Origin of the sequence: uncultured Dubosiella sp., from assembly GCF_964018005.1 — a bacterium.
In the GTDB taxonomy this organism is placed as follows: domain Bacteria; phylum Bacillota_I; class Bacilli_A; order Erysipelotrichales; family Erysipelotrichaceae; genus Dubosiella; species Dubosiella muris.
Genome location: NZ_CAXHOA010000005.1, coordinates 69,108 through 112,077 on the forward strand (window position 1 = coordinate 69,108; position 42,970 = coordinate 112,077).

Sequence of the window (42,970 nt, forward strand, 5' to 3'; positions counted from 1 at the left end):
CCTTCATTTCGTCCTTCCTCTCTTCCTTTTTCAATCAATCCCTGGCTCAAGTTGCACATTTTCCTCACCCTCCTTTGGTCTTCTTCCATTGTGAATCCATACGCTCTCAATTTCTCGTTGGCTTTCTTTTCCTCTTCGCACTTAAACAAATAATGCAGCACTTTCAGTGAATCCTTGTCGTCTTCCCGGATCTCGTTTCCGATTTTGAATGTCGCCAGGTTCATCATGCCCTCCTTTGGCTCGTTTCTTGTCACCTGGCTACCTTCTGTTTTCTCGATCCATTCCTTTTTGATTTCCAGCTCGCTTTTTTTGATCCGGAAATCGTTGACGACCCACATCGAATACACCGGCCGCAACGCGTTGTAGTCCACTTTCTTTCCCACCTGGTTACATACCATCGCGGCCACATACAAATTCTTTCGTGATTCCAAATCGTACGCTTTGGGCATGTCCTTTTGGAAATCCGCGTTGCCGTACGCCTGCCATGATTTCTTTTTCATGCCAAACAACAGGTCGGGCTCGACGTAGGCGCCCGAGCTAAACGCGATCTCGCCCGACGCGTACGGGATTTGATCGGTGTCGGTTTCGATATAGCCGCGAATGGCTTCGATGGGGTCCGAAGCCAGAGGCGGCACGCCGTCTTTGATCAAATACGACAAAAGCCGGGTGTCCCGAAGCCATTGTTTCGCCATACGGTCGTACGCCCGTTGCTGCCGGCGCAGGCTTTTCCGTTCTTTTTTATTTTTCTCTTTCATATATATTATATACGACAAAGAGAGGACAAAAGGGACATTTTTTCTCAAAAAAAGTTTATTTTCAAAAAAAGAGTCCACTTGGACTCTTTTGTCTACTCCTGCGCGAATTGCGCGTTGTACAGCTTCGCGTATTCGCCGCCTTTTTCCAGCAGCGCCTCGTGCGTGCCGCTTTCCACGATATCGCCATGCTGCATAACTAAAATCAAATCAGCGTTGACGATCGTGGACAGCCGGTGCGCGATCACGAAGCTCGTCCGGTTTCGCATCACGACATCCATCGCGCTCTGAAGCCTTTTTTCCAGCCGGGTATCTACCGAGCTTGTCGCCTCGTCCAAAATGAGGATCTTCGGATCCTTGATAAGCGCGCGGGCGATTGTCAGAAGCTGTTTTTCCCCTTGGGAAATGTTGGAACCCGATTCGTTGATTAGCGAATCGTATCCATTGGACAATGTGCGGATGTAATGATGGACATTCGCCTGCTTGGCTCCCTCCACCACTTCGCAGCGCAGCGCTTCGTGCCGGCCGTATTTCAGATTTTGCTCAATCGTGTCCTCAAACAGCCACGCGTCTTGAAGGACGAGCCCAAACAAGTCGCGCAAATCGTGATAAGACATCGTTCGAATGTCGCGCCCGTTGATTTTGATCGCGCCGCCGCCGATCTCGTAAAAGCGCAGCAGCAAGTTCGTCAGCGTCGTCTTTCCCGCGCCTGTCGGTCCGACAATCGCGATCGTCTGCCCCGCCTCGACATGGATGTTGACATCGCGCATCAACGGCTCCTGACCATATCCAAACCGCACCCGCTCAAAGTCGATTGTCCGAATCGGTTCGTGAAACGGCTCGCCTTGCGTGTCCATGACTTCGTCCATATCCAAAAACGTGAACAACCGGTTCATTGCCGAAAACGCCGACTGCACCTGGTTGGACAGCTGCGAAAGCTGGGCGATCGGATCGTTGATGTTCCAAATATAGCGAATAAACGCCTGAAGCTGCCCTAACGTGATGACGCCCGCCAGCACTTGCAAACAACCATACAGCGCCACGCACCCGATGGTCACATACGTCACCAACGAAGTCGTCGGCCCGATCAGGCCGGACAAAAACAACGCCTTAAAGCCCGATTCCCGCATCGCCTCGTTCGCTTTTTGAAACCGGTCTTTCGCTTTTTCCTGCTGATCGTAAATGACGATCTCGTTGAAACCCGAATACAATTCGTTGATCGTCGCGTTCAAATCCGCCAGCGACTGCTGCTGGGTGTCGAAAAGCGGCTGGCTTTTTTTCACGAAGCCAAACGAAATCATTGCGATGACCGGCAGCGCCACGTACACCATCAGCGTCATCACCAAATTGATCGTGCACATCATGATCGAAACGAACACAAACGTGCACACCGCGCCAATGACGCGCGACAACGTCTGCTGCAAAGCGTTCGACACCGTTTCCACGTCGTTGGTGATGCGCGAGAGCAAGTCGCCGGTTTCCTGCGCGTCGAAATAGGAAACCGGCAGCCGGTTGATTTTTTTCTCGATGGCATTGCGAATGTCCTCCATCGTTTTTTGAATGGAGTCCGTCAGCAAAAACGCGCTCACCAGCTGGCTGGTGATTTTAATCAAATACACGCCAAGCAACATCAAAAGAATGCGGACGATCACGTTCATCTGAATATGCGCCCCCGGCACGCCTTTGGCCATTTGCGTCACATCCAGCTGAAGCTGAGTCGTGATCATCCCTTCGATACTTGGCATGACGGCGTAAATCACCTGCATGACCAAAACGAGAAACAACCCCGTCAGCAGCTTGACGCGGTGGTCTTTTAAAAAGCCCCACAAGTGAACAAGGCATTGTTTAAAGGTCAGTTTTTTCGGCATACGCGCGCACCTCCTTCTCGCTTAGCTGCGACAACACGATTTCGCGATACACCGCGCACGAATCGTACAAGTCCGGATGCGATCCATACCCCACGATCCGCCCCTCGTCCAAAACGAGAATCTTGTCCGCGTCCAAAATCGTGGAAACCCGCTGCGCCACCACGATAAAAATCGAATCCGGCCGCATCGGCTCCAGCGCCGCCCGCAGTTTGGCGTCGGTCTTAAAATCAAGCGCGCTAAACGAATCGTCGTAAATGTACAATCCGCTCTTCTTTAACAACGCCCGCGCGATCGAGATCCGCTGCTTCTGGCCGCCAGACAAGTTCGTTCCTTCCTCCGCGATTTCCTCCTCGTATTGCTCGTCGCGTTCCAAAATGAAATCCGCCGCCTGCGCGATTGTCGCCGCCTCGTGGACGGATTCAAACGACGCCTGCTCCAAGCCAAACGCGATGTTGTCGTGAATCGAGCCCTTAAACATATGCGGCTTTTGGGAAACGAAGCCCATCTCGCTGCGCAACGAGGACAAGTCCAAATCGCGAATGTTTTTTCCATTCACCAAAATCCGGCCTTTGGTCGGATCGTAGAAACGGGCCAGCAGCTTCACCAGCGTGCTTTTTCCAGACCCCGTGCTGCCAATGACCGCCAGCTTTTCGCCTTTCTTCACTTCAAATGAAATGTCCGTCAGCACGTTTTCCTCGCCATTGGGATAGGAAAACGAAACATGCTCGAGTCGGATATCCTCGATGCGTCCGATGCGTTGCGCCCCGGAAACGATCGTGCTTTTCGTTTCCAGCACGGCCTCGATCCGCTTAGCCGAAACATTGGCGCGCGGATACATCATAAACACCATACAAAAAACAAGAACCGACATCATCGCGTGGAACAAGTATTCAATAAACGCCACGACTTGTCCGATTTCAATCGCTCCTCTTCCAAGCATCAAAGACGAAAGGTAGTAGATCGCGATCGTCGCCAAATTCATCATAAAGAAAAACAAAGGATCGGTGCACGACATCATCTTAAACAGCCGCGTCGTCTGCGAAGTGTACCACTCGTTTTCCTTGGCAAACCGCTTTTGTTCGAACGGCTCGTTGTTGAACGAGCGAATGACCCGGATACCCGACAGGTTTTCCCGCAAGATCCGGTTCATCGCGTCCAGCGATTTTTGCTGGTTTTCCGACAGCGGGGCCGAAAACTTCGCGAACAGCACGACCCCAACCACAATGACGGGAATCGTCGCGAACACGATAGTCGCCAGCGGCAAAGACGTCATCGTCACCAGAAGCAAACTGACGACGATCATGACGGGCGCCAGCATCGCGCTGCGCAAAATCGTCTGCAAAAACACCATGATTTGATACGCGTCGTTGTTCGTTCGCGTAATCATGCTCGCCACGCCGAATTTCTCCATCTCGGCGTGGGAAAACCGCATCGTATGGTTGAACACCGCCTCGCGAATGTCGTACGTCACGTTCGTGCTAATGCGCGTCGAGCAATACGCCAGCAAGCTCGTTCCGCAAACCCCCAACACCGAGATCAACACCACGATCCCAAAAAAGCGGTACAAAACCGAAGGATCGTCCCGGTTGATTCCCTGGTCGATCATCTGCGCGATCAAAGTCGGGATGCCAAGCTCCGCCAACGCGAAGCCAAACACCGACACAAAATCAAGGAGCAGCAGCTTCTTGTACTTTCTTGTAAATTGCCAAATTAATTTCATCGCTCTCTCCTAAAAAAAGAGGGACGGCTCGTCCCTCTAAAATCCAAAGTCAAATTCTTAGTCTACAACGCTTTTCACGTAATCCAGCACTTCTTCCGCCGAATCCAGATTCAGGCAATGATCCGCGAGCTTCTGCATTTCCGCGTAGCTGAGCGAAGTCACGACTTTGCGCGCCTTCAAAATTTGCGTCGCCGACATCGAGAACTCATCCAGTCCAAGACCGAGCAAAATCGGTACCGCGTATGGCTCGCCCGCCATCGCGCCGCACATGCCGACCCAGCGGCCGTTTTTGTGCGCGCCTTTGATCGTCATGTTGATCAAGCGCAAAATCGAAGGGTTGTACGGCTGATACAAGTACGATACGTTTTCCGACATCCGGTCGGCCGCCATCGAGTACTGGATCAAGTCGTTCGTTCCGATCGAGAAGAAATCCGCGTATTTCGAGAATTCGTCCGCCAAAACCGCCGCGGCCGGAATTTCAACCATCATACCAACCTGAATATCGTCCGCCACTTGCACGCCTTCCGCGATCAGTTCCGCCTTGACATCCTCGTAAATGGCCTTGGCCTGTCTGAACTCGTTGATCGTCGCGATCATCGGGAACATGATACACAATTTGCCATACACCGACGCCCGGCAAAGCGCGCGCAGCTGGGTACGGAAAATATCCTGCTCCTTCAGGCACAGACGAATGGCCCGGTATCCAAGGAACGGGTTCATTTCCTCAGGGAACGTGTAGTACGAAAGCTTCTTGTCGCCGCCGATATCCAGCGTGCGGACAACGACTTTTTTGCCTTCCATGCCTTCGAGCACTTGCTTGTACGCTTCAAACTGCTCTTCTTCTGTCGGGAAGTGGTCGTTGTCCATGTACAGGAATTCCGTACGGAACAAGCCGACGCCTTCGCCGCCGTTTTTCAAAACGCCTTCCACGTCTTTGAAACCACCGATGTTTCCGGCCAGTTCCACTTCGTGGTCGTCCGTCGTGATGGACTTCGCGTTGACTAATACTTTGAGGGCTTCTTTTTCCTCTGCATAACGAGCCGCTTTTTCCTCCAGCTCTTTCACTTTTTCCTCATCCGGGTTCACATACACAAAACCATCCAGCGCGTCCAGACCGATCACGTCGCCGGTTTGAACCGCCTCGAGAACGCCCGAGCATCCAACCACGGCCGGAATCTCCAGCGAGTTGGCCATGATCGCCGAGTGGGATGTTTTTCCGCCAATCGCCGTCGCGAACCCTTTGACCCATTCGTTGAGCTGCGCCGTGTCGCTTGGCGTCAAATCGTGCGCCACGATGATCGTCGGCTCGTCGATCGCCGTCAAATCCGGGATCTGCAAACCGAGCAGGTTGCATTTCAAACGGAACGTCACGTCTTTGATGTCCGCCGCTCTTTCCCGGAAATAATCATTATCCATCGCTTCGAACATCGCGACCATCTGGTTTGCCACCGTGTCCGCCGCGTATTCCGCGTTCACTTTCTCGTTTTCGATCATCGACTTGATCTGTCCGGCGAATTCCGGATCGTTTGCCATCATCAAATGCGCATCGAATACCGCGAGTTCCTCTTCGCTCAGCCGCTTCGCCGCGCGCTCCTTGACGCCTTCAATATCTTTTACTGTTTTCGCCAAGGCATCGTCGAATTTTTTAATTTCCTCTACAGGCTCTCCCGCCTTTTTTTCAATGACAACTACCGGTGCTTCCAGCTTGTACGCTTTCGCGACATTCACACCAGCACTTGCCGCAATCCCTTTTAGCATGCTTTATTTCCTCCTATAATCAAGCGCTTTCAAACGCTATCATTTAGCCTAATTTTAACACTTTTTACGAACCCACACAATTCTTAAATCGAAGAATTGGCGCAAACGAAGCCGCAAAAAAAAGAACGACTTCGCATTCTTTACGCGCCCTCAACGAGCTGGCGCCGGCAAATATCGACCGCGTGATCCGAGATGCGCTCCAGATATTTGGCAATCAGCACGCCGTTGGCGACCCGATCCGGCGCCAGTTGTCCCGTACGCGTCAACGCCTGTTTCACCGACTCGAATCGCGCGTCCACCTCGGCGTCCAAAGCGATGATCCGCCGCGCCAGCTGCACGTCCCTGTTTTTGAACGCCACCATCGCCTCCAGCACCATTTTGGCGCTATGGTGCGCCATCCAGTGCAAGCCGGTTTGCCAATACAAAACCGGATCCTCGTTTTGCGCCAAAATCTGGCCGACATGTAGCGACTGGTGCCCGATCCGCTCCAAATCGTGAATGACTTTCAAGGCGCCCGCCACCTGGCGAAAATCGCTACCAAACAAGTTTTCCTTCAATAAAAGCTGCACGCACCGGTTTTCAATACCCTGCTCCAAGTCGTGCAGCCGGATATCCCGCCGCCGCAATGCCGGCAAGTCGAGCGTGGCGCTGCCATTCATCGTCCGAAACACGTCCATCATCATCGTTCCTGCTTCGATTCCCATTCCCACCACACGCTCATCCAGTCCATCCAGACGATCCTTCCCCATCACCATCAACCAAACCGTCCCCGAATGTAGTCTTCGGTCCGCGCGTCGCTTGGCGAATTGAAAATGACGTCCGTTTGGTCGCATTCCACCAGCTCGCCTTGCAAGAAAAACGCCGTCCGGTCCGCGATCCGCAGCGCCTGCTGCATATTGTGCGTCACGATGACGATCGTGTACTCTTTTTTTAGCGTCTGCACCAGCTGCTCGACTTTGGCCGTCGAGATTGGATCCAGCGCGCTTGTCGGCTCGTCCATCAAAAGCACATCCGGCTCGATCGCCAGCGCTCTGGCAATGCAAAGGCGCTGCTGCTGTCCGCCCGAAAGCGCCAAAGCCGACTTTTTCAAATTGTCTTTGACTTCGTCCCAAATCGCCGCCTGGCGCAGCGAGCGCTCCACGATACGATCCAGCTCTTTTTTGTTTTTGACGCCATGCGTACGCGGTCCGTACGCGATGTTGTCATAAATGCTCATCGGAAACAAATTGGGTTTTTGAAACACCATTCCCACTTGCTTGCGCAGTCCATTGACATCCAAATCGGCGATGTTGCGCCCGTCGACCTCGATCGTGCCCTCCAGCCGGCAGCCTTCCACCAAGTCGTTCATCCGGTTGATGCTTTTGAGAAGCGTCGATTTGCCGCACCCGGAAGGCCCGATGAGCGCCGTGATTTCCCTGGCGCGAATCGTCAAGTCGATCGACTTGAGCGCCTGGTAGCTTCCATAAAACAAATTCAGCCCTTCCACTTTGATTTTATCCATGCTCTCTTCTCCGTTCCGCTTTTTTCGCCAGCCACGACGCCAAGCCATTCATAAGCAGCACCACGACGATCAAAACCGCCGCGCTGGCGTATGTTTCATTCAAAAAAAGACCTTCCTGCGACAACGCGTACAAATGAACCGCCATCGTCCGCGCCGAATCCGTGACGCTTCCCGCCACCTGGGCCAGCGTTCCCGCCGTAAAAATCAACGCCGCCGACTCGCCGAACACCCGGCCGGCCGCCAAAATCGCGCCCGACAAAATACCGGGCAGCGCGGCGGGCAGCACGATTTTCGTAATCGTCCGCAGCTTGCCGGCCCCCAGGCCATAGCTTCCCTCGCGATACAACGCCGGGACTTCGCGAAGCGCCTCCTGCGTCGTTTTCATGATCGTGGGCAGCACCATGATCGACAAAGTGAGAGCGCCTGCCAGCAACGACAAACCCATGCCAAAAAACTGGACAAAGAACAGCGCGCCAAACAAGCCATAGACGATCGAGGGAATGCCCGCCAGCGTGTCCACCATCAAGTTGACAAGGTGGACGAACCGGTTTCCCGGCGCGGCGTACTCCACCAAATATACCGAGCCCGCCACCCCAACCGGCAAGGCGATCGACAGCGAAACCACGAGCATGAGCAATGTGTTGACAAGCGCGGGCATCAGCGAGACGTTGTCGCTGGTATACGTCCAGGCAAACAGCGAAGGCGTCAAATAAGGAATCCCCTTCCAGAAGATGATTCCTACAATCGCCAGGGCGATCCCTACCGTCAGCAGCGCGCTGGTCCAAACGACGATTTGACCAAACGAGATCCTTTTTCTTTTTTTTGATTGAATTTTCTTTACCATCCTATGGTCCTCGGTCAACGATTTCACGACGCGATCCTCCTTTTTACCCACGCCATCAACGCGTTCATCGCCAAAATCATGCCAAACAACACGACCGCCGTGCCAATGAGCGCCTGCCGATGCAAATCCGCGGCGTATCCCATCTCCATCGCGATGTTGCTCGTAAGCGTCCGGACCCCGCCCAGCAATCCATTCGGAAGCACGGCCTGGTTTCCGGCAACCATCATGACCGCCATCGTTTCGCCAACAGCCCGACCCAAGCCAAGCACAATGGCGCAAAAGATCCCGCTGCCCGCCGCGGGCAGCACGGTGAAAAACACCGCGCGATCTTTCGTCGCGCCCAGCGCCAGCGCGCCCTCGTACACGGTTTGCGGCACCGCGTGCAACGCGGTTTCCGACACGGAAATGATCGTGGGAACAATCATGATTCCAAGCAGGATGGCGGCCGCCAGCACGCTCATCCCGCTCGTTTGCGTCCAATGACGCAACAGCGGAATCAAAACAACGAGGCCGAAAAAGCCATACACGACCGAAGGAATGCCCGCCATTAAATTGACGATCGCCTTCATCGGGGCTTGCAGCTGTTTTGGACAATAGTACACAAGAAACACGGCACACAACACCCCGACTGGCGCGCCGACGACTAGCGCACCCAGCGTCACCACGCCCGTTCCGACAATCATCGGAAAGATTCCAAACTGTTCCGCGCCTGGCCTCCACACCTGGCCGAACAAAAAGTTCAGCCAGCCGATTTCGTGAATGGCCGGCAAACCATTGGCGAAAAGAAAGCCGCAAATCATAAAGACGGCGACAACCGCCATCCCCGCCGCCATTTGAAATATCCTCTTCGCGCCGTTTTCCTTCCAGGCGCTCATCTGTGGTTCTCCAGCGCCCGCCACGTTTGTTGCGGATCGCGATACACCGAGCGGACTTGTTCCATCGTCAGCGATTCAACCGGATTGGCCGGGTTGACGATGACGACAATGCCGTCTTTCGCGAACGCGATTGGCGTGAGGCCGCGTTTTAATTCCGAAGGCTTCAGCGCTCTGGACGACATGCCAATGGCGGCGGTTCCGTTGGCGACATCGCTCAATCCACTTGAGGAATCCGACTGCTGGACGACGATTTCCGCCTTCGGGTTGATTTGCGCGTAGCGCTCCTTCAGCTTTTCCATGACGGGCGCGATCGAGCTGGAGCCCGTCACCATGATCGAGCCTTGGGGATGGCTCGTTTGAAACGGCAAATCCGTTCCCGTCGCGACATAGCCTTGCTTGGCGATGATGTTTTCGCCTTCCCGGCTTAACACGAATTCGACGAATTCCTCGCCGGCGGGCGGCAAATCGTCTTTGATGGCCAAATAAAACGGCCGGGCGATCGGATACGTTCCGTCTTCAACCGTCTGCACGCTCGCGCGCACCCCGTCGATAGCGACAGGCTTGACCATGTCGTTCATGGCGCCAAGCGACGTATAGCCGATCGCGTACGGATCGCCCGCTGTCGACATCATCATGACCGAGGTCGCGTTCGTGACCGCGATGCCTGGATGGATGGCGTCCACTCCCTTTTCATCACGCAATGCAAACAAATCGGCAAACGCCTGCCGGGTTCCCGAGCCATCCTCTCGCGTCAGCGCGTGCATCGTGGCGTCCGGATCGAACGCGCGCTTTTCCTGCGCCTGCACGCCGCATCCGGTGCAAATTCCCAGTCCTAAAACGAAGATTGTGAAAATCCTTTTTTTCAGACTTTGATTCATAAGGTTCCTTTCCAATGTTTCTATCCACTTTCACGCATTCATTGTATCAGCAACCACGTTAAGCCCTTTCCTGCGTTGTGTTAAACGTGCGTTAAATCCGGACACAAAAAAAAGCCGTGAAAATTCACGACTTACGCTTTGACAGGATGAATCGAGTACACCGGAATGGCCTTGGTGAGCGCCAGGGCGACCAGCGAAGCGAGCACAAGCTCGAACAAGCCGTTCGTGGCGACGGTGTAGGCCATGACGCCAATCAGGGCGTTTTGGGCGATGCCAACCGCGCTCGAATAGTCGGCGCCAAAGAAAAGCACGATCATGCCAAGCACCAAAACCGTATGGCACGCCGTCGCGATGCCGGCCGCCAGCGCGGCGCTTGTGGAGCATTTGAGCTTTTTTGAAAAGAGCTGGAACGTGAGGCCGGCAATGACGCCAAGCAGCACGCGGGGAACGATCGCGATCACCAGGGACAGGAAGTTGCCGCTCATGCCGCCAATCGTGACAAATGGCGAGAATACGAAACTCGTAATCCCCGGCTGCATCGTCGCGTTGATGACCGACGTGATTCCAAAAATCAAGCCCAGCGCCGCACCATAGCCGGTGCCCAGAAACACGGCCGCCAAAATCACAGGAATGTGCATGAGCGTGGCGCTGATCGGCCCGATGCGCAAGTACCCGAACGGGGTCATCAAAAGCATCATCTCGATGGCGATGAACATGGCGAACAACGTCATCTTTTTCAAATTTTTCGATTTTTTCATGTTTACCTCCTACTCTCGCTCTGTATGGATGCGATGTAATAAAAAAATCTTTTGTCTGGTCGTTTTTTGAACTTCGTGTCACTTGATCACGATTTCACAACCACCTCGTCCAGTATAAAAAAAACGAAGTGAAAAATCAACGCGCATTCCCGCTAAATCGAGGATGAAACCGCTTTCACGACTCGTTTTGGAAAAAAGCGACAAAGTAGCGGCCGAATTTTTTGTATTTGACTTCGCCCACCCCGCTGATCGCCAGCATTTCGGCTTTGTTTTGCGGACGGGCGGAAGCCATTTCGCGCAACGTGCGGTCGTTGAAAATCGCGTAAGGCGGCACCCGGTATTTTTTGGACAGCCGCGTGCGAATGGCGCGCAATCCTTCGAACACGTCGTCGGCCGCCGCCTGGGCCGCTTCGGCTTTTTTGTACTGACGCATCGTCAGCGAAGCCGGCTGCTTGAAAAACGCGTTGCCTTTGGGCGTGATTTTCAGCAGGCGGTACGTGTCGTTGGTCGTCTCCACCAGCCCATCCTGCACCATGAATCGCAAGATGTCTTGCAGCTGGCGCATCGTAAAGCCCGACAAGTTGCCATAAAACGCGCTTTGGTCCAAATGGTACTGCTCGATTTTTTGCGAACGGCTCCCTTTGACAAGCGAAAGCACAAGCGTAGCCCCGAACTTTTGCCGCACGCTTTTGATCGCGCCCAAAATCGTATGGACGCTTTCGGATATTTCCACCGTTTCGTATTCATGCAAACAGTTGGAACAAGCCTCGCACCGGGTTGGGGACGGCTCGCCAAAATACGCCAGAATGGCGTGGCGCAGGCAGTCGGGACACAAAGCGTAGTTTTTCATCGCTTCGAAACGGCGCCAGTCCTTGGCGATCCGCTCTTTTTTTTCCGCCTCGTCCACGCCGTCAAAATCCTGGTTTTCAATAAAGAACCGGAGCACCCGCTCGTCTTTGGCGTGATAAAACAAAATGCACTCGGCCGCTTGTCCGTCCCGGCCCGCCCGGCCCGCTTCCTGATAGTAGTTTTCCAGCGACGAAGGCATGGAGTAGTGAATCACGTAACGTACATCCGGCTTGTCGATTCCCATGCCGAAGGCGTTGGTCGCGACCATGACCGGCTTGCGGTCGAAAATAAAGTCTTCCTGGTTGGCGTTGCGCTCCTCATCGGACAGCCCCGCGTGGTAGCGCGTGGCCGGCACGCCGGCTTGCTGGAGCTTTTCACACAGCATCTCGACGTCTTTGCGGCGGATGCAGTAAATGATTCCGCTCTGGCTGGAGCGCTGGCGCACGAGTTCAAGCAGCCGCGAAAACGAGTTGGCCGGGTACTCGACCGCGAAAAACAAGTTTTTCCGGTCGTATCCCGTTTTGACGACTTGCGGATCGCGCATGCCCAAAAGCTCGATCATGTCGCGCTCGACTTGCGCGGTCGCGGTCGCGGTAAACGCGCAAAAACGCCAGCGCTTACTGTGAGTTTCAAAAAACGACTTGATGCGCAAATAGCTTGGGCGAAAGTTCTGGCCCCACTGGGACACGCAATGCGCCTCGTCGATGGCGACCATGGAAATGTCGGCCTGGTCGACGAAGCGCAAAAACGACGCGCTTTCCAGTCGTTCCGGCGCCACGTAAATGATTTTGTATTCGCCGCGCTGCGCCAGAGCGAGCGCTTTGGCGTACTGCCCCGGGGTGAGGGTGCTGTTCAAATACGCGGCGCGGATCCCGTTTTGATTGAGCGAGCGGACCTGGTCTTTCATTAAGGAAATGAGCGGGGAGACAACAAGGGTGATTCCCGGCAGCATGAGGGCGGGAATTTGATAGCACAAGCTCTTGCCCGCGCCAGTCGGCATAATGGCTAGCGTGTCCTGTCCGGCTAAAATGGCGTCGATAATTTCTTCCTGCCCGGGTCGAAACGTGTCGTAGCCAAACTGTTTTTTCAATACGTCGTATTTCATAGCGCCTCCTCTTTGATTTCGGTTTTTTCATTATACCGCAAGATCGTGGCGAAAAAAAAGCAGGAGCGTCCTCCTGCGTTTACCGCTCTTCCCGATCCTGAAACTGGAGCCGGTAATAGTTGGCGTAAATCCCGTTTTCGGCCATGAGCTCGTCGTGGCTGCCGCGCTCCTTGATGCCTTCGTCGTCGATGACGATGATTTCGTCGGCGTTTTTGATCGTGCTCAGCCGGTGCGCGATCGTAATGCACGTCCGCTCTTTGGCCAGCTCGTCCAGCGCCGCTTGAATGACGCGCTCGCTTTCGTTGTCCAGCGCGCTCGTCGCCTCGTCAAGCACGAGGATTTTCGGATCTTTTAAAAACACCCGGGCGATCGCGATGCGCTGCTTTTGCCCGCCCGACAAGCGGGTCCCCCGCTCGCCCACGTACGAATCGTAGCCGTCGGGCAGCGACAGGATGAAGTCATGGATGTTCGCCTTTTTGGCGGCCGCGACGATTTCCTCGTCGCTTGCGCCGTCTTTTCCATAGGCGATGTTTTCACGAATCGTTCCCCCAAACAAATACACGTCCTGCTGCACGATGCCGACCGCCTGGCGCAACGACTCGAGCGTCACGGCGCGGATGTCTTTGCCATCAATCAGGATGCGGCCCTGACTGACGTCGTAAAAGCGCGGGATCAGCGAGCAAAGCGTCGTTTTTCCGCCACCGCTTGGGCCGACCAGCGCGACTTTTCGTCCCGCTTTGATGTGGATGTTGACGTCGTCCAAAATCGTTTCGTTGTCTTCGTACGAGAAGCCGACGTGTTCGAAATCAATGACGCCTTTGACATCCGAGAGTGGCTTGGCGTCCGGCGCGTTCGTGATTTCGGGAATCTCGTCGATGACTTCCTCGAATCGTTTAAAGCCCGAAAATCCCTTTTGGAACATTTCGGTGAACTCGATCAAAATTTCAAGCGGCGAAACAAAGACATTGATGTACAAAGCGAACGTCGCCAGCTCGATGGCGCTCATTTGCCCTTTGGCAATCAAATACCCTCCGCATACGATGATCGTGACATAGAGCAGGCCTTGCAAAAAGTTTGTCCCGCCATAGTACCAGCCCATGATGCGGTAGTTGTCGATTTTGCTGTCGAGATAGCGGCCGTTGGACATCTCGAACTTGCGCCGCTCCTTGTCCTCGTTGGCAAACGACTGCACGACGCGGATGCCGGCCAGCGAATCTTGCAGCGAGGCGTTCACCTCTCCGATCTTGCGGCGGTTGTCCATGAACACGCGCTTCATTTTCTTGTTTTGAAAAAGCGAGAAAACGAAGAGGACGATCGTGACCGCCAGCAAGGCGAGTCCAAGCTTCCAGTTGATAAAAAACAAAATAAGAAAGCTGCCAACGACTTTGACCAGGGAAATAAACAAGTTTTCCGGTCCATGATGGGCGAACTCGCTAATGTCGAACAAATCGCTCGTCACGCGCGACATCATGATGCCGGTATTGTGCCGGTCATAGTAAGAAAACGACAGTCGCTGGTATTGTTCGAACAAATCCCGGCGCATGTCGCTTTCCATGCGCGCGCCCATGATATGGCCCTGGGCCGACACATAGTAGCGGCACACGCTGCGCAATCCATACAGCAAAACCAGACCGAGCGCGACAAATCCCACCAGTCGCAAAATGTGGGTGGCGTCCTGCGCGAACAGCGTCGTCGAGCAGTAATCCAAAATCAGCGGAAACACGATGTCGATGATCGAGATGGTTAGCGCGCACAGCAAGTCGATGGAAAAAACGACTTTATAAGGTCGATAATACGAAATAAAATGACGAATGGTTTTCATAATTCACCTCGTGAACCATTATCCAAAAAAAGGCAAGCTTTTGCAAGGCGGATTTCATCGCGCGCCTTCGTGGCGTTTCCATTCCATCCGGTTTTTTGAAAAGCGGTAAACCGCCTTTCCCTCGTCGGCGAAATACGCCAAATAAGAGCGGATCGTGCTGCCGACCAACGCGTATTGTTCGATGCTCATGACTAGACCATAGGTGTCGAACAGGCGCCTTAGCGCTTCGTCAAAGCCAGTCCAGTCGGAAAGGATGTCCAAAAGCGTCGTTTCGATTTCCTGTACGACGTCTAAATTACATTGAATCAAAGACCGCAAATCGGCGGCCGGGGCGGCGTGGCTTGGAACGAACCACTTCGCCTTGACCGTTTTTAGCTGTTCCAGCGTTTCCTTGTACGCTTTCACGTCGTAAATAAAGCCGACTTTGTATTTGGACAAGGTTTCCTCGCTGGACAGGCAGTCGGCAACGAACAGGACATCGTCGGGCGTTCGAAACCCGATCATATCCAGAAAGTGGCCCGGGAGCGCGATGATCTCGATTTCCTTTGGAAAGCCCGGATTCGACACGTCGACGACATCGCTTGGCTTGGCCATCAAAAATTTGTGACGTAGCGCCTTGCACGGAAACCCGCCATAGAGCAGCGAAGGCTCGAGCACCGGATGCGAAATGAACGCTTTTTCCATCCCCGCCGAAAACACGGGGCATCCATACTGCCGCTGCAAATAGGCGTTGCCTCCAATGTGGTCCGCGTTCGAGTGGGTGCATAAAATGCCTTTCAACGTCCACCCGTGGGCGTCGAGCAGCTTTTTGAGTTTGCGTCCCGCGTCCTTGTCGTTACCGGCGTCAATCAAGTACACGTCGGTTTCGTTTTGCCTCCACAAGCCGATGTTGGTCGGGCCCGGCACGTAAAACGTGTTCGCCCCCAGTTGTTTGATTTCCATATTCCCTTCCTCCTAATAAAAAATTTGATCGTACACTTCGCAATCCGTGTCGCCGATGTTTTCGTACGTATGCTCGACATCGGCCGAAAAGCGCGCCGCCTCGCCGGGGTGCACGATGACGGTTCGCTCCGGCAGCTCGATTTGAAGCGTGCCGGCGATGACGCTGACAAGCTCGACGACGCCCTGGTCGTGGGCGGACGATGCATGCCGGCATCCGGGCGCGAACCGGATCCAAAACATCTCGTAGTTTTGGATTGGATCATAGGCGAACAACGGACACGCCATCATGGCGCCTGCCTCCTCCTCGATGGCGTTTGTTTGGTCCGGCGTGGCCAGTTCGATGGCGCGCGGTTCGGGCTCGATGAGTGTCGTGAGGGGCACGCGAAATCCGGTCGCCAGCTTCCAAAGCGTCTGGATCGTGGGCGACGCCTCGCCACGTTCGATTTTTCCAAGCATCACGGCGCTGACACCGCATTGACGGAAGGCGGTGTCCAGCGTCCAGCCCTTGCTTCGACGAATTTGACGTACCCGTGTGCCAATAAAATCCGGTTTCTTACTCATGATTATATCCTTTCTTATCTATATTCTATATTATTATATATTTTGAATAAAAAGAAGAGAAAAGAAAAAACCAGTTCGTGAATATCCAAACCAGTCGTCATGTACCCTCTTCTCCATCTCATGCGCTTATTTCAGATACCTGGGGGGGCGTGTAGCTTCCAATGATTGTTCGCGTTTCCTTTTTGCGATTTGAAATCTTTAAATCGAAGAGAACAGAATTGCTAATCAATTATTATTTTAACAACTGAAACAAGCACAACGATCAAAAATATTCGTCGAAAGGCGTTTTTTCTTATATCTCCATTGATTTGATATTATTATCACTACATGATACATTAAAAACACAGGTAGAAATACCATTCGGGCTGTCCGAAAGGTCTAGGTCCCACCAGATGGCGGAGAGGTTCTCCGCTATTTTTAATTTAAGAAAGGAAAGAGAATGAAAGAACTTAGCATCTTTGTTGATGAATCAGGTGATTTTGGTAAATATGACCCTTGTTCTCCTTATTACCTAATAGCCTTGATTTATCACAATTAAAATATTGATATTTCTTCCCCTGTAGAACGACTCAATTTCGATTTACGGAACTTCGGTTTTCCTAACCATTGTCTTCCGCCGAGAAAAAGAATATAAACATTTACATATTGGCCAAAGAATCCAGCTATTAAACCAATTTTATTTCTTTTTAAAAAAATTGAAAATTCATTATTCCATTATAGAGTTTGAGAAAAAAAACTACACGAATGAACTTGATATGATTTCTCAACTATCCAAATCTTTAACTTCCTCACTTTGCAGAAATAAAAATTACCTAAATGAATTTGACAATTTAATCATTTATTACGACAGAGGGCAGTCCCAAGTAACAAAAATATTATGCTCTGTTTTCAGTACAGTTTTTCCAGATAAAACAATAAAATTTAAAGAAAAAGTATCTCCTGAAAACTATAAATTATTTCAAGCTGCCGATGTAGTATACACTTTTGAACTCATTGCCCGAAAAATCGAGCAAAACAAAATGTCAAATTCAGAAAAAAGATTCTTCAAGTCAAATAGAGATTTCAAGAAAAATTACTTCAGAGTCGTCAAATCAAAAAAGATATAAATCAATACATATAAATTTCAATCGTCTTCAGGCCAGAAAAAACTTTTAAAGCGTAAATTCAAGACGATAAAACAAACGCGTCTTTGTCAAACATAACAAGGGCAGTCCATTCAGCAATTCACACCTTTGCATCGAACGAAAAAAAGCCAGACGGCGCACGTCCGTCTGGTCGTTTTCATAAAGATTTATTCGTCTTTTTTGAATTCGTCTTTGAGATCCTTGATTTTTTCCTCAGCTGCTTCGCGTGCGGATTTGATTTCGTCGCGGACATTTTCCTTGACTTCTTCGTATCCTTCGCGAGCGGCTTCCTTCATATCGTGCAGATCCTCGCGTCCTTCCTTGCGGATTTCACGCTCGGCGTCTTTGGCGACTTTAATGCCGTCTTTAGCCAAGTCGACTTCCGCTTTTTTCTCGGCCTTGGCGGCGTCGATTTCCTCGCGGCGCGTTTCCCGGTCTTCCCCGCGCGTATCCTTGCGGACTTGACGGATTTCTTCGCGATCCTCTTTCGCGATTTCACGTTTGGCTTCGCGCGCCGTTTTAACGTCTTCTTTTGCGAGATCGACTTCCGCGTCTCGTTCATCGCGTGCCGCTTTGATTTCGTCGCGTTCGGCTTCCTTGCCGTCTTTGCGTTGTTCGCGCGCTGCGTCGATCGCCGCTTTTTCGTCGGCTCTTACTTCTTTTTTATCGTCTTTGTATTGTTCGTAATCCATATGCTCCTACCTCCATCGTTGTTTTTATTGTAGTGCACTCAACCGGGAAACACCAATGAAGTGATTCTCAAATCAGGAATCCGCGTCCCGGACCGGATTTTCGTCGCCCAAGTCGTACAAGGTGGAAGGATCGCTGCTCGAATGCCACGCCTTGTAGATGACATTGCTTTTGGGATCCGCGAACGCTTCCTCGAAATATTCCCAAAACTCGCCGGGCGTCACAATGCCTTTGCTGCCATGAATCGCCGGGTCGATTCGATTGAGCAAGTCGGCGGCGAAAAGCGAGCAATTCGTGCCAAGGATCCAATACGTCTTCCATTCCCCGCTTTTGAACTTGTAAAACTGGCTCCCGGTCCGGTACCACAACCGGCTGGCGTAGTCGTTTTCATAGGCGGAAAACGACGTGTCGGGATCGGCTTGGAGCGCTTGCTCGTAAGGCGATTGCCAATGGTATGTCTGCTCGTGGATTTCATCCATCAGCGCGTGTAGCTCTTTTTTTTGAGCTTCGGTCAGCGTCAAGCCATATTCGAACATCGTCACCCCCTCGTACAGACACGTGTTGTTGATGTAGTCGCGATCTGGACACAAAAACAAGATGCCCGGTCCAATCGAGCGAAACAGCTTTTCGTTGGCGGTATCGTAGTTGCCGTATGAATACGTCATACCTTCGTAGGCAATCGTCATGTGGCCGAACACATGAACGCCCGACAGGCCTGTATGGACAAAGACGCGCAAATCGACCGGCTCCTCGTTTTTTCGTTCCGCCTTCCGTTCCGGTTTGATTTGAAGCTGGGCGTGCGTGATGACTTCCAGCACGAAAAACGGCAAGACGGCGACCAGCGCGACGGGCAGCGAGCTCCAGTGTCGAAACGAGTAGTAGCGCGTCGACTGAGGATGCGAAAACGAAACCATCTCAAAATAAAGCTGTCCGGCCTGGACGATCAAATACAAGCCGACAATGTATTGAATGTATTTCAGCGAGCCCAAGCCGCTGCGAATGGTCGCGAACAACAGCAGCGCGTAGACGATGAGCCGCAAGGCGTCGTACCACCAGGAGGCCGCTTTGTCCTGCAAGTCCAACACGGTTTGCACGAGAAACGCCACCACGTTGACAAGCAGGTAAACCGCGAACACGCCGACGATGACGACTTCCCCCGACTGGCGGTGGATCCATAAAAAAACCGTGAACGCCGTGATCAAGGCCGCTTCCAAAAAAACGAATCCCCTTTTTTTCACGAATGCCTGATACCAGACGAACAGCGCGGAAAGCGAGCAAATCGCGGCGCACACATACAAAAAAATGTCGGCGTTGAACTCCGGCAAAACAAGACACGTCAAGCCGGTTCCGGAAAGAACGAGAATCCCGAACACGGCGATGGCCCGCCGCCAGTTCGTGATTTGGTGAAGAGAAATTGACTGCATAAGTTTCATGGTTTTATTTTAACGGGAATCGCCCGCTTTTTCTAGCTTGCTACTTATGGCCGGCTATACCAAAATGTTTTGAAATTTAAAAGTTTGTCTCCCACAATCATTCCGCATTGCATCAAAATTGAAAAAACCGCAAATATCATGCTAATGTAAAATCAACCTTAAGGTCTATGTGAACAACACGAAGACAATTCGTCAGAGCGCTCTTTGAAAACCGAACATGAGGTAAATAATATGCTAAAAATTAACGCTTATTCCGATGTATCCCATTTCTTTGAAACAGATTTGGGCGCAGCTGTCAAAGCTGTCATCCTTTTGATCGTCGCCTTTATCGTGGCGGCGATCGTGAAGTCGATTATCGTGAAGCTGCTGTCGAAAACGAAACTCGCCCAGGCCAAGTCGCCAGAAGGCGAAGGCAATCAGGGGGCGAAAGCGATTGAGCTGATTGCCAAACTCGCGCAGCTAATCGTGTTCCTGCTCTTTGTTCCTGGTATTTTTGAAACGCTGGGCATGACGCAGGTTTCAGCGCCGATTTTGAACATGCTCAATAACGTATGGGTTTATGTTCCAAACATCATTGGTTCCGTCATCGTATTGTGGGTTGGCTTCTATATCGCCAAACTCGTCCGCGAACTTTTGATCCCGGTTTTAAATAAGCTGGAAATCAACAAGCTCCAAAATCTTGCCGGTATCCAGGTGGACGACCAAGGCAAACTGTCCAACACGATCGCGTACATCGTCTATGTTCTCATTTTGATCCCGATCATTATCGCGGCGTTGTATGTGCTGAACATCCGCGCGATTACCGATCCGGCCATCGCGATGCTGAGCATTATCTTCAACTACATTCCGAACATTTTCGCGGCCCTTGTCATTATCGTCATTGGCTGGATTTTGTCGAAGTTTATTGGCAACATCGTGGCCCGTCTAATCGAGGCGTCCGGACTGGATGCCAAAGTCGAGAACCTGATGGGTTCCAAAAATAAAAACTTCATCCTTTCGAAAGTTACAGGAAAAACAGTCGAAGTCATTTTGGTTATCTTCTTTGTCGTTGAAAGCTTTAGCGCCCTGCATCTTGGTATCCTGACAAGCATCGGCCTGGCTGTCATCGACTACATGCCATACGCATTAAGCGCCTTCCTGATTTTGATCGCTTGCGTCTTTATCGCGGGCATTTGCTCGAAAGCGCTTCGAAACAACGAACATCCTTCGCTGGCGATTTTGGTTCAGTACCTGATTTACACGATTGGCGCGTTCATGATTTTGAATGAACTCGGCATCGCCAAGGAACTGGTTGACAGCGCGTTTGTCATCGCCATTCTCGCCCTCGGCATCGCCTTCGCGATCTCGTTTGGCGTCGGTGGCCGCGACTTCGCGAAAAACGTTTTGAGCCACTTCCAGAAAAAACTGGATATCGAAGAGGCTCCGAAAAAAATCGACGAAGACAAATAAATCTTCTTGATTTCCTATCTTTTTACCATCGAAAAAGGACGATCCGTCGCGGCCGTCCTTTTCTTTTACAAAATCGCTTTCAGCCGCCGCTCGATCCGCTCGAGATCGTGGATGGCCGCGTCAAAATCGACGAACAAGTCCGCAAACAACGACTCGATGTCGGTTTCGAACGCCTCCGGGACGACTGGCAGCTTTTTGGCTTCGCGCAGCATCCGCTTCTCTCCGGGATGCGTCGTTCCATTGAGTCCAAACAGCAAGTCGAAGTACGACTCCACGAACGCGGCCGCCCGGTGATTTATCGCGGGCGTGTCACGGCGCGCAATCACCTTTTTAATCTGGCCGGCGTAGTTAGGCAGTCCGTCAAACAACAGCGCCTTTTGCCGGCGAACGATGTTTTCCTTCAATTCGGCAGGATATGGCACCGTGTATTTTTTTTGCAGAGCGGCAAGTCGTCCATGGCGGTCGAACAAGATCTTCGTTTTGAGAAGGTTGTTCCACAAACACGTGGTGTAGGCGTTTTGCGCCTGGTGGTCGATCACGACGTGCCGCACGCTCTGATCGAGGTCGTCGATACGCCGGTACAAAATGTCGATGGGCGTCCCGTCCGTGAAAACGCCGTCGTCCTCCCGTTCCCAAAACGTGTTGTCGTATTCCATGATCTGGAACAAACCGGCGAAGATCACTTCACGCTGCGCGATCGGGATATCGGCGCGAACGTAGACGTAAAGATCGTAGTCGGAGCCCGCGTCCGCCTTTCCGGTCGCTCTCGAGCCGCCAAGCCCGATGGCTTCCACGCTTTCACACGCGCGAAACCGGTCGACAAGTTCCGAAAACGCTTCCTTTTCCTTCATTTTTTCTCCTCCTTTGTTTGCCTTTTATTATACCTTTTCTTCCGGATTTGAAGAAAAAAATTTGACAAGACACCTTTTATCGCCGATGATGGAGAAAAAGGTGGTGGTAAATTGCGTTCTTTGTACATCGCGCAAAAGCTTTTTTCTTTATGGGGAACGTACGACGTGGCACGTGAGGATGGAACGATCGCGTATACGATCAAAGGCTCGCCTTCTCTGACCCGGAAACTCACGATTTATGACGGAAATGGCCAGCCGGTTGGTTTGGTCCATCAGGCTTTCCTGTCCTTGCTGCCCTGCTTTGAAATCATCCGCAACGGGGAGAAGCTGGGGACGATTCAGCAAAAGCTTACCTTGCTTCGGCCCAAGCTCGTTATGAATTACATGGGCTGGCAGGCGGATGGCAATGTGTGGGGCTGGGATTACGAGGTGCGCGACGATGCCGGAGGGCTCGTTGGCACGATTCAAACCGAGCTTTGGCACTTGAGCGACCATTTTTCTATCCATTACGAGCGGGAGGAAGACGCGTTGCCGCTTCTCATGCTTGTTTTGGCGATTGACGCGTTGCAGGACTCCGCTTCGCAGGGTTGAAATGTATCTTTTTGATCATACCAATTCTGAGCTTTACTTCGGTTTATTAAATAAAACTGTAACTTTTCATTTAAAACCGCTTTTCTTGGAGCGAAAACACAGTATAATAAAAATGGGACTCCGGTCCCGCATGTGTATCGCTGCACGAGACGCGATGGATAAATGCTCGTGTTCAAATGTGAGCCGCTGCACGAGACGCGGCATACAAATGCTCGTGGTCACATGCAGAGCTTCTTTATGAAGCTCTTCCAGGAGATTTACCGATGTTTGTTGAAGAGAATCATTTTTACTTCATGAAAGACTCGTATTTCCGGGATTTTCCGGAAGCCGGTCTGATGCCGAACAAGATCATCGTCAACAACGCTGTCCATGATCGTCCGGCATATTTTGCCTTGCGCGATTCTACAGACCCTGAGATCTTATGGTTCATCCCTATCTCTTCTAAAATATCGAAATATAAACGGATCGCAGAAGAGAAAAAAAGAAAATTCGGTCGTTGCGACACGATCGTATTTGGAGATATTCTCGGTCATGAATGCGCATTTTTGATTCAGAACATGTGTCCGATCACGTCACGTTACATCGAAAACGAATATATGGATCACAACCATTATCCGGTACGGATCCCGTATCGGCTTGAGAAGACACTTTCCAAGAAAGTCCGCCGCATCCTTTTGCTGGAAGGCCAGGGAAAGCGAATCACATTTTCGAATGTAATGAAGATCAAACACGACATGCTCGAAAGAGCGAAAACAGGCAAAGCGCCTTCCGCTTATTGAGGGCGCTTTTTTTGCTTTCAAAACCAGGAATGATCTCTCTTTTCTATGTCATTTTTTCATAAAATGAAAAGTTTTTTCACTCCATGAATTCTTCCGTTTTCATTCGCAATTAACTGTGTTAAAATAGGTACAGGTAAGAACTTTACCGAGGTAAACCCCTATGCAAAGAAACAACGTAAAGCAACGCATTATTGACACTTCTTTTGATCTGTTTCGTGAAAAGGGCTATAAATCCGTCTCGGTAATGGACATTTGCAATGCCTGTGGCATCACGAAACCGACCTTTTACAAGTTCATTGATTCAAAAGACAGTCTTTTGAAGTACTTTTCTTCGACTTTGACTGCGCAAATCCCAGAGGAATGGTTTCATATCGGTTCTTCGACGGATCATCTACAGCAAATTATCGACGTGTTTGATCTTTATTATTTTCATACGGAGAAATTGGGTATCGACTTGTATACCGAGGTCTTCGCCGCCAATTTGAAAGAATATCAAGGCGCATTCAACGATGTGTTCCGGTTCAACGCGTGGATCGAGGATTTGATCCGCCTGGGACAGGAAAGCGGACAAATCAAAAATCCGTCCGATCCGCATCGCCTGATGAGTTCCCTCATCGCCCTTTCGTTTGGCAATGGCGCCTACCGGTGCATGTATGCCGATCCTGACCAAAGTATGAACAATTTGTTTCAAAGTGGGCTCAAAGCCATTCTTTGTGCCGAACCGGAGGAGGTGCGATGAACAAGCAGGAAGACAAAAAAAATCTGATTATCCAAACCGCTTTGGCGATGTTCCTTAAAGAGGGCTACGACCGGGTATCCGTCATGGACATCTGCAAAACTTGCGGGATCACCAAACCGACGTTTTATAAATACGTGACTTCGAAGGAGCAGCTTCTTCGATATTATTTTCGCGGGACCGTGGAGGATTTAAGCGCCTGCATCCGGGCGATGGACCCGACCAACTACTGGGAAATCGTTTGCACCGGATTGACTTTTACGATGCAGAAAAGCGTCCGGCTGGGACCCGGGCTCTATTCCCGCTACTGGATCCTGAATTTCAATGAAAAAAGCGAGGCCCCGCCTTATATGAGCGAAGCCCGCACGATGACGATCGAGGCCATTCAAAAAGGCCAGAAAGCGGGACAAATTAAAAACCCGAGCGATCCGGCGCTTCTTTATTTGACTTGCCGGAACGTCGGTCTTGGCTACGCGTTGAAATGGTGCATGTCCAATGGCGCGTTCGACTTGATCGACCGATGCCGCGCCGATTTCGCGGCGATTTTGCAAGTCGACGACCATCAGCAAAAAAAGACGTTTTGAGACGTCTTTTTATTTTAGGCAGATCGCGCACCCCACGACACCCGGCCCCGTGTGGGTTCCAATGCTTAAAGAAAGCGGGGCGTATCGAACTACGGTTTTCGGAAACGCTTCCTGCAGCATGGCGGTCCATTCGTCGATTTCGGCTTGGCTCAGCCGCGTTCCGGCGGCGCCGACACACAATTCGCTCCAGTCGAACATGGAAAACCTTTCTTCATAGTCTTTTTTTAGCGCTTCGATCATTTTCGTTTTGCAGCGTCGCATGCTGCGCGCCTTGGAAAACGTGTCGAGCTTTTCCCCCTGGATCGTCAAAATCGGCTTGATGCCAAGCACGGAGCCAAGCAAAGCCGCCGCCGGCGTGATCCGGCCGCCTTTTTTTAAATATTCCAGCGTGTTGACCGCCAGATAAATCGACGAATACAATCCATCGTCTTCCAAAATCTTTTTAATTTCTTGCGGATCCACCCCTTCATCGGCCAGCCTTCTCGCTTTGAAAACGGATTCCTGGAGCGGAATGGAAATCCGGTGGTCGTCCACCACCACCACTTTTCCATCGTAATCCTGGGCGAGCATCGTGGCGGTTTGACAGGAATTGCTCAAACCCGAAGTCATTGGAATGTGGATGATGGCGTCATAGCCTTGTTCCAGCAGCGCATCCCAGCGCCGCAGGACATCCCCGGGAGCGGGTTGGGACGTCGTGATTTTTTGTCCGGAAGCCAGCCAGTCGTAAAACGTTTCCTCGTCGATGTCCACGCCTTCATAGCGCGTCTGGTCGTCAATGATGACCGGCATCGGAATGAGCTCGATGCCGTGCTTCTTCGCTTCCTCGCTTGTAAAACCACTGTTCGTATCTGTCACTACTGCGTAACGCATTGTCTATTCCTCTTTTCATTTTCTTTTTTATATGTTACAAAGTGTATCAGTGAACACATTGTTTTTCAATTCGATCCGTGCGAACTGTAACAGAAAGGAAGGATTGTGTAACATGGAAAAAAGAAACCAGCGCAATTTATTTTCCCGGGAATGCATTGTGATGGCGCTTTTGCGACTCATCAAGGAAAAGCCGTTTTCCTCGATTTCGATTTCCGAGCTCACCGCCAAGGCCGGTGTGTCCCGCGTCACGTTTTATCGCAACTACACGAGCAAGGAGGAAGTGCTGACATCGTACATTCACGACATTTTAGGCGACTATGTCCAAACCCACGCCAATGGACAACGGCATGGCGGCACGTTTTACGACCCGCTCCACGTCGCCCACTCTTTGCGTTACTTCGATCAGTACCGCGACTTCATCGACGGCTTGATTCAATGCGGCTTCGGGATTCTCTTTTTAAACGAACTCACCGCGCTGGCCTGGAAAATCTGGAATCCGCAACGCGATCCGCAGCTGCAAATCCAACTGACCGCCTACGTCGGAATGCTGTATAATCTGTACATCGCGTGGAAGGACGGCGGTCGAAAGAAGCCATTGAATGACTTGATCGAGGAAGCGCATGCCATTTGCGAGAAAGCGTTTGGCCATTAATCTCCACCAAAAAAAGACGAATGCTTTTTGATTCGTCTTTTTTTCGTCTTAGTCTTTTTTCGCGTTTGCGATAATGCGCTGCGCGATGTTGTCCGGAACCGGATCGTAGCGGTCCATTTCGATCGTGTACGTTCCCAGACCTTGCGTCATGGAGCGAAGCTCCACGGAGTAGCGCGCCATTTCACCCATTGGCACTTGCGCCTCGATGATCTGGTCGTTTTCATCCGGCGTCATGCCCATGATCGCGCCCCGGCGTTTGTTCAAGTCGCCGATAATCGTGCCGGTGTACTCATCCGGTACCCGGACCGTCACGTTCATAATCGGCTCAAGCAGGATCGGACGGCATTTTTCCATCGCGTCCTTGTACGCCAGCCGTGCCGCCAGCTTGAACGCCATTTCACTGGAATCGACATCGTGGTATTTTCCATCAAGCAACGTCGTTTTCACATTGACCATCTTGTAGTTGGCCAGCGTTCCTTCCGCCGTGCATTCGCGAAGTCCCGTTTCCACAGCCGGGAAGTATTGTTTTGGAACGGCGCCGCCAAACACCTTTTCGGCGAAAACCATTTCCTCCGCGTCCGGATTCGGCGCGAATTCAACGAACACATGTCCGAATTGTCCATGACCGCCGGATTGTTTTTTATGGCGCCCCTCGCCGATCGCGGTTTTCGTGATCGTTTCGCGATATGTGATTTTTGGATCCGACAGCAGGACGTCGGCTTTGAATTTGTTTTTCAGCTTGTTGACAATCACTTCCAGATGCTGATCGCCAATACCATACATGACGGTTTCCTTCGTTTCCTTGTTTTGTACGACTTTGAATGTCGGATCTTCCTCTTGAAGGCGGGCCAGACCATTGCTTAGCTTGTCCTCGTCATTTTTCGTTTTCGGCGTGACGGCCTGCCCGTAAAGCGGCTCGGTAAACGAAATCGGATCCGCGATCAGCAGTTTGCCTTTTTCGCAAAGCGTATCGTTGGTTTGCGTATTTTGCAGCTTGGTCAAGGCACCGATATCGCCCGTGAACAGTTTTCCAGTCGCGGTTTGATGCTTTCCTTTGATAATGAAGATCTGGGCGATTTTTTCCGGTTTGCCGTTGTTCGCGTTCACGACGCTCGAATCCGAAGCCAGCACGCCTGAAAGCACTTTAATGTACGAGATCCGTCCGACAAAAGGATCGACGATCGTCTTGAACACTTGTGCGGTCAGCACTTCCTGCTCGGTCGTCAGCAGCTCGACTTTTACGTCGTTTGGCGTGGTGGCTGTGTAAAGGCCTTTTTCCGAATACGTCGGGAAATACGTCACGATCAAATCCATTAATCGTCCGATTCCGCGCGACTCAATCGCGGAGCCGGAGAAAACCGGAATGATTTCGCCATTGCGAACGCCAATGCGCACGCCGCGCGTCAACTCGGCGTCGGTAAATTCCTCACCGGAGAAAAATTTTTCCATCAGCTCGTCGTCGCCCATCGCGACCGCCTCGGCGATTTGGTCTTTGTACATCGCCACTTCCTCCAGCATGGATTCCGGAACCGGCTGCGCCACGGAATCCGACGCTTTCGGTCCGTGATGATACCACGCTTTGTTTTTTAAAATGTTGACCGTTCCGACATAGACGCCATTTTCAATGATTGGCACCTCGAACGGAATGACGCTCTTTCCAAATTCCTCATGCAGAGCGGAATACGCTTTTTCAAATGACGTGTGTTCCTCATCAAGCTTGTTGATGAAGAAAATCGTCGGCTTCTTGTCCGCGATCGCCTTTTTAAAGGAAATACGCGTGCCTGGCTCCAATGGATTTTTGGCGTCCACGACGATCAGCACGTTGTCGCCGACTTTTTCGCCCGCTTCTTTTTCGCCGATAAAATCCAAATAGCCCGGTGTGTCGATAAAATTGATTTTGCAGCCGTCCCATTCGATCGGAACGATGGACGTGTAGACGGACAAGCCGCGCCGGATCTCTTCGGCGTCAAAGTCGATCAGCGAGCTTCCCTCGCTCGTTTTTCCGAACCGGTCGGTCGCGTCGGTATAATAAAGCATGGCCTCCAAAACCGACGTCTTGCCGGCTCCGCTGTGTCCTACGACACTTACGTTTCTAACTTCAGAACTCAAATAGTCTTTCATGATGGTTTCCTCCTATTTCAAGATCGGCTCAAGTTGAGCTCTGCAATGTTCGCGCACGTAATCGAGCGCCACATTTCCTTGTTTGTCTTCCATATCTTTGTCCGCGCCAAAGGCGAGCAGCTTTTCAACAAGCGACGGGTATCCCCCGTACGCCGCGCGCATCAGCGCCGTGCAGCCGTTGTTGTCGAACAAGTTGACATCCGCGTTGCGCTCGAGCAGCATCGCGATCGTATCCCGTTTGAACGCGATGCACGCCTCCATCAGCGCGCTTCGTCCTGCCTCGTCCTGGGCGTTGATGTCCGCTCCGTAGTCCAGCAGCGTTTCCACGCAGCGATCCTGCCCGAGAAGAGCCGCGCGCATCAGCGCCGTGCGCCCGTTGTCGTCTTTGGCGTTCACGTCCGCGCCGGCATCGAGCAGCGCTTTGCAGATGGTTTTGTTTCCTTTTTTCGCGGCGGCCATAAGCGCGGTCTTTCCTTTATTATCCGAGGCGTTCACGTCCGCGCCATTGTCGATCAGCACCTGCACGACGTCTTTGCGGTCGCGTTTCGCCGAGCGCATGAGCGCCGTTCTGCCGTCGCCGTTTTGGTAGTTGACATCCGCGCCGGTCTTGATTTGCGCGCATACCATCGGGAAATCGCCATTTGCGCAGGCGTCCCAAAATACTTTGTTAAAATTTTGATCCATGATTGTGTTCCTCCCTATACGTTCCAACAAAAAACTGGAATGGTTTGGTCGCATCCCAGTTATGGCCTCAAAAAAGAGGCGGTTTCATTGATTCTCGATGTGTTCGCAACATTGTATTTTGTCATTTTAACCACCTCTTCCTGTTACTGGTTCTATTGTAACCGCTCTCATTCTGGCGTCAAATCAAGAGCGGGAAAGGACATTTTTTTTACCGATTCCACCATATGGCTCGCCAAACTTTTTTTCTGTATAATGAAACCGACTGAAAGTCAAGAAAGAAGGAAAAGATATGATCAAAATCGTTTTTTTCGATATGGACGGCACGCTGCTCGATTACGGCGCCGACATGCCGTCTGCCTCCACCATGCTCGCCTTGCGCGCCTTGCAAGACAAAGGCGTCAAAATCGTCGTAGCCACCGGCCGGCCGCCTTACGCCACGCCCCGCTTCCCCGGTGTGGAATGGGACGCTTCGATTCATTTTAACGGTTCCCTCGCCTTCGTGCACGACACGATCGTCCACGCAACCACGATTTCCCCCGCCGACATTGAAAAGCTGCGCCATTGGAGCCAAAAAAACGGCAAGCCGGTTTTATTCGCCGCCAAACAGGAAATGCGCGCCCCTTTTTTCGATCCGCTCTTGGAAGAGTACATGGCGATCGCCCGCCAGCATTGCGAAGTCATCGAGCCGGAACGTGATTTGGAAACGTTTCTCGACCAGCCGATTTACCAAGGCATGATCGCCATGCCGGTTACGGAAAAAGAAACTCTTCTCGACGGACTAGAAAGCGTTGACATGGTTGGCTGGTACCCAACCGCAAGCGATCTCGTTCCCAAAGGCAGTTCCAAAGGCGCAAGCGTCCAAAAGGTTCTGGCGTATTTCGGGTTTTCCAAAGCCGAGGCGATGGCGTTTGGCGACGGGGACAACGATTTGGAAATGCTGCAAGCCGTCGGTCTTCCGGTTTCCATGGGCAACGCGACCCCGGCTGTCCGGCAGGCGGCTCGCTTTGTGACCCGTTCTGTCAAAGCGGATGGGATCGCCTACGCGCTGCGCCATTTCGAGGTGCTCGCATGATCAAAGTCGCTTTTTTCGATATCGACGGCACGCTGCTGCCCTTTGGCGCTTCCCGCCTTTCAAACGATTGTGCCCGCGCCTTGAACGCGCTGCAAAAAAACGGCGTGAAGCTCGTCATCGCCACCGGCCGGCCGCTTTCCGTCGTTCCCGTATTCGACAATGTCCGATTTGACGGGATTTTATGTTTCAACGGCCAAATGTTTTTCGCCAACGACGAGTGCGTCTTTCAAATTCCGATGGATCCGCAGGAAGTCGAGCAGGTGATCGCCAACGCGCGACAGGCAGGATACGGCGTCTGCCTCGCGACCGAAAACGGCATGGCGATCAATTTCGCCAACGCCAACTTGCGCCGCTACGTCAACAACGATTCCCTCGTCGACTTGGCGCGCTTTGAGCAAATGCGCCAGGAGCGGGTGTATCAAATCCTAGTCGGCATGCACTACGACGACGCGCCGGTTCTTTTACCGGCAACCCGCCAAACAAAAGTGACGTACTGGTGCGACTATGGACTGGACGTCATTCCAAAGGATGGTGGCAAAGACCAGGGACTCCTTCGAGTCGCCCATCATTTTGGCGCCGAGCCTTCGGAGACGATCGCGTTTGGCGACGGCCTCAACGATTTGGATATGCTTCGCAAAGCTGGTATCGGCGTGGCGATGGGCAACGCGATGGAAGGATTGAAAAACGCGGCCGATTTCGTCACGCGAAACGTCGAAGAGGAAGGCGTCGTCTGTGCGCTGCGCCATTTCCATCTCATCTAAAAAAGCTGGGTGCCTCGTTGCGCCCAGCTTTTTCCTATCCTTGCACGTTGTCGTAAATGAAGAAATTCATCCCCTGCTTCATCCCGTTGACGACAACTTCCTTTTGCCGCTGGACGCGCCGCTTCAAGCCCTGGTGCTCGTAAAAGCCGTAATTGCACGACGTGTCCGTAAACAAGTAAAAGTTGTCCACCCCGTTGTACGAAAGATAACGCATCCCTTCCTCGTACAGCCTTTTCCCGATGCCCTGTCCCCGGCACGACTCGCTCAACGCGAACAACGCCAGCTCGCCGGCGTATTTCGTTCCGGCTTCCTTTAACAGCTCCTCGTCCACGCGGCTGACCGAGCCAAAAATGTCCATCACTTTTCTTCCTTCCGCGCTCAGAAGCAGTCGAAGGATCGCCATGGACTGCCGCCAGCGACTTTGAAACGTTGGCCGGTGGCTCGCCGCGTCTTTGACCAAAATCACGCCTTGCACTTCCCCGTCCACGATCGCCACCCGCGAAAACGTGTAGTTCGTCAAACAGCTCGTCAGGAAGACGCGCGCAAGCTGTTTCGCCGTTTTGGGCGAGCATAAATCGTCGTAGTGCCACGTCTTTCGCACAATGTCTTCGAGCGCTTCGAAATCCTGTTCCTTGTATTGTCTAAAATAAACCCCCATCGTTTATCCTCCTTTTCTTGACAAGCCCATCATAAAGGTTACAGTAACTGTAAAGTCAAGAGGAGAAACAGAGATGAACGATAAAAAAATGACGATTTCCCAATTCGCCCGTCTGCACGATGTCAATAAGCGCACATTGCATTACTATGACGAGATCGGCTTGTTTTCGCCCAACGCGAAAAGTGAAAACGGCTACCGTCTGTACGATTTCCGGCAAAATATCGACTTTGAATACATCCAGATGCTCAAAGAGCTGCGCATGCGCATCGACGAGATTCGCGCGTACCAGCGCCATCCCAACGCCGATGCCTTGCTTTCCATCCTCACCCAAAAACAAACCGAGGTGGAAGCGGCCATTCGAAAACTCAAAGAAACGCAAAACGTCCTCGAGTCTTTAAAACGCCGTCTTTCGTTTTGTGATCAGCTTGTCCATTCCACCATCGAGGTCCGAACGCTTCCGGCTATGCGGCTGCGCGTGCTCCCGTTCCACTACGATCAAAACGACATCGAACAAGTGTACGCGCTGGCGAAAGAAAACTGGGGCAGCGCGCAAATCCGCATGGGCATGGGCGAGTACATCCGCGTCGACAAGATCATGGCGCGCGACTGGCAAACCTACGACGGCATTTACTCGATCGCGCTGGACGACGCGCCCGATCATGAGTGCGTGTCCCTTCCTGAGGGCCCTTATGTCTTCGCGTGCCACAAAGGCGACTGGAGCGAGCTGTCCTCGTTTTACGAGCGCATTCTCTCGTTCGTGAAAGCCAACCGCCTCACCCTTGGCACCAACGCGTACGAGTTTGGCTTGAACGAGTTCGCCATCGCTTCCATGGACGAGTATGTGACGTTCCTTTTCATTCCGATCCTCCATGAAAAAAACCACGACTAAGCGTGGTCTTTTTTAGCGTTTCGCGCCGGCTTTGGCTTTTTCACGGCCCCGTTTTGGAAATTTCTTTTCAAATGGAATTTCCTTCGCCTTGCGGGTGCTGTTTTGTTCGATTCCGAACGTCACCTGGCCTTTGGCGGCGTCGACATCGGTGCAAAGCACGTTGATTTTTTGTCCGATTTGGAATACTTTGCCGTTGTTTTCGCCAACAAGCGACATCGTATCCTCGTCGTAGTTATAGTAGTCGTCCATGAGCGTATGCATTGGAACAAGACCTTCGATCGTGTTGTCCAGTTCGACGAAGAAGCCAAAATTCATGACGCTGATAATCGTTCCTAAAAACTTCTGTCCGATTTTGTTTTCCATAAATTGCGCCATCTTGTAGTCGTTGACCGTCCGTTCCGCGTTGACCGCGTCTTTTTCCTTTTCGGAAATATGGGCGGATTGCGTGCGGACTTTCAGCTTGTCCTTCTCGTATTGGCGGGCGTCCTTGTTTTTGTCGAAACAGTAACGGCGCAGCATCCGGTGCACGACTAGATCCGAGTAACGGCGAATCGGCGACGTGAAATGGCAGTACTCGTCGAGCGCCAATCCGAAATGACCGATGCAGTCCGCGTCGTAACGGGCTTTTTGCATCGTGCGCAGCGCGACAAGCGAAAGCACTTCTTGCGCTGTCTCGTCGTCAATCGTTTCCAGGAACCGCTGGATTTCCAACGCGCTGACATCTTTTGGCAAATCAGCCGGCACATTGAACACTTTCGCGATTTGATACAGCGTTTCGACTTTTTCCGGATCTGGTTTTTCGTGAACCCGGAACACGCCCGGGAACTTGTGCTGATTCAAATAGTTGGCCACGCACACGTTGGCGAGCACCATCGCTTCTTCGATCATTTGCTCGGCGTAGCCGCGCTCTTTGACCTGAACGTCGATTGGCTTTCCTTTTTTATTCAAAATAATTTTCGGCTCTTTCGTTGAAAAGTTGATCGAGCCGCGGTTTTTCGTTTGTTTTTGAAGCAGCTTCGTCAGCTGTTCAAAGTTCAGCAGCATTTCTTTGACGTCCGCGTATTCCGCCTGCACTTCCGTGTCCCCTTTCAGCACGCGGTTGACGTTGTTGTAGGTGCACCGTTTGTCGGAATGGATGATGGAAGGCACGATATCGTATTTGACGACTTTTCCGTTGTTGTCGATATCCATCACGCAGGACAAGGTGAGGCGATCCACGTCCGGGTTCAAGGAGCAGATGCCGTTGCTTAGCTCAAATGGAAGCATCGGGACGCAGCGGTCCACGACATATACGCTCGTTCCCCGCAAATACGCCTCCTGATCGAGCGCGCTGTTTTCCTGCACATAATGGGATACATCGGCGATATGGACATACAGACGGTATCCGTCTTTCGTTTTTTCCAGCGAGATTGCGTCGTCGAAGTCTTTCGAATCGTCGCCGTCGATGGTGACGGTCAGCAAATCTCTGAAGTCGGTTCGTCCTTGGCATTCGGATTCCGTCACATGGTCGCTCACTTCTTTGACTTGTTCAATGACGGGTTCCGGGAATTCCTGACGGACTTCGTTTTCATAAAGCAGCGCGGTCACATCGACGCCGGCTTCGTTGGCCGGGCCGATGAGTCGAACGATTTTCACTTCCAGCGGACGCGAGTATTTTTCGATTTCCACGACCGCTTTCACGTTGTTGGACAACGAGAATTGTTTTAGGTTTGTCACTTTAAAGGAGGTATGCAAATCGACATCCGAGCGGAAGCGCCATCCATCCCGGTCCCGATAAAACGTTCCGGTGATGTTTTTCACGCCACGCGAGTAAATGTGAACGACCCGATTGCCTTCTTTTGTCTTGTGGACAAGAACCTCGTCGCGGTCAAACGCATCTTTCGCGTTGGATTTTGGAACGTAAATTTTCCCTTCCGGATTGATGATGGCCAGCTCGAATTTCGAAACGTCTTTGACCCGCCCGATAAAATACTGGTCGTTGTCGATCCAAATATAATGGGTGTGGTCGTTATAAATTTTTCTTTCATCTTCAAGCGTTTGAAGCGTTTCCATCAATTCCTTGATTTGGGCGCTCGTATGCAAATCGAGCGCCTGCTCGATTTGTTGAAGCGTCATCTTTTCATTTTTTTGTAGCAGTGCATTGATTTCCTGACGCATGATGTTCCTCCTTTTCAAAGAAAAAAGGCCTGCCGGCCTTTTGAATTACACAATTTGCAGTGCGATAACAAGTGCGAAAAAGAGGATCCCGCACACGAGTGTGGCGCGGCTGATAACCTTTTCCGGTCCTCGTTCTTTTGTCACGGCGAACAAGTTCAAGTCCCCGCTTCCGGTAAACGCGGAAGAAAGACCATCGGATTTTCCACCTTGAAGCAGTGTCAAAATAATAATAATTCCTGATAAGACCATTAATAGTATGTCTAATGTTTGTTCCATAGTTTTATTCCACTCTTTCCACTAACTTTCTAATTGTATCAGCATTCCTCGTCGTTTTCCAGCCAATTCCAATCAAAATCCATTAAACTTTGACCGACGTGGGTCGGATAAATTCCCAGGCGCTCCACGTCTTCCCGACGATGGACACCCGTTTCGACAAGAAACGTTTCTACACCCGTATTGTACCCCAAAGCAATATCGGTTTCCAAGTTGTCGCCCACAAGGATGATACTTTCCTTGTCCAGTCCGAAATGCTCCAGACATAAATCGAGAATCGGCGCGTACGGCTTGGCGATTTGCGGCGACTTTTGCCCGGTGGCGTATTCAAAAAGCGCGACGACCGAGCCGTTCCCGACCTCGAAGCCGTTTTCCTTGGCCAGGATGCGGTCGGTATTCGTGCCAATCAGTTTCGCTCCGTTCAAAAGATGACCAAGCATTCGCGAGTATCCGGCGTAGTCCATCTCTTTGTTTAATCCGATAAACACGAAATCCGGATCGTGGTCGACGAGTTCAAACCCTTCGTCCAGCAACGCCTCTTTCATGCCGTTTTTTCCAATAAAACAAGCTTTTCGTCCGGTTTCACTTTTTCGCACGTAGCGGGCGCTCGCCATCGCGGAATTGAAAAACTGGCCGGCTTCCACATGCTCATAGCCCATGTCCAGCATGTGCTGGGCGTTTTCCTGGCGCGTGCGCATCGAGTTGTTTGTCAAAAACACATACGGAACATTCCGGGCCGCGCACAGGTCGATAAACGCTTTGGCGCTTTCGATGGGCTGCGTCCCCCGATACATCGTTCCATCCAGGTCCAATACGATTGTCTTCATGTTCACTCTCCCTAAAAAGAAAGTCTAGGCGACTTTCTCGATATCGGCATAGGAAATGTCGGTTGGCGTTTCGCGGTTGGCGAAAATCACGAGAACGGTTGCTTCTTCCTTTTCGTCGTTCATCGCCACGATTTCACCTTCGGAGTCTTCAAAACCACCACGCAAAATACGAACGGTGTCGCCTACCTTGAAGTCGACTTCCCGTTTGTGCTCCAGCTTTCCAAGTCTGGAAAGAACGGAATCAATTTCTTCCTGCGAAACAGGGAACGGCTTGGCGCCCTTTCCGCTGGATCCGATAAATCCGGTCACGCCTGGCGTGTTTCGCACGACGTACCACGCCTCGTCGGTCATGATCATTTGCACGAGCACGTACCCGGAAAACAAGTTGTGAGTCTTTTCCACTTTTTTGTTGTTTTTGTATTCCGTTACTTTTTCCTCGGCGACAACGACTTGAAACAAGGAATCTTCCAGGCCCATTGTTTTAATACGGCGCTCCAGATTTTCCTTTACGCGGTTTTCCTGTCCTGCGTATGTGTTGACGACATACCACTCTTTTTTTAAATTACTATCCATGTTGTTCTGCTCCATTCCTTATATTCATGCAGCCTCGTCTTCAGCCGGCTGCTTCTTGACCGTTTCCATTATATCGTATTCATGGAAAAATCCATATGGATTCCCTTTTTCTTTTCCATTCGAAAAAGAGCGCGGTCGGCGCTCTTTGGTTTAGAGTCCTACGATCCAGCTGACAAGACTGGACGACGCCAGCTCGCAAAGAAAGAAGTACAAGCCAAATAAAACCGTGAACAGGATCACGGAACCGCTTGTTCCCATCAATTCTTTAAACGTAGGCCACTGGACCTTTCTCAATTCGGACCAGACTCCTTTTGGAGAATACGTCCATTCTTTTTTTTCGTTGCTCATGATCTTTCCCTCTATTTCGTTTCGCGGTGCAAAGTGTGCTTCCCGCATTTTGGACAAAACTTTCTCATTTCAAGACGTTGCGTGCTTGTTTTCTTGTTTTTTGAAGTCGAGTAATTTCTCGAAAAGCATTCTGTACAAGTCAAAGTAACCTTTTCAGCCATATAAATCACGCTCCTTACATCATAATAATATACAATGATTATTCATCCACTGTCAATTCCTGGCGACTGAAAGCTTCAAATTTTTCCAGGAGCCGTCGAATGGACTTGATTGAACAACCACAATGACGCGCGATCTCCCGCTGCGAATATCCATCCAAATACATTCGAACCGCCTGCTTTTGAAGCGGCTTCAAATCAATTTTTTCCAAAGCCATCTCCAGGCTGATTTTGCTTGTGATCAGCCTGCCGCTGCTCGCGCTGCGATCCTCGATCAGATCCTGCATGGAAACGCTGGCGTCCTCACCCGGACGCCGGTCCAAATACACGATGTGCTCCTGCGTGAGGAGCGGATCGTTTCGAAACGCCGTCCGGCCCGCGTCAATCAGGCGATTGTGGAGCGCCCGCAAATAAAACGTTAAAAACGACACCTTGTGGTCGTACCGGTATTTTTCCAGACAATCGACCAAAAGCAAATCGGCCATGCTCAAAAACTCCTCCCGGTAAACCGGCTCGGTTTTTTTGTATTCCATCTTTTTTTGGTACACGTTCATCACGCCCGGACGCAACATGGCGATCAATTCAGCCAGCGCTTCCTCGTCTTTTTGGAAATAACGGTAAATCAGCTCGTTGATGTTGTCTTTCAAACGACTACCTCTTGACCGGCTGGCGCTGATTCAAAATTTCGTAGAGGAGCACGGCGCAGGCAACCGAAGCGTTCAGGGAGGAAATCGAGCCAACCATCGGCAGTTTGACCATATAGTCGCATTGCTTTTTGACCAGCGGTGAAATGCCTTTTCCTTCGGACCCGATCACAAGCACGGTCGGGGAGTCGTACATACCTTCGCGATAATCGCGGGCGTTGTCCATATCGGCGCCTGCCACCCAATAACCGGCTTCCTTCATTTGTTTTAATGCCTGGGAGAGGTTGTTGACAATGGCGACCGGGACGGTGTAGGCCGCTCCCGTGCTCGCCTTGATGGCGGTCGGCGTCAGACCAGCGCTGTTGTGTTTGCATAAAATGACGCCATCCACGCCGGTGCAGTCGGCGCTTCGCAAAATCGAGCCTACATTGTGCGGGTCCTGAATGTTGTCAAGCGCCACGTACAATCCCGGACGATCTCCTTTTTTTCGTTGCAGCAGCTCGTCGAGCGTGTAGGTGGGGATGTCTTTTACCTTGGCCGCGATTCCGTTGTGAATGCCCTGGTCTGTCATTTTTTCCAGCTCTTTTCGCGACACGGTCTTGACCGGGCACTTCAGCTGGCGAACCGCCTTCAGCACGCTCTGGTCTTTGATGTTGTTTAAAACGTACACTTCCTGGATTTGTTGAGGATCTTCTTTGATTTGATTAAAAACGTTTTTCCCATATACGATCATTGTATTGTATCTCCTAGTTCTATGATGCGTTTTATGAGCTGGTCCATTCGATCTTCGTGTTTGTACAAATACAAGTATCCGATCACGGCTTCCAGCGCTGTAGAACGCAGATACGTCTTTCCGTCGGCGTTTTTCGCCTTCGAGTGGATCGTGGCGTTCCGTCCGCGTCGAAGGATTTCCTTTTCCTCTTCATTGAAAAAATTCTCTTTCTCCAGCTGGGCCAAAATGGCCGCCTGCCCTTTGGCGCTGTTGATTTTCGCGCTCTTTTTTTGCAGAACGTTGGCTTTGGAAAATCCAAGATCAAGCAAATGACGACGCACCGCCAAGGTCATTACCGCGTCCCCCATCCAGGCAAGACTCGTGGCGTTTTCGGTAACGATTTCCATTAGAGAATCCCTTTTTCCAGCAGCTGGGCCCGGTACAAATCGGCTTGTTCGTAGTTTTTTTCCTGGACGGCTTCTTTCCACGCCCGGTAAACGGCTTTGTCTTCCGCCGTCATGTGCACAAATTCCAGACAGATGCCTAAAACGTCCATCATCTTTTCCAGCGTCGCGGTTTGCGCGGCCAGCGCGGCGCAATCCAGCGGCTTCTGACGCTGGGTCTGATTGATCTTTTTCACGCATTCCAGCACGGCTGTGATTGCATTTGGCGTGTTTAAATCGTCGTTGAGCGCGTCGATAAACGGTTGCCACAGTCCGCTGTCCAGCGTCGCATCGGTTGTGGATTCCTCGTTGACTTGCAGCAGGATCTTGGCCTGCTTGTAAGCCGTGAAAATCTTTTTAAGCTCTTTTTGTGCGCTTTCAAACGCTTTTTCATTCAAATTCAACGGAGCGCGGTACTGGGCGGAAATCATAACCCAGCGAATCACGTTTCCTCCATACAGAGCGATAAGATCTTTTGCCCACCAGACATTGCCGAGCGACTTGCTCATTTTGATTCCGTCGATGTTGATCATTCCGTTGTATACCCACATGTTCGCCAGATGCGTGTGGTGCAGCGACTCGTTTTGCGCGATTTCGTTTTCATGGTGCGGAAATTTTAAATCCAGTCCGCCGCCATGAATGTCGATCAGCGGCTTCTGGAACACATCGTTGATCATGACGACGCATTCCGTATGCCATCCCGGTCTTCCTTTCGACCAAGGCGAGTCCCATTGGATGCCCTTATCCGTTTTTTTCCAAAGGGTGAAATCCAGTGGGTTTTCCTTTTTCTCGTTTTCGTCGATGCGCGCGCCTACCATCAAGTCCTCGACTTTTTGGTGAGAAAGCTCGCCATACTTCTCGTTGGAATCGACGCGGTAATACACATCGCCATCCACTTCATAGGCGGCGCCGGCTTGAACGAGGTTTTGGATAAACGCGATGATTTCGTCCATCGTGTCTGTGACTTTGGGCGCGACATCCGGGCGGTCGGCATGGAGGTCGGCGCGGGTCTGGTCGTACGCCTCGATAAACTTGGCGGTGATTTCTTTTTCGGTCGTGTTGTTTTCAATCGCGGTGTTGATGATCTTGTCGTCGACATCCGTATAGTTCGACACGTAGGTCACGTCCATTCCTTGCGCCTGAAGCGCCTTTTTCAATGTATCGAATACGATGATCGGACGCACATTGCCAATGTGTGGATAGTTGTACACGGTAGGTCCGCATACATACATGGAAACCTTTCCTTCTTCGATTGGCTGAAGCGGTTCGATCGTTTGAGTATAGCTGTTGTAAAGCTTCATCCTTTATTCCCTCTTTCCTGTCCGAGTTCGATTGTTAAATCTTTAAATTGCTGGAGCAGATCTTCGTCGATTCCAGCTTCTTTCATTTGTTGGATATAATTGGCGTCAAGATCGTCCACGTCTTTGGTGATCTCGTCGCGGTCTTCATCGGTTAATCGTTGTTTTAACGGCATAATCTGACCTCACATTCATTCTTTTAGAATACCTTAGTCCCTTTCATTTTTCAAGAATGGTTCCACGGCAAAAAAAAGGCATCGAGAACGATTCGATGCCTTTTAAGCAATCTCCAACCCGGAATTAGTCGCCTAATTCAGAGAAGTATTTGATTGTACGAACCATCTGGCTCGTGTAGGAGTTTTCGTTGTCGTACCAGCTAACGACCTGAACAAGTGTGTTTCCGTCTCCTGTAGGCGTGCACATTGTTTGTGTTGCGTCGAACAGGGATCCGTATTTCATACCGATAACGTCGCTCGAAACGATTTCTTCCGTGTTGTATCCGAAAGATTCAGTTTGTGCAGCGGCCATGGCTTCGTTTACTTGATCAACAGTAACGGCGCCTTCAACTTCTGCAACGAGCAAAGTCGTCGAACCTGTAGGAACAGGAACACGCTGTGCGGAACCGATCAGTTTTCCGTTCAATTCAGGAATAACAAGACCGATCGCTTTGGCAGCACCTGTCGAGTTTGGAACGATGTTTACAGCTGCCGCGCGGCTACGACGTTTGTCGCCTTTTCTCTGAGGACCATCCAAAGTCATCTGGTCGCCAGTGTAAGCGTGAACCGTTGTCATGATTCCGCCTTTGATTGGAGCAAGATCGTTCAATGCTTTTGCCATAGGAGCAAGGCAGTTCGTCGTGCAGCTTGCCGCAGAGATGATCTGATCCGATGGTTTCAATACTTCCTGGTTAACATTGTAAACAACTGTAGGAAGATCGTTTCCGGCTGGAGCCGAAATTACGACTTTACGCGCACCAGCGTCGATATGAGCCTGTGCTTTTGCTTTCGAAGTGTAGAATCCTGTACATTCAAGAACTACGTCTACACCAAGATCTTTCCAAGGCAGTTTGGAAGCGTCTGCTTCTTTGTAGATGGTGATTTTCTTTCCGTCAACTGTAATCGAATCTTCACCAGCCTCTACTGTGTCGGCCAATTTGTAAGTTCCCTGTGTCGAATCGTATTTCAACAAATGGGCCAGCATATCCGGGCTCGTCAAATCGTTGATCGCAACTACTTCATAGTTCGGATCGTCAAACATTTGACGGAACGCCAAACGTCCGATACGTCCAAAACCGTTGATTGCAACTTTTACTGTCATGTCAGTAAATCCTCCTTTTATTTAATTCACTGTAATTATAGAAGTATGTGAATTAATTGTCAATGTTAATCGGGGAATTGAGAGCGTTTTCAAGTTCATATGCAAAGTTTTGACAATAAATGTAAATCATGTAAAATGATTGAAAAAGGAGGAATTTATATGAACACAAATGTCCTGCTCGACCTTCTTGAAAACAACGCGAGACTCACCTCGCGTGATCTGGCGGACATTCTTCTGGAAGAGGAAACCGAAGTCAAAGAAGAAATACAGCGCCTGGAAGACGAAAAGATCATTTGCGGCTACCACACGGTCATCAACTACAACCGGGCTTTGAAAAATGAAAAAGTCATGGCTTTTATCGAAGTGGACTGCGTGCCGCAACGCCATAAAGGATACGACAAAACGGCGATGAAAATCGCCAATTACCCCGAAATCGACACGATGTACTTGTTGTCGGGCGACTGTGACTTCCTCTGCCTGGTGCAAGGTAGAACGATGTTTGAAGTAGCCCGCTTTGTTTCAGACAAAATCGCCTGCGTGGAAGATGTGCGCAGCACGAAAACCTTATTTGTTCTCAAGCAGTACAAAACCAACGGCATCATCATGAAAGACGCCGAAAACGATGAGCCGAACCGATTGGTGGTGACTCCATGATGAAGCCAATCAACCCAACGATCGAAAAGCTGAAGCCGAGTGGAATCCGAAAATTTTTTGATTTGGCCAACACGATGGAAAACGTGATTTCGTTTGGTGTCGGCGAGCCCGATTTCGACACGCCGTGGCACATTTGCGAAAACGCGGTGTATTCCCTTTCCAAAGGCAAAACGCACTATACAGCCAACCGCGGCTTGCTGGAGCTTCGAAAACTGATCGCGGAATTTCACGAAGTGCGCTACAACCAGTTTTACGATCCCGAAAAAGAAATCGTCGTGACTGTTGGCGGATCGGAAGGCATCGACTTGGCGATGCGCACCTTGGTGGAGGAAGGCGATGAAGTCATCGTCATGGATCCAAACTATGTGGCGTATTTACCCGCTGTGGAAATGGCGAAAGCGATCCCGGTCCCGATTACCTTGACAGAGGAAAACGAGTTTAAGCTCAAACCGGAAGCGCTGCTGGCGGCGATTTCCCCTAAAACAAAAGCGATCATCCTCAATTTTCCAAGCAATCCAACCGGAGGGGTCATGACGCGCGAAGACTATGAAAAGCTCGTGCCCATCATTTTGGAAGCCGGAATTTACGTGATTTCCGATGAAATCTACGCGGAGCTTACTTTTGATGGCGAATTCGCGTCGTTGGCGCAGTTCCCTGAAATTCGTGATCAGGTCATTGTCATCAATGGCTTTTCCAAAGCCTTCGCGATGACCGGATGGCGTTTAGGCTACGTTTTGTCGAATCCGTTTTTGAGTTCGCAAATGACAAAGATTCATCAATACATTATCATGTCCGCTCCTACACCGGCGCAATACGCCGCGATCGAAGCGCTTCTTCATGGACTTCCGGATGTGTCTAGCATGAAAGCGGAGTACTTGAACCGGCGTAATTTGCTGGTAAGCCGGCTTAACCGGATGGGCTTAAAAACCAATATGCCGAAAGGGACTTTTTACGTATTTCCTAACATTTCCGGAACCGGACTGGATAGCGAAACGTTTTGTTCCCGTCTTCTCGAAGACCAGCATGTCGCCTGTGTCCCCGGAAACGCATTTGGCGAGCATGGAGAAGGATTCATGCGAATGTCGTATGCATGTTCCCTGGATGACATTAAAGAGGGCTGTGACCGCATTGAGGCCTTCCTGAAGCGCATTTAAAAAAAGAAAACGCAGCGTAAGAAATTTTTGGTTCTTACGCCGCGTTTTTGTTTGCCAAATAAAAAAAAAGAGCCGAGCAACGTCCTATTTTCGCAGGCGTCTTGCCAACTATCTTCGGCGCTCGAGAGCTTGACTTCTGTGTTCGGCATGCTTGACAGGTATTTCCTCTCCGCTCTTGCCACTCGTTCTCTTCTCTTTTCCTGTTCGATCTCTCAAAACCAGAAACACGCCTTCT

General features: G+C 51.1%; 44 protein-coding genes and 1 rRNA gene. 12 read left to right on the top strand and 33 right to left on the bottom strand.

What is annotated here, in order from left to right:
* Positions 1 to 847: 847 nt before the first annotated feature.
* From ABNS49_RS04910 to ABNS49_RS04970, 13 genes are all read right to left on the bottom strand, one after another.
* Positions 848 to 2,620: an ABC transporter ATP-binding protein gene (locus ABNS49_RS04910; RefSeq protein ID WP_348687984.1), complete on the bottom strand. Its 1,773-nt coding sequence runs from the start codon at positions 2,618 to 2,620 to the stop codon at positions 848 to 850.
* Positions 2,598 to 4,340 (bottom strand): ABC transporter ATP-binding protein, encoded by a 1,743-nt coding sequence (locus ABNS49_RS04915; RefSeq protein WP_135980779.1) that lies wholly within the window; start codon positions 4,338 to 4,340, stop codon positions 2,598 to 2,600. Before ABNS49_RS04915 ends, ABNS49_RS04910 begins: the two co-directional genes overlap by 23 nt.
* Before the next feature lie 57 nt (positions 4,341 to 4,397).
* On the bottom strand, positions 4,398 to 6,098 hold the full coding sequence (gene ptsP, locus ABNS49_RS04920) for a phosphoenolpyruvate--protein phosphotransferase (RefSeq protein WP_135980778.1): 1,701 nt from the start codon (positions 6,096 to 6,098) through the stop codon (positions 4,398 to 4,400).
* 140 nt (positions 6,099 to 6,238) lie between these two features.
* Positions 6,239 to 6,853, bottom strand: a complete 615-nt coding sequence (locus ABNS49_RS04925) for a PhoU domain-containing protein (protein WP_168353621.1) — start codon at positions 6,851 to 6,853, stop codon at positions 6,239 to 6,241.
* Positions 6,853 to 7,599, bottom strand: coding sequence for a phosphate ABC transporter ATP-binding protein PstB (pstB, locus tag ABNS49_RS04930; RefSeq protein WP_135980776.1), 747 nt, complete (start codon positions 7,597 to 7,599; stop codon positions 6,853 to 6,855). Before pstB ends, ABNS49_RS04925 begins: the two co-directional genes overlap by 1 nt.
* Positions 7,592 to 8,470, bottom strand: coding sequence for a phosphate ABC transporter permease PstA (pstA, locus tag ABNS49_RS04935; protein ID WP_289149309.1), 879 nt, complete (start codon positions 8,468 to 8,470; stop codon positions 7,592 to 7,594). Before pstA ends, pstB begins: the two co-directional genes overlap by 8 nt.
* Positions 8,467 to 9,318 (bottom strand): phosphate ABC transporter permease subunit PstC, encoded by an 852-nt coding sequence (gene pstC, locus ABNS49_RS04940; protein WP_135980774.1) that lies wholly within the window; start codon positions 9,316 to 9,318, stop codon positions 8,467 to 8,469. Before pstC ends, pstA begins: the two co-directional genes overlap by 4 nt.
* Entirely contained in the window at positions 9,315 to 10,196 is an 882-nt protein-coding gene (locus tag ABNS49_RS04945) for a substrate-binding domain-containing protein (protein ID WP_135980773.1), read from the bottom strand. The genes pstC and ABNS49_RS04945 overlap by 4 nt, the downstream gene beginning before the upstream one ends.
* Positions 10,197 to 10,327: 131 nt before the next feature.
* Positions 10,328 to 10,954 (bottom strand): ECF transporter S component, encoded by a 627-nt coding sequence (locus tag ABNS49_RS04950; RefSeq protein WP_135980772.1) that lies wholly within the window; start codon positions 10,952 to 10,954, stop codon positions 10,328 to 10,330.
* Positions 10,955 to 11,129: 175 nt separating this feature from the next.
* On the bottom strand, positions 11,130 to 12,908 hold the full coding sequence (gene recQ / locus ABNS49_RS04955; RefSeq protein ID WP_135980771.1) for a DNA helicase RecQ: 1,779 nt from the start codon (positions 12,906 to 12,908) through the stop codon (positions 11,130 to 11,132).
* Positions 12,909 to 12,987: 79 nt separating this feature from the next.
* Positions 12,988 to 14,730 (bottom strand): ABC transporter ATP-binding protein, encoded by a 1,743-nt coding sequence (locus ABNS49_RS04960; protein WP_135980770.1) that lies wholly within the window; start codon positions 14,728 to 14,730, stop codon positions 12,988 to 12,990.
* A 54-nt stretch (positions 14,731 to 14,784) separates the two neighbouring features.
* Positions 14,785 to 15,672 carry an MBL fold metallo-hydrolase gene (locus ABNS49_RS04965; protein ID WP_135980769.1) on the bottom strand — a complete coding sequence of 296 codons (888 nt, stop codon included), beginning with the start codon at positions 15,670 to 15,672 and terminating at the stop codon, positions 14,785 to 14,787.
* Between the two features lie 12 nt (positions 15,673 to 15,684).
* Entirely contained in the window at positions 15,685 to 16,233 is a 549-nt protein-coding gene (locus ABNS49_RS04970; RefSeq protein WP_135980768.1) for an XRE family transcriptional regulator, read from the bottom strand.
* 755 nt (positions 16,234 to 16,988) lie between these two features.
* Here ABNS49_RS04970 and ABNS49_RS04975 point away from each other — a divergent pair.
* Complete coding sequence (locus ABNS49_RS04975; protein ID WP_135980767.1) at positions 16,989 to 17,339, top strand: hypothetical protein; 351 nt, start codon at positions 16,989 to 16,991, stop codon at positions 17,337 to 17,339.
* Between the two features lie 185 nt (positions 17,340 to 17,524).
* Here ABNS49_RS04975 and ABNS49_RS04980 read toward each other — a convergent pair whose 3' ends face one another.
* Together ABNS49_RS04980 and ABNS49_RS04985 are read right to left on the bottom strand one after the other, a co-directional pair.
* Entirely contained in the window at positions 17,525 to 18,049 is a 525-nt protein-coding gene (locus tag ABNS49_RS04980) for a hypothetical protein (RefSeq protein ID WP_135980766.1), read from the bottom strand.
* 72 nt (positions 18,050 to 18,121) lie between these two features.
* Positions 18,122 to 19,480: a hypothetical protein gene (locus ABNS49_RS04985; RefSeq protein ID WP_304968550.1), complete on the bottom strand. Its 1,359-nt coding sequence runs from the start codon at positions 19,478 to 19,480 to the stop codon at positions 18,122 to 18,124.
* A gap of 231 nt (positions 19,481 to 19,711) precedes the next feature.
* Here ABNS49_RS04985 and ABNS49_RS04990 point away from each other — a divergent pair, with 231 nt between their 5' ends.
* Entirely contained in the window at positions 19,712 to 20,929 is a 1,218-nt protein-coding gene (locus ABNS49_RS04990) for a mechanosensitive ion channel (protein ID WP_135980764.1), read from the top strand.
* Between the two features lie 65 nt (positions 20,930 to 20,994).
* Here the strand turns inward: ABNS49_RS04990 and ABNS49_RS04995 are convergent, their stop codons facing one another.
* Entirely contained in the window at positions 20,995 to 21,780 is a 786-nt protein-coding gene (locus ABNS49_RS04995; protein ID WP_289108255.1) for a nucleotidyltransferase domain-containing protein, read from the bottom strand.
* 111 nt (positions 21,781 to 21,891) lie between these two features.
* On the opposite strand from ABNS49_RS04995, the gene ABNS49_RS05000 reads away from it, so the two are divergent.
* The 4 genes from ABNS49_RS05000 (at position 21,892) to ABNS49_RS05015 (ending at position 24,470) form a co-directional block, all read left to right on the top strand.
* Positions 21,892 to 22,371, top strand: coding sequence for a hypothetical protein (locus ABNS49_RS05000; RefSeq protein WP_135980762.1), 480 nt, complete (start codon positions 21,892 to 21,894; stop codon positions 22,369 to 22,371).
* A 263-nt stretch (positions 22,372 to 22,634) separates the two neighbouring features.
* Positions 22,635 to 23,150 carry a hypothetical protein gene (locus ABNS49_RS05005; RefSeq protein ID WP_288343136.1) on the top strand — a complete coding sequence of 172 codons (516 nt, stop codon included), beginning with the start codon at positions 22,635 to 22,637 and terminating at the stop codon, positions 23,148 to 23,150.
* Positions 23,151 to 23,310: 160 nt separating this feature from the next.
* Positions 23,311 to 23,889: a TetR/AcrR family transcriptional regulator gene (locus ABNS49_RS05010; RefSeq protein ID WP_348687990.1), complete on the top strand. Its 579-nt coding sequence runs from the start codon at positions 23,311 to 23,313 to the stop codon at positions 23,887 to 23,889.
* Positions 23,886 to 24,470 (top strand): TetR/AcrR family transcriptional regulator, encoded by a 585-nt coding sequence (locus ABNS49_RS05015; protein WP_135980759.1) that lies wholly within the window; start codon positions 23,886 to 23,888, stop codon positions 24,468 to 24,470. The genes ABNS49_RS05010 and ABNS49_RS05015 overlap by 4 nt, the downstream gene beginning before the upstream one ends.
* Positions 24,471 to 24,479: 9 nt before the next feature.
* Here the strand turns inward: ABNS49_RS05015 and ABNS49_RS05020 are convergent, their stop codons facing one another.
* The gene (locus tag ABNS49_RS05020) at positions 24,480 to 25,340 is read right to left on the bottom strand and encodes a DegV family protein (protein ID WP_288343140.1); all 861 of its coding nucleotides are present in this window, start codon (positions 25,338 to 25,340) and stop codon (positions 24,480 to 24,482) included.
* Between the two features lie 112 nt (positions 25,341 to 25,452).
* Between ABNS49_RS05020 and ABNS49_RS05025 the strand changes: the two genes are divergently transcribed.
* The gene (locus ABNS49_RS05025; protein WP_288343142.1) at positions 25,453 to 25,992 is read left to right on the top strand and encodes a TetR/AcrR family transcriptional regulator; all 540 of its coding nucleotides are present in this window, start codon (positions 25,453 to 25,455) and stop codon (positions 25,990 to 25,992) included.
* Positions 25,993 to 26,040: 48 nt separating this feature from the next.
* Here ABNS49_RS05025 and fusA read toward each other — a convergent pair whose 3' ends face one another.
* Both fusA and ABNS49_RS05035 read right to left on the bottom strand, forming a co-directional pair.
* Positions 26,041 to 28,113, bottom strand: coding sequence for an elongation factor G (gene fusA / locus ABNS49_RS05030; RefSeq protein ID WP_135980756.1), 2,073 nt, complete (start codon positions 28,111 to 28,113; stop codon positions 26,041 to 26,043).
* A gap of 12 nt (positions 28,114 to 28,125) precedes the next feature.
* A complete protein-coding gene (locus ABNS49_RS05035) occupies positions 28,126 to 28,797 on the bottom strand; it encodes an ankyrin repeat domain-containing protein (RefSeq protein WP_135980755.1) in 672 nt (223 codons plus the stop codon).
* Between the two features lie 289 nt (positions 28,798 to 29,086).
* On the opposite strand from ABNS49_RS05035, the gene ABNS49_RS05040 reads away from it, so the two are divergent.
* Both ABNS49_RS05040 and ABNS49_RS05045 read left to right on the top strand, forming a co-directional pair.
* Positions 29,087 to 29,869: a Cof-type HAD-IIB family hydrolase gene (locus tag ABNS49_RS05040; protein WP_135980754.1), complete on the top strand. Its 783-nt coding sequence runs from the start codon at positions 29,087 to 29,089 to the stop codon at positions 29,867 to 29,869.
* Complete coding sequence (locus ABNS49_RS05045) at positions 29,866 to 30,630, top strand: Cof-type HAD-IIB family hydrolase (RefSeq protein WP_289108257.1); 765 nt, start codon at positions 29,866 to 29,868, stop codon at positions 30,628 to 30,630. The genes ABNS49_RS05040 and ABNS49_RS05045 overlap by 4 nt, the downstream gene beginning before the upstream one ends.
* A gap of 34 nt (positions 30,631 to 30,664) precedes the next feature.
* Here the strand turns inward: ABNS49_RS05045 and ABNS49_RS05050 are convergent, their stop codons facing one another.
* Positions 30,665 to 31,288, bottom strand: a complete 624-nt coding sequence (locus ABNS49_RS05050; protein ID WP_289108258.1) for a GNAT family N-acetyltransferase — start codon at positions 31,286 to 31,288, stop codon at positions 30,665 to 30,667.
* Between the two features lie 73 nt (positions 31,289 to 31,361).
* On the opposite strand from ABNS49_RS05050, the gene ABNS49_RS05055 reads away from it, so the two are divergent.
* Positions 31,362 to 32,177 carry a MerR family transcriptional regulator gene (locus tag ABNS49_RS05055; protein ID WP_289108259.1) on the top strand — a complete coding sequence of 272 codons (816 nt, stop codon included), beginning with the start codon at positions 31,362 to 31,364 and terminating at the stop codon, positions 32,175 to 32,177.
* Positions 32,178 to 32,189: 12 nt separating this feature from the next.
* On the opposite strand, the gene rnr is transcribed toward ABNS49_RS05055, so the two are convergent.
* The 12 genes from rnr to gap all read right to left on the bottom strand — a co-directional run bounded on the left by rnr (position 32,190) and on the right by gap (position 40,927).
* On the bottom strand, positions 32,190 to 34,334 hold the full coding sequence (rnr, locus tag ABNS49_RS05060) for a ribonuclease R (RefSeq protein ID WP_289108260.1): 2,145 nt from the start codon (positions 34,332 to 34,334) through the stop codon (positions 32,190 to 32,192).
* A gap of 45 nt (positions 34,335 to 34,379) precedes the next feature.
* Positions 34,380 to 34,610 carry a preprotein translocase subunit SecG gene (gene secG, locus ABNS49_RS05065; RefSeq protein WP_135980749.1) on the bottom strand — a complete coding sequence of 77 codons (231 nt, stop codon included), beginning with the start codon at positions 34,608 to 34,610 and terminating at the stop codon, positions 34,380 to 34,382.
* 38 nt (positions 34,611 to 34,648) lie between these two features.
* A complete protein-coding gene (locus ABNS49_RS05070; protein ID WP_135980748.1) occupies positions 34,649 to 35,434 on the bottom strand; it encodes an HAD-IIA family hydrolase in 786 nt (261 codons plus the stop codon).
* A 24-nt stretch (positions 35,435 to 35,458) separates the two neighbouring features.
* On the bottom strand, positions 35,459 to 36,007 hold the full coding sequence (gene nusG / locus ABNS49_RS05075; protein ID WP_277820832.1) for a transcription termination/antitermination protein NusG: 549 nt from the start codon (positions 36,005 to 36,007) through the stop codon (positions 35,459 to 35,461).
* 150 nt (positions 36,008 to 36,157) lie between these two features.
* Entirely contained in the window at positions 36,158 to 36,355 is a 198-nt protein-coding gene (gene secE, locus ABNS49_RS05080; protein WP_135980746.1) for a preprotein translocase subunit SecE, read from the bottom strand.
* Between the two features lie 11 nt (positions 36,356 to 36,366).
* Complete coding sequence (gene rpmG, locus ABNS49_RS05085) at positions 36,367 to 36,516, bottom strand: 50S ribosomal protein L33 (RefSeq protein WP_135980745.1); 150 nt, start codon at positions 36,514 to 36,516, stop codon at positions 36,367 to 36,369.
* 38 nt (positions 36,517 to 36,554) lie between these two features.
* Positions 36,555 to 37,160, bottom strand: a complete 606-nt coding sequence (locus ABNS49_RS05090) for a sigma-70 family RNA polymerase sigma factor (RefSeq protein WP_135980744.1) — start codon at positions 37,158 to 37,160, stop codon at positions 36,555 to 36,557.
* A gap of 4 nt (positions 37,161 to 37,164) precedes the next feature.
* Positions 37,165 to 37,890 (bottom strand): 23S rRNA (guanosine(2251)-2'-O)-methyltransferase RlmB, encoded by a 726-nt coding sequence (gene rlmB / locus ABNS49_RS05095; RefSeq protein ID WP_135980743.1) that lies wholly within the window; start codon positions 37,888 to 37,890, stop codon positions 37,165 to 37,167.
* Positions 37,887 to 38,276 carry a ribonuclease III domain-containing protein gene (locus ABNS49_RS05100; RefSeq protein ID WP_135980742.1) on the bottom strand — a complete coding sequence of 130 codons (390 nt, stop codon included), beginning with the start codon at positions 38,274 to 38,276 and terminating at the stop codon, positions 37,887 to 37,889. The genes rlmB and ABNS49_RS05100 overlap by 4 nt, the downstream gene beginning before the upstream one ends.
* Positions 38,276 to 39,613, bottom strand: coding sequence for a cysteine--tRNA ligase (cysS, locus tag ABNS49_RS05105; protein ID WP_135980741.1), 1,338 nt, complete (start codon positions 39,611 to 39,613; stop codon positions 38,276 to 38,278). Before cysS ends, ABNS49_RS05100 begins: the two co-directional genes overlap by 1 nt.
* Complete coding sequence (locus ABNS49_RS05110; protein WP_168353619.1) at positions 39,610 to 39,786, bottom strand: hypothetical protein; 177 nt, start codon at positions 39,784 to 39,786, stop codon at positions 39,610 to 39,612. The genes cysS and ABNS49_RS05110 overlap by 4 nt, the downstream gene beginning before the upstream one ends.
* A 124-nt stretch (positions 39,787 to 39,910) precedes the next feature.
* On the bottom strand, positions 39,911 to 40,927 hold the full coding sequence (gene gap, locus ABNS49_RS05115; RefSeq protein ID WP_135980740.1) for a type I glyceraldehyde-3-phosphate dehydrogenase: 1,017 nt from the start codon (positions 40,925 to 40,927) through the stop codon (positions 39,911 to 39,913).
* Between the two features lie 159 nt (positions 40,928 to 41,086).
* On the opposite strand from gap, the gene ABNS49_RS05120 reads away from it, so the two are divergent.
* Positions 41,087 to 41,581, top strand: a complete 495-nt coding sequence (locus ABNS49_RS05120; protein WP_135980739.1) for an Lrp/AsnC family transcriptional regulator — start codon at positions 41,087 to 41,089, stop codon at positions 41,579 to 41,581.
* A complete protein-coding gene (locus tag ABNS49_RS05125) occupies positions 41,581 to 42,735 on the top strand; it encodes an aminotransferase class I/II-fold pyridoxal phosphate-dependent enzyme (protein WP_135980797.1) in 1,155 nt (384 codons plus the stop codon). Before ABNS49_RS05120 ends, ABNS49_RS05125 begins: the two co-directional genes overlap by 1 nt.
* 71 nt (positions 42,736 to 42,806) lie before the next feature.
* Here the strand turns inward: ABNS49_RS05125 and rrf are convergent.
* Positions 42,807 to 42,921: ribosomal RNA gene (gene rrf / locus ABNS49_RS05130) — 5S ribosomal RNA — on the bottom strand.
* Between the last annotated feature and the right edge of the window lie 49 nt (positions 42,922 to 42,970).

Bases quoted from the DNA above. Each gene is read 5' to 3' on its own strand.
- ABNS49_RS04960 (WP_135980770.1), bottom strand. From the start codon at position 14,730: ATGAAAACCATTCGTCATTTTATTTCGTATTATCGACCTTATAAAGTC.
- secG (WP_135980749.1), bottom strand. From the start codon at position 34,610: ATGGAACAAACATTAGACATACTATTAATGGTCTTATCAGGAATTATT.
- ABNS49_RS05005 (WP_288343136.1), top strand. From the start codon at position 22,635: ATGTTTGTTGAAGAGAATCATTTTTACTTCATGAAAGACTCGTATTTC.
- ABNS49_RS05015 (WP_135980759.1), top strand. From the start codon at position 23,886: ATGAACAAGCAGGAAGACAAAAAAAATCTGATTATCCAAACCGCTTTG.
- cysS (WP_135980741.1), bottom strand. From the start codon at position 39,613: ATGAAGCTTTACAACAGCTATACTCAAACGATCGAACCGCTTCAGCCA.
- ABNS49_RS04950 (WP_135980772.1), bottom strand. From the start codon at position 10,954: ATGAAAAAATCGAAAAATTTGAAAAAGATGACGTTGTTCGCCATGTTC.
- pstB (WP_135980776.1), bottom strand. From the start codon at position 7,599: ATGGATAAAATCAAAGTGGAAGGGCTGAATTTGTTTTATGGAAGCTAC.
- fusA (WP_135980756.1), bottom strand. From the start codon at position 28,113: ATGAAAGACTATTTGAGTTCTGAAGTTAGAAACGTAAGTGTCGTAGGA.
- ABNS49_RS05050 (WP_289108258.1), bottom strand. From the start codon at position 31,288: ATGGGGGTTTATTTTAGACAATACAAGGAACAGGATTTCGAAGCGCTC.
- ABNS49_RS04980 (WP_135980766.1), bottom strand. From the start codon at position 18,049: ATGGATTACGAACAATACAAAGACGATAAAAAAGAAGTAAGAGCCGAC.
- ABNS49_RS04915 (WP_135980779.1), bottom strand. From the start codon at position 4,340: ATGAAATTAATTTGGCAATTTACAAGAAAGTACAAGAAGCTGCTGCTC.
- ABNS49_RS05010 (WP_348687990.1), top strand. From the start codon at position 23,311: ATGCAAAGAAACAACGTAAAGCAACGCATTATTGACACTTCTTTTGAT.
- ABNS49_RS05055 (WP_289108259.1), top strand. From the start codon at position 31,362: ATGAACGATAAAAAAATGACGATTTCCCAATTCGCCCGTCTGCACGAT.
- ABNS49_RS04965 (WP_135980769.1), bottom strand. From the start codon at position 15,672: ATGGAAATCAAACAACTGGGGGCGAACACGTTTTACGTGCCGGGCCCG.
- recQ (WP_135980771.1), bottom strand. From the start codon at position 12,908: ATGAAATACGACGTATTGAAAAAACAGTTTGGCTACGACACGTTTCGA.
- ABNS49_RS04945 (WP_135980773.1), bottom strand. From the start codon at position 10,196: ATGAATCAAAGTCTGAAAAAAAGGATTTTCACAATCTTCGTTTTAGGA.
- ABNS49_RS05045 (WP_289108257.1), top strand. From the start codon at position 29,866: ATGATCAAAGTCGCTTTTTTCGATATCGACGGCACGCTGCTGCCCTTT.
- ABNS49_RS04910 (WP_348687984.1), bottom strand. From the start codon at position 2,620: ATGCCGAAAAAACTGACCTTTAAACAATGCCTTGTTCACTTGTGGGGC.
- secE (WP_135980746.1), bottom strand. From the start codon at position 36,355: ATGAGCAACGAAAAAAAAGAATGGACGTATTCTCCAAAAGGAGTCTGG.
- ABNS49_RS04990 (WP_135980764.1), top strand. From the start codon at position 19,712: ATGCTAAAAATTAACGCTTATTCCGATGTATCCCATTTCTTTGAAACA.
- ABNS49_RS05070 (WP_135980748.1), bottom strand. From the start codon at position 35,434: ATGAAGACAATCGTATTGGACCTGGATGGAACGATGTATCGGGGGACG.
- ABNS49_RS04985 (WP_304968550.1), bottom strand. From the start codon at position 19,480: ATGAAACTTATGCAGTCAATTTCTCTTCACCAAATCACGAACTGGCGG.
- ABNS49_RS05035 (WP_135980755.1), bottom strand. From the start codon at position 28,797: ATGGATCAAAATTTTAACAAAGTATTTTGGGACGCCTGCGCAAATGGC.
- ABNS49_RS05125 (WP_135980797.1), top strand. From the start codon at position 41,581: ATGAAGCCAATCAACCCAACGATCGAAAAGCTGAAGCCGAGTGGAATC.
- gap (WP_135980740.1), bottom strand. From the start codon at position 40,927: ATGACAGTAAAAGTTGCAATCAACGGTTTTGGACGTATCGGACGTTTG.
- ptsP (WP_135980778.1), bottom strand. From the start codon at position 6,098: ATGCTAAAAGGGATTGCGGCAAGTGCTGGTGTGAATGTCGCGAAAGCG.
- ABNS49_RS04975 (WP_135980767.1), top strand. From the start codon at position 16,989: ATGATTTCTCAACTATCCAAATCTTTAACTTCCTCACTTTGCAGAAAT.
- ABNS49_RS04925 (WP_168353621.1), bottom strand. From the start codon at position 6,853: ATGGTGATGGGGAAGGATCGTCTGGATGGACTGGATGAGCGTGTGGTG.
- rpmG (WP_135980745.1), bottom strand. From the start codon at position 36,516: ATGGCTGAAAAGGTTACTTTGACTTGTACAGAATGCTTTTCGAGAAAT.
- ABNS49_RS05110 (WP_168353619.1), bottom strand. From the start codon at position 39,786: ATGCCGTTAAAACAACGATTAACCGATGAAGACCGCGACGAGATCACC.
- ABNS49_RS05020 (WP_288343140.1), bottom strand. From the start codon at position 25,340: ATGCGTTACGCAGTAGTGACAGATACGAACAGTGGTTTTACAAGCGAG.
- pstC (WP_135980774.1), bottom strand. From the start codon at position 9,318: ATGAGCGCCTGGAAGGAAAACGGCGCGAAGAGGATATTTCAAATGGCG.
- nusG (WP_277820832.1), bottom strand. From the start codon at position 36,007: ATGGATAGTAATTTAAAAAAAGAGTGGTATGTCGTCAACACATACGCA.
- ABNS49_RS05120 (WP_135980739.1), top strand. From the start codon at position 41,087: ATGAACACAAATGTCCTGCTCGACCTTCTTGAAAACAACGCGAGACTC.
- rnr (WP_289108260.1), bottom strand. From the start codon at position 34,334: ATGCGTCAGGAAATCAATGCACTGCTACAAAAAAATGAAAAGATGACG.
- ABNS49_RS05025 (WP_288343142.1), top strand. From the start codon at position 25,453: ATGGAAAAAAGAAACCAGCGCAATTTATTTTCCCGGGAATGCATTGTG.
- ABNS49_RS05040 (WP_135980754.1), top strand. From the start codon at position 29,087: ATGATCAAAATCGTTTTTTTCGATATGGACGGCACGCTGCTCGATTAC.
- ABNS49_RS04995 (WP_289108255.1), bottom strand. From the start codon at position 21,780: ATGAAGGAAAAGGAAGCGTTTTCGGAACTTGTCGACCGGTTTCGCGCG.
- ABNS49_RS04970 (WP_135980768.1), bottom strand. From the start codon at position 16,233: ATGAGTAAGAAACCGGATTTTATTGGCACACGGGTACGTCAAATTCGT.
- ABNS49_RS05100 (WP_135980742.1), bottom strand. From the start codon at position 38,276: ATGGAAATCGTTACCGAAAACGCCACGAGTCTTGCCTGGATGGGGGAC.
- rlmB (WP_135980743.1), bottom strand. From the start codon at position 37,890: ATGATCGTATATGGGAAAAACGTTTTTAATCAAATCAAAGAAGATCCT.